A 57,671-nucleotide genomic window follows, 5' to 3' on the forward strand; every position below is an offset into this window, starting at 1 on the left:
CCCCCCCCCCCCCCCCCCCCCCCCCCCCCCCCCCCCCCCCCCCCCCCTCCCCCCCACCCCCCCCCCCCCCCCCCCCCCCCCCCCCCCCGCTCCTGGGGCTGGCTCACCACCAGATCCGTGAAGGCCTCCTTGCCTACCCTGAAGGTCAGGGTAGCGGCAAAGTCGCGTAACCACTGGTCAAGTAGGGGTTGCGGTGACAGAGGCGGGCTCGTCGCAGTCGCCTGACATCTTTCTCGATTGTCCACATAGGACGCCTCCGGGCGCTACAGTGCCCGATTTGGGCGTTTTTCGACCGGGTCGTGAGTGAAAAAGAGGGTTCTAGCCCTAAATTTCACTCACGACCCCAGTCGAGAAACGTACATAATCGCATCAAATGGACATCCAGCGACCGGATAATGTCCTTTGTGGACACTCGGCGCTCAAGACACCCTGTCATCCGCCCGTCGGAAGTCCAGTTCGAATCACCAAAAGCGCCCCCGACCAGCGGCTATGCGACTTTGCCCGGGCCGTGACCCTGAAGGTAGTGAAGGAGGCCTTCCCGGATCGGTGGCGTACAACCCATGTCGCGAAAGCCGCCTTCGCGACACGCCTCTCTACCTGCCGGAGTACATAAAGGGGTCCTTCACGTACTCAGCGGTCGTAGTCCACGCCCAGTTCGGCCGAAGTCGCCACCGCCCGGCAGGTCAGGATCTGCCCGGCCGCGACCTCCTCGTCCCCGAGCGCGTAGTGGACGTCCATCCGCGCGCTGCCTCGCACCACCGTCGCCCGGCAGGTGCCGCAAGCGCCGCCGACGCACGCGTACGGCGCGTCGACGCCGTGCCGCAGCGCGGCGCTGAGCACGGTTTCGCCCACCGTCGCGGGGATTTCGACGGTCTTCCCCGCCGCCGTCACCCTCAGCGTCGGGCCCGGCCGCCGTGAGGGGCGGACGGGAAGCGCGCCTTGGAACAGTTCGAAGTGGACGTGTTCCTCGGGCACGTCCCGATCCTCGAGCGTCCGGCGGGCCATGTCGACGAGGTCGCGCGGGCCGCACAGGAACCAGTCGTCCACCTTCGCCGGGTGCAGCCGCGCCTGCAGCAGCGCGCGGAGGCGGGTGCTGTCGAGGCGGCCGCGCTGGTAGCGCTCGTGCGAGATGGCCAGCGCCTCACCGACGATGTCGAACGGTTTCTCGAGCCGGTGCGTGCGCAGGTCCGGGTCGCGTTCGTCGGTGCGGTAGTGCACGACGTGCAGCCGTCCGCCCAATCGCGCGGCGAGGCCGCCGAGTTCGGCGGCGAACATCGTGCTGGCGCCGGAGGTGTTGACGTACAGCAGGGTCGCCTTGCTGTTCGGCTCGTTCTCCAGTGTCGCGGTGAGGATCGACAGGATCGGGGTGATCCCGCTCCCTGCGGCGAGCGCGACGTACCGGCCGGCGCGGCCTTGCTCCGGGGTCCGTGTGAAAACCCCGTCAGGGGGCAGGACGTCCAATGCGTCGCCCGCCGCGAGTTCCGTCGTGGCGAAGGTCGAGAACGCGCCGCCGAGCTGATGCTTGATCGCGATCCGCAGGATCCCGGAGTCCGGCGTCGAGCAGATCGAGTAGGCACGCCGCACCTCTTGCCCATCGACCTCGGCGCGGAGGACGAGGTGCTGACCGGGGGTGAACCGGAAGGTCTCGCGCAGCCGCTCCGGCACGTCGAACGTCACGGTGACGGCGCCCTCGCACAGCGGCCGGACCTCGGCGACCCGCAGCGAGTGGAACCGGCTCGGCCGCCGGGGCTGGGGAGCCGGCGGTTCCTCGTCGAACGACCCGGTGAGCTGACGCCATTCGCGGTACTCCGTCGACGTCAGCTCGCGGCCCCACGGGGTCGCGATCGGGACGTCCCTGGCGAGGTAGGCGTCGCGGTTGTCCTTCCACGTGCGCAGGTACCGGTAGAACGGGATCGCCGGGTGGAGATGGTGCACCAGGTGGTAGTTCTGGCACAGCATGATCGGCGTCATCAGCCATTCGAGCCCGACGCGGACGCGGGTGGCGCCGAACCGGTCCTGCCGCTGCGCGCCGAGGTCGTGATGGGGGAGCCAGTCGAACCACCAGGCCAGCACGGCCAGCCCGAGGCGCTGCGGGATCAGGTAGACCATCAGCAGTTCCCAGCCGTGGCCGCTCACGGTCAGCCAGGCGAACGCGGCGAGGCTCAGCGTGACGACGGCCGCGGTCTCGATCCGCTCCGACTTCGGCCGCGTGCGCTGCCGAACCACATAGAAGCGGGCGTACCAGAAGTCGATGGTCAGCCAGCGCAGCGGCAACTGCCACCAGGGGCCGTGCGCGGTCCAGGCGTCGGGATCGGTGTGGGCGTCCTCGTTGGTGTTGCGGTGGTGCTCCAGATGGATGTAGCGCACCAGGGGAAAGGAGCCGTAAGCCGCCACGAACGGCATCGCGAGCCTGCCGAGCAGTTCGTTGACCCAGGTGAGCTGTCCGGCCGCGTGGTGCGTCGACTCGTGCAGCACGGTGAACATGGTGAAGGTGACGAGCGCGTGCAGGGGAACGGTCACCCACAGCGGCGCGGCCTCGTTGACGACCAGCCAGGTGGCGCCGCTCCAGACCATGAGGCCGCCGGAGAACAACAGCACTGTCGGCACCGAGACGACCGGCAGCGGGACCCGAGGGCTGGGCACGCCGCGTCTCGGTCTTCTCTCGGGTATCTCCCCGGTGTCCTCGGACCGGGTCACGGCGACGGTCATCGATCGTTCCCCTCGGTCGATGGCTACCGGGACAAGTTGTCACACCGTAGACAATTAGTACTGGTTTGTAAACTTCATCCGAGTGCCGAAACGCCACGTCACGGCGCCCGATGGTGCGGCGTGGCGCGCATCCGTGTCCAGGAAAAGGCCGGTTCGTAACAGAGAAGAACCGAAAACTCGTCCGATCGGGTGGTCCGCGCCTGTCCGTCGGACCGTGTGCGGTGGCTGTGTCCTGGGAGGGAGGGCGGTGCGACGCGGTGGCGGACCGCGGTGGTGGTGGCCCCGTCGAACAGACCCGCGGGACACGGCCTAGACTCGGACGGCCCGGTCTGCAAGCTGGCCAGGGCACATCCGCTGTCGACCGCATGCGGATGCCCCATCACATCGTTTACCGCTCGAGGAGAATACGTTGAAGAGCACCGTCGAGCAGCTCAGCCCGACGCGAGTCAAGATCAATGTCGAGGTGCCGTTCGACGAGCTCAAGCCGAACTTCGACCGCGCCTACCGCAAGATCGCCCAGCAGGTGCGCATCCCCGGCTTCCGCCCGGGCAAGGCGCCGGCTCGCGTGCTGGAAAGCCGGATCGGGCGAGCCCCGGTGCTCGACGAGGTCGTCAACGAGGTCATTCCGGCCAAGTACCTGGAAGCCGTGCGCGCGGGCGAGGTCCGCACGCTGGGCCAGCCCGACTTCGAGGTGACCAAGCTGGAGGACCGTGAGGTCCTCGAGTTCACCGCCGAAGTCGACATCCGCCCGGAGATCTCGCTGCCCGACCTCGAGGGCTTCGCGGTCAGCGTCGACGACGTCGAACTGACCGACGCCGAGGTCGACGAGCAGCTCGACGAGCTGCGCGCCCGCTTCGGCACGCTGACCGGCGTCGACCGTCCGGCCGAGAACGGTGACTTCGTCTCGATCGACCTCGCGGCCACCGTCGACGGCCAGGAGGTCGAGGAGGCCTCGACCACCGGCTTGTCCTACGAGATCGGCTCCGGCCAGCTCGTGGACGGGATCGACGAGGCGATCATCGGCGCGAACGTCGGCGAGACCAAGACCTTCACCACGAAGCTGGTCGCCGGCGAGTACACGGGCAAGGACGCCGACGTCACCGTCACCGTGCAGACCGTCAAGCAGCGCGAGCTGCCCGAGGCGGACGACGAGTTCGCCCAGATGGCGAGCGAGTTCGACACGATCGACGAGCTGAAGGCCGACCTTCGCGAGCGCCTCGGCCGCGTCAAGAAGATGCAGCAGGGCGTCCAGGCCCGCGACAAGGTCCTCGAGGAGCTTCTCGAGCGCACCGAGGTCGCGATCCCGGAGAAGGTCCTCGAGGCCGAGATCGAGAACCGCAAGCACGACGCGATCCACCCGTTCGACCACGACGAGGCGCAGTTCGCGCAGGCGCTCGAGGCCGAGGGGCGCACGGTCGAAGAGTTCGACACCGAGGTCCGCGAGGAGTCGGAGAAGGCGGTCCGCACGCAGCTGCTGCTGGACAGCATCGCCGACGCCGAGCAGACGTCGGTCAACGACGGCGAGCTCACCGAACGCATCATCTACCAGGCGCAGCGCTTCGGCGTCAGCCCGGACGAGTACGTCCAGCGTGCGCAGCAGTCCGGTCAGCTGACCGCGATCTACGCCGACGTGCGTCGCGGCAAGGCGCTGGCCTCGGTGGTCCGCAAGACCACCGTGACCGACGCCTCCGGCGCCACGGTCGACCTCGAGGAGCTCTTCGGCCCCGCAGCCGAGGAGACGCAGGTCACCGAAGAGACCGCGAAGACTGCGGCCGAGTAAGGAATACACGGTCCGGTCGAAACGGACCGTAAAGCTGTAAGCGAACTTGGGCGGTGTCAGGCATTCTGCACCGCCCAAGTTCGTTAGGGTCGGTTGCAAGATCCTCAGCACCTGGACACAGCATCTGGACATACAAGCGGCGGCCGAAGCACGGCTGGCCGCCGTCGGCGAAAAGGCAGGCAGACGTGAAGCAGCACATGCCCGAGGCGCGGACCGGAACCGCGGGGCTCAACCTCACCGACTCGGTCTTCGAGCGGTTGCTCCAGGAGCGCATCGTCGTCCTCGGCTCCGAGGTCAACGACGAGGTCGCCAACCGGATCACCGCCCAGTTGTTGCTGCTCGACGCAGACGACTCCGAGTCGGACATCCGCTTCTACATCAACTCGCCCGGTGGCTCGGTCACCGCGGGTTTCGCCATCTACGACACCATGCAGCTGATCCGCCCGGACGTCGCGACGTACGCGATGGGCCTGGCCGCGTCGATGGGGCAGTTCCTGCTCTCCTCCGGCACGCCCGGCAAGCGGTACGCGCTGCAGCACGCGCGCATCCTCATGCACCAGCCCTCGGCGGGTGTCGGCGGCACGGCCTCCGACATCGCCATCCAGGCCGAGGTGTTCGGCAAGTGGAAGCAGGAGCTGGCCAAGATCACGGCCGAGCAGACCGGCCAGACCGTCGAGCAGATCGTCAAGGACGGCGACCGCGACCGCTGGTTCACCGCGCAGGAGGCGAAGGACTACGGCTTCGTGGACCAGGTCCTCACGCGCGAGAACCCGCTTCCCAACAGCTGATCCGCGCCGGCACACAGGAGAATTTCCAATGAGCAACTTCCAGCTTCCGATCGGGTCGCAGGCGCCTGGGATGCAGTCGCGGCTCCAGCTGCCGCAGTCGCGGTACGTCCTGCCCTCGTACGTCGAGCGCACCAGCTACGGCATCAAGGAATCGAACCCGTACAACAAGCTGTACGAAGAGCGGCAGATCATGCTCGGCGTGCAGATCGACGACGCGTCGGCGAACGACGTGATGGTCCAGTTGCTGCACCTCGAGCACGAGGACCCGGACCGCGACATCATGATCCTGATCAACTCGCCCGGTGGCTCGTTCACCGCGCTGATGGCGATCTACGACACGATGCAGTACGTCCGCCCCGACATCGTCACCATGTGCATCGGCCAGGCCGCTTCGGCCGCCGCGGTGCTGCTGGCGGCCGGGACCCCCGGCAAGCGGTTCACGCTGCCGAACTCGCGGGTGCTGATCCACCAGCCCGCCACCGAGGGCACCTACGGCCAGGTTTCGGATCTGGAGATCCAGGCCAACGAGATCCAGCGGGTGCGGCGCCAGATGGAGGTCATCCTGGCGAAGCACACGAAGAAGGAAGCCGACGAGATCAAGAAGGACATCGAGCGCGACAAGATCCTGACGGCCGACGAGGCCAAGGCGTACGGGATCGTCGACGAGGTGCTCGAGTACCGCAAGGCCTCGAGCAGCTGATCGTGCCGGGCCGGTGCGTGTCGGGAGACGACACGCACCGGATCCCTGGTCTAAGGTCAGCTTCTGGCGTGCTCAGATGTGACGTTGGTTCTCCCGCCGGCGGCATCGGGCGGGTACCGTCAGTGGCAGTGTGTGAGGCTCCGAGCGGTCATCCGTGACCGGGGTGGTAAGACAGTCAGGCGCGTATCGCGCCGGAGGGGACGAGGTCAACGGCCATGGCACGGATCGGTGACGGCGGCGACCTGCTGAAATGTTCTTTCTGCGGCAAGAGCCAAAAGCAGGTGAAGAAGCTCATTGCCGGCCCCGGGGTCTACATCTGCGATGAGTGCATCGATCTCTGCAACGAGATCATCGAGGAAGAACTGGCCGAGGCCGGTGAGGTCAAGCTCGACGAGCTGCCCAAACCCGCCGAGATCCACGAATTCCTCGAGCAGTACATCATCGGCCAGGACGACGCGAAGCGATCGCTGGCCGTGGCGGTGTACAACCACTACAAGCGTGTGCAGTCCGACGACAAGGCCGGGCCGAAGGATTCCAAGGACGAGACCGTCGAGCTGGCGAAGTCCAACATCCTGATGCTCGGGCCGACGGGCTGCGGCAAGACCTATCTGGCCCAGACGCTGGCGAAGATGCTGAACGTCCCGTTCGCGATCGCGGACGCCACGGCGCTCACCGAAGCCGGCTACGTGGGCGAGGACGTCGAGAACATCCTGCTCAAGCTGATCCAGGCGGCGGATTACGACGTCAAGCGCGCCGAGACGGGCATCATCTACATCGACGAGGTCGACAAGATCGCCCGGAAGTCGGAGAACCCGTCGATCACGCGTGACGTATCGGGCGAGGGCGTTCAGCAGGCGCTGCTGAAGATCCTCGAAGGCACCACCGCGTCGGTGCCGCCGCAGGGCGGTCGCAAGCATCCCCACCAGGAGTTCATCCAGATCGACACGACGAACGTGCTGTTCATCGTGGCCGGCGCGTTCGCCGGGCTGGAAAAGATCATCAACGAGCGGGTCGGCAAGCGCGGCCTCGGTTTCGGGGCGGAGATCCGCACGAAGGCCGAGATCGACGAGAGTGACATCTTCTCCGACACCATGCCGGAGGACCTGATCAAGTTCGGGCTGATCCCGGAGTTCATCGGCAGGCTCCCGGTCGTGGCGACGGTGACCCACCTGGACAAGGAGTCGCTGGTCAGCATCCTGACCACGCCGCGCAACGCGTTGGTGAAGCAGTACAAGAAGCTCTTCGAGATGGACAACGTCGAGCTGGAGTTCACCAAGACCGCGCTCGAGGCCATCGCCGACCAGGCCGTGCTCCGCGGCACCGGCGCCCGTGGCCTCCGCGCGATCATGGAAGAGGTCCTGCAGCCGGTCATGTACGACATCCCCAGCCGCGACGACGTCGCGAAGGTCGTCATCACCGAGCAGACCGTCCGCGAGAACGTGAATCCGACGATCGTGGCGCGTCAGCCGTCACGCCGCCGGGGCAGCGAGCGCGGCGAGAAGTCCGCCTGAGAAAGCACGTAAGCGTCGACGATGCCCCGGCCGGAGCCTTCCGGCCGGGGCATCGGTTTCTCCGGCCAGGTCCGGCCGGTCACCGGACCGAGATAGGATGCGATGGTGCCGCTGACTCCTACCAAGGACGAGAACGAGGCTCCCGAGCTGGCAGCCGCGAGTCCACGCGAGATCAGGGGACTCGTCGAACTCACCGAACGCATCGTCGTCGGGGCGTATCGCGGGCATCCGTGGATCCCGCGCGCGCAGACGATCGCGCTGGGCGTCCTGGTGGCGACCTGCCTGGTGGCCGGTGTCGTCCGGCTGTCGCCGCTGCCATTGATCCCGCTGCCGTTCTTCGCCGTCTCGGCGTACGCGCTCGTCCGGATCAAGACGGCGCGAAGCGCGGAGGCGAACCCTGCACTCGTCGCCTGGACCGGCCTGTTCACCGCTGCGACGCTCGCCGGATTCTGGTTGATCTCGATGGCGGGTCGCTGGCTCGGCTGATCGGCCCGGCATCGATTTTCGAACTTCCTCCGTTAGCAGGGTTTCAAATGCGTCCGGAGGGGGTAGGACGAGTCCGTGACAGTCACCGCAGGGCCCTTTGTCCACGTGGGCCTGCTCTACTCCGGTGACGCCGAGTACCTGGACGGAACGCTTCCGTACATCCTTGAGGGCTTGAAGCTTGACGAGCCTGTCGCGGTCGCCGTGCCGAGCCGGAACCTGACGTTGATCGAAGACGCGCTGGGCGATTCCGCCGCCGAGGTCGAGCTCATCGACATGACCGAAGCGGGCCGTAACCCGGGCCGCATCCTCCCCGGCGTGCTGCTCGCGTTCGCCGACAACCGGCCGGGTCCGGTCCGGATCATCGGCGAGCCGATCTGGGCCGGCCGGTCGCCCCTCGAGTACCCGGCGTGCGCTCAGCACGAGGCGCTGATCAATTTCGCGTTCGGCGACCGCGACCTCAGCATCCTGTGCCCGTACGACCGGACCACGCTCGAAGACGGCGTCCTCGCCGACGCCGAGCGGACGCATCCGATCCTCTCCGGCGCCGACGGCGATCGCCCCAGCGAGGGTTACGCCCCCGACGCGGTCGTCGAGCAGTACAACCTGCCGCTGCCGGAACCGCTCGTCGCCGACGCGTTCCGGTTCGATCTCGCCAGGCTCGGCGCGGTTCGGCACTTCGCGCAGGTTCGCGCCGAGGAGAGCGGGCTCGCCTCGGCGCGGGTGGAGGATCTTGTGCTCGCGGTGGCCGAACTGTCCGCCAACAGCGTGCTGCACGGTTCGGGCCAGGGTGTCATCCGCGTCTGGCGCGACGAGGACCACGTGCTCTGCGAGGTCATCGACGAAGGCACGCTGAGCGATCCGCTGGCGGGCAGGCGGCCCGCCGCCCCGGGACAGATCGGCGGACGCGGCCTGATGCTGGTGAACCAGGTCGCCGATCTCGTCCGGCAGTATCTGAGACCGGGCTCGACCGTCACCAGGATCTTCTTCCGCGTCTGAATTCAGGCGTTCTTCGGGACGTGCTTGCCGAGGAACGCGACCAAACTCGGCACGACCGTGCGGTTGAACGAGTCGCCGTGTTTGCCGCGCGCGGTGTGCGCGACCATGGGCCGCGCTTCGGAGATGAACTTCCGCACCCCACCGATGAACGGATCTTCGGTGCCGCACCAGATCCCGGTCGGCACCTTCTTGGTGATGTCGATGTGGCGCAACGGGTCCAGCGAGCCCCAGTCGGTGGCGTCGCGGAACGCGCGCCGTTTGCTCATCTCGGTCCACGACGTCATCAGCGCGGGCGCGAGTGCCGCGACCGCGGCGGGCGGGCGGCGGCGTTCCAGTCGCCGCCGCGTGTAGAGCAGCGCGCCGAAACCGCCCATCGACAGCCCGGTGGCGGCGAACGGCAGCCCGTCCCGGCCGCCGAGGCCGCGGGCGGCCAGCCAGCGGGGGACCTCTTCGAGCAGCATCGCCATCGGGTTGTCGCCGGGCTTGTTCTCGTGCCAATAGTGGTCGCCACCGTCGACCGCGACGAACCCGAACGAGGGCACCGCCTTGCGGGCGACCTCGCTGCTGAGTTGCTTGAGCAGCCCGGTGGGGGCCGCGTGCCGCGCGGTGCCGTGGAGACCATGGAGCATCAGCGACATCGGCAGACCCTTGGGCGGTGCCTTGGTCGGCAGCATGAGCACGAGATCGACCTCGCGCCCGCGGGCTTCGGAGTAGACACGTTCGACACGGGGACTGCCCAGCTGGGTGGCCGGGGTCGGCGACGCGACGCCGAGTGCCCGCTGGAGCGCCTCGCTGAACGGCAGGGCGCCGGTGGCCGTTCCGGCGGCGAGCCCGGCGACGCCGAGACCGGAGGCGCCGGCGATCAGCACGGACCGGCGGCTCAGCCAGCGACGAGCGCCGTCCACCCCCGGCAGCGTCGCGTGCCCCTGATCGTCCTCGTTCACCCGTCCCCGTTCCCGCTCCCAGACCCCCCGCGGTCTCTTGCCAGGCGGTGGGCTTCCACCAGGTCAGACGCGCGTTTCCGCTGGAAGGTTGCACGTGTCACCGACCTGTGACCGAGGTATCGCCGGATCAGGTGCCGATGTTTCCCTCTTTCGCGCGCCATGCCTCGATCGAGATCCGCGCGGACCGCGCCGCGGCCTCGTAAGTGTCTCCGAGACCCACGCCGAGGGCGGTGGCCAGGGGAATCAGAATGTGGTCCACACCATTCTCGCCGTCGCCGAAGTGGCCGGCGACCTCCAGCGTGATGTAGCCGTGCACGGCGCTCCAGAGCTGGGCCGCGACGTCGAACTCCGGGGCGGGACGGAACCGGCCCGCGTCGATCACCCGCTTCGCGGCGCGGACGAGGTAACCGAAGGCCTCGATGCCTTCCTCGCTGAGGCTCTCACGGGTCTCCTTGCTGGTCATGTCGACCAGCGCCGCCTTTTGCCCGTTGGGCTGGCTCTGGCCGAAGGTCACCGCGTAGAGCTGCGGGTTGTTCACCACGGTCCGCCGGTACGCCAGCGCCAGGGTGAGGATGTCGGCCGCCGGGTCGGCGGTTTCCTCGACCTCGCCCAGATTCGCCGACAGCCGCCGGAACCCCTCGCGCGCGACCTCGTCCACCAGCGCGCCCATCCCACCGAAGTGGGTGTACACGGCCATGGTCGACGCGCCGATTTCGGCCGCCAGCTTGCGGGCCTGGAGTGCCTCCGGACCGCCGTCCGAGAGCAGCCGGACCGCCGCTTCGACCAGTTTCGCCTTGACCTCGGCGGCGGAGGGTTTCGGTGCCATGCTTGCCAGTATTCCATAACCCTGTTATAAACGTATCCATAACTGCGTTATATCCGCCATTAGGGGGCCTTCGATGGGCAACAAGTTCCTCCAGGGCAACTTCGCCCCGGTCAGCCGTGAGCACACGATCACCGAACTGAGCGTCACCGGGCACATCCCGGAGTACCTGAACGGGCGCTACCTGCGGAACGGGCCCAACCCGCTGTCCGAAGTGGACCCGGCGACCTACCACTGGTTCATGGGCGACGGCATGGTGCACGGTGTCCGGCTGCGTGACGGCCGCGCCGAGTGGTACCGCAACCGCTGGGTGCGCAACCCCCGGCTGTCCCGGCAGATCGGCGAACGCTGGGAAGGGGGACCGGTGTCCGGGGTCGCCTCCCTGGGGGCCAACACGAACGTGATCGGCCACGCCGGCAAGACCCTCGCGTTGATCGAAGGCGGGGCGACCAGCTTCGAGCTGACCGACGAACTCGACACCGTCGGCGCCTGCGACTTCGACGGCACCCTTCCCGGCGGCTACACCGCCCATCCGAAGCGTGACCCCGAGACCGGTGAACTGCATGCCGTGTCGTACTTCTTCGGCCGGGGCAACAAAGTGCAGTACTCGGTGATCGACGCCCAAGGCCACGCGCGGCGCAAAGTGGACGTCGAGGTCACCGGCTCGCCGATGATGCACGATTTCTCCCTGACCGAGAAACACGTCGTCTTCTACGACCTCCCGGTCACCTTCGACACCGAGCAGGCCGTCGCCGCGTCGGTCCCGTCGTTCCTGCGTACCCCGGCCCAGTTGGTGCTCTCCGCGCTCGTGGGCAAGGTGAAGGTGCCGGACCCCCTCAGCGCGAGGCTGCGCCGGCGGATCTCGGGCAACGCCGGCCTGCCGTATCGCTGGAACCCGAAGTACCCGGCGCGGATCGGGGTCATGCCGCGCGACGGCGGCAACGGCGACGTCCGCTGGTTCGAGATCGAGCCCTGCTACGTGTTCCACCCGATGAACGCCTACGACGACGGCGACGACGTCGTGCTGGACGTCATCCGTCACCCGAAGATGTTCGACACCGAGCTGCGCGGTCCCGCCGAGGGGCCGCCGACCCTGGATCGCTGGACCATCGACCTGACCGTCGGCAAAGTCGTCGAGGAACGCCTCGACGACCAGGGTCAGGAATTCCCGCGCGTCGACGAGCGGCTGGTCGGGCGACGGCATCGCTTCGGCTACTCGGTGTCCACAAAGGACGGGTCGGCTTCTTCGGGTGCCTTGCTGAAGCACGATCTGGGGAACCGGTCGGTCGCTTCGAGGCAATTCGGTGCGGGCAGCCAGGTCGGGGAGTTCGTGTTCGTCCCGTCCTCGGTGGACGCCGGGGAGGACGAGGGCGTGCTGATGGGTTTCGTCTACGATCCCGCGACGCAGAAGAGCGACCTGACCATCCTGGACGCGGGGACGCTGGAGACCGTCGGTGCGATCCACCTGCCGGACCGGGTGCCCAACGGTTTCCACGGCAACTGGGTGAGCTGAAGGGGACTTTCCCGGCATGTCACGCGGCGAAGGACGCTTCCGGATGGGATCGGAGGCGAACTGCCCGGTTGATGCGCATATGTTCGGTTCCGCGTGGGGGGGGGGGGGGGGGGGGGGGGGGGGGGGGGGGGGGGGGGGGGGGGGGAGGGAACCCAACCACACACAAACAAACCCACCGCCCCCCCCCTCCTCCCCCCCCCTTCCCCCTCCCCCCCCCCCCCCCCCCCCCCCCCCCCCCCCCCCCCCCCCCCCCCCCCCCCCCCCCCCCCCCCCCCACCCGACCGACACGCTCCGCAGCGACCTTCAGTCGAGGCCGAGCACCCGCTGTTCGCCGGTGTAGAGGTTCATGCTGTCGCCGCGCAGGAAACCGATGAGGGTCATGCCGTTCTCGTCGGCCAGTTCCGCGGCCAGCGACGACGGCGCGGAAACGGCCGCCAGCAGGCCGATCCCGGCCATGGCGGCCTTCTGCACCAGTTCGAACGAGGCGCGCCCGGACACCAGCAGGCCGGCGTCCGACGCGGGGATCCGGCCTGCCTGCAGCGCCCAGCCGAGGACCTTGTCGACGGCGTTGTGCCTGCCGACGTCTTCACGGACGACGGCGAGGGTCCCGTCGCCGTCGAACAAGGCGGCCGCGTGCAGTCCGCCGGTGCTGGAGAAGACCTTCTGATGCGTGCGCAGCGTGTCCGGAAGCTTCGCCAGCACGTCCCGGCTCACGGTGAATCCGGACTTCTCCGGTGAAAACCGGCTTCGCAGTTTGACCGCGTCGAGCGCGGCCTTGCCGCAGACGCCGCACGAGGACGTGGTGTAGAAGTTCCGCTCGACGCCCGTCTCCGGCGGCGCGACCCCCTCGGCCAGCGCGACGTCCAGGACGTTGTAGGTGTTGCGCCCCTGGTCGTCGACGCCGTCGCAGTACCGGGCGACCGCGACGTCCGCACGGGAAGCGAGCACGCCCTCGGACAGCAGGAACCCGTGCGCCAGTTCGACGTCGTTACCGGGTGTCCGCATGGTGACCGCGAGTGCCTTGCCGCCGACGCGGATCTCCAGCGGTTCTTCGGCCGCGAGCGAGTCGGGCCGTCGCACGTCCTTGGTCGCGGAGATCTTCCGCACCGGACGCCGCACCGTCACCCTGCCCACTTGTCCACCCTTCTGACCGCTTAGTCGACACTTGAGTACTGCAACGTCGGGAATTAAGTAATACATTCCCAGTGCACATCCACAGAGTACGGAGGCGCCGGATGGCTGTCGGCTTCCTGGACCGTTCCCGCATCGTCGCAGCACCGGGGTGGAGCCGCTGGCTGATACCTCCCGCCGCGCTGGCCGTGCACCTGTCGATCGGGCAGGCGTACGCGTGGAGTGTCTTCAAAGCGCCGCTGGAGAAGACCCTCGGGCTCACCGGCACGCAGAGCGCGCTCCCGTTCCAGCTCGGGATCGTGATGCTCGGGCTCTCGGCGGCCTTCGGCGGGACGCTGGTCGAGCGCAACGGGCCACGCTGGGCGATGTTCGTCTCGATGGTCTGCTTCAGCTCGGGCTTCCTGATCTCGGCACTGGGTGTCGCGACGTCGCAGTACTGGCTCGTCGTCCTCGGCTGGGGCGGGATCGGCGGCATCGGGCTCGGGATCGGCTACATCTCGCCGGTGTCGACGCTGATCAAATGGTTCCCCGACCGGCCGGGGATGGCCACCGGTATCGCGATCATGGGTTTCGGCGGCGGCGCGCTGATCGCCTCCCCGTGGTCGACGCAGATGCTGGGCGGCTCACCGTGGTCGATCGGGACGGTCGCGACGGCCTTCCTCGTACACGGCCTGGTCTACGCGGTCTTCATGAGCCTGGGCATCCTGCTGGTGCGAGTCCCGGCCGACGACTGGAAGCCGAAGGGCTGGACGCCGAAGACCGACCACGGCAACGCGATGATCACCACCGCGAACGTGTCGGCGCGCAACGCCATCAAGACGCCGCAGTTCTGGCTGCTCTGGGTGGTCCTGTGCTTCAACGTGACCGCGGGGATCGGCATCCTCGAGAAGGCGGCGCCGATGATCGCGGACTTCTTCCGTGAGACCTCGACACCGGTCGGCACCGCCGCCGCGGCCGGGTTCGTCGCGCTGCTCTCGCTGACCAACATGCTCGGCCGGTTCGTCTGGTCGTCCACTTCGGACCTGGTGGGGCGCAAGAACATCTCCCGCCTCTATCTCGGTGTCGGCGCGCTGCTGTACCTGGTGATCGCGCTGACCACCAACGCTTCGAAGCTCGTGTTCGTCCTGTGCGCCATGGTGATCCTGTCCTTCTACGGCGGCGGCTTCGCGACCGTGCCGGCGTACTTGAAGGACCTCTTCGGCACCTACCAGGTGGGCGCGATCCACGGCAGGCTGCTGACCGCGTGGTCGATGGCGGGGGTGCTCGGGCCGCTCATCGTCAACGCCATCTCCGACAGCCAGAAGGCGGCGGGCAAGGTCGGCCCCGACCTCTACACGACGTCGCTGTTCATCATGATCGGCCTGCTGGTGGTCGGTTTCGTCGCCAACGAGCTCGTGCGCCCGGTCGACCCGAAGTTCCACGAGCCGGCGTCGTCCGGCGAACCCGCGAGGAGTGCGGCCCGATGACCGAGCAGGCTCCCGATCGCCGCCGCACCGGGCTGATGGTCTTCGCGTGGCTGTGGGTCGCGCTCCCGTTCGCCTACGGTGTCTACGAACTGTTCCGCAAGGTGGTCCAGCTCTTCGGCGGCTGAGTAGGGTCGGCTCGTGGGAGTTCTGGTCACCGGGGCGTCGCGCGGCATCGGCCGGGCGATCGCGCGGGTCTTCGCGGAAAAGGGCGACCGTGTCGCCGTCCATTACGCCTCGAACCGGGAGGACGCCGAGCGGACGTTCGCCGGACTGCCGGGTTCCGGCCACGGACTGGTCCAGGGCGACCTCTCGGATCCCGAAGTGGCACAACGGGTCGCCGACGATGCCGAGGCGCTGGTCGGCGGGGTCGACGTCCTGGTGAACAACGCCGCCTACGCGCCTTCCGCGGCGGCGGCCCATCCCGTGGCCGAAGTGTCCTACGCGGACTGGCAGCGGGTCTGGCGGCGGATGGTCGACGTCAACCTGCTCGGCACCGCGAACGTGACCTACTGCGTGGCCCGGCACATGATCGAGCGCGGAGCGACGGGCCGGGTGGTCAACATCGGCTCGCGGGGTGCCTTCAAAGGCGAGCCCGAATTCCCGGCGTATGGCGCGAGCAAGGCCGCGCTGCACTCGCTCGGACAGTCGCTCGCCGTCGCCCTCGCCCCGCACGGGATCGCGGTGACCTCGGTCGCACCCGGGTTCACCGCCACGGACCGGGTCGCGCTCAAACTCGACGGCGCGAGCGGTGAGGTCCTGCGGGGCGAGAGCCCGTTCGGCCGGGTCGGCACCCCGGAGGAGGTCGCGGCGGCGGTGCTCTATCTCGCCTCCGCCGAGGCCGCCTGGGCGTCCGGCGCGATCCTCGACCTGAACGGCGCGTCGCATCTGCGGATGTGAAGTGGCTCACTCATGCAGCATCGACGGCTTCCAGTGCGTCTCAGGGATGTGCACAAGCTGGGGAAGGTCCTGGTCGCCGCGCTCGCGGTGGCGGTGTTCGGCGGGACCGCGTACGGATACACGACGCTGAGTTCGCTGGACGGCGTCACCCGTGAAGACGTGATCGACGCTCCGGAGCCGGGCGAACAGCCCGCCGACGGTTCGCTGGACATCCTGCTGGTCGGCCGCGATTCGCGGTCCGACAACCAGGGCAGGCCGCTGGCCCCGGAGGTGCTGCGGGAACTGCGGGTGGGCGCGAACGGCGACGACCTGACGGACACGCTCATCGTGCTCCGCATCCCCAACGGGCAGCAGGCCGTGAAGGCCTTCTCGATCCCGCGCGACTCCTGGGTCGCGCAGCCGGGGCAGAAGGACAAGAGCAAGATCAATGAGATCTTCGGCCGCGCCAAGTTCGCCTCGGCGAGTGAGCAGCGCGCGGCGGGCAAGACCGACAAGGCGGAAATCGAAAAGCAGGCGGTCACCGCCGCGCGGAAGGCGACCTTGAAGGCCGTCGAGGAACTCGCCGGGATCAAGATCGACCACTTCGCCGAGGTCAACCTGCTGAGCTTCTACGAGATCAGCAAGGCCGTCGGCGGGGTCGAGGTCTGCCTGAACAAGGCGACCAAGGACCGCGAATCCGGCGCGGACTTCCCCGCCGGACGGCAGACGATCCAGGGCGCCGACGCGCTCGCCTTCGTCCGCCAGCGCAAGAACCTGCCCCGCAGCGACCTCGACCGCGTGCGCCGCCAGCAGGTGTTCCTCGCCGGACTGGCGAAGCAGACCCTTTCCGCCGGCACGCTGGCGAACCCGGCCCGCGTCTCCGAACTGATCGACGCGGTGAAGCGTTCGGTCGTCCTCGACGGTTCTTGGGACCTGCTCGACTTCGTCCGGCAGATGCGCGGGGTCTCCGGCGGCGGCATCGCCTTCGAGACGATCCCGGTGGTCAACCCCGACTACCGCTACGACCCACGGCATCCGACCTGGACCGCCGTGCAGGTGGACCCAGCCCAGGTGCGCGCGTTCGCCGCCTCGCTGATCGGCGCCCAGCCCACGCCGTCGTCCCAGGCGCCCGCCGGCCCCAAGGTCGACGTCGTCAACGCCAGCGGCAAGGAAGGTCTCGCCGCTCGCGTTTCGGATCTCCTGGTGGAGAAGGGATTCGGCAAGGGCGACACGAAGGCCGAGGCCGGACGGCGGACCTCCGTCGTCCGCCATGGCGACGCGGCCGGACCCGCGGCGGAGATCGCGAAACTGCTCGGCGGACTGGACGTCCAGAAAGCCGATTCCGTCGCGGCGGGAACCATCGAGGTCGTCCTCGGCCAGGTCTACAAAGGACCGGGTGTGTCGGCGGGCGGGGGAGCGCCCGGTCAGGGCGACCAGCCGATCACCCCCGACAGCGCCGGATGCATCGACTGATCCTCAGGACACCGGCTCCAGCCGCACCACGATCGCCTTCGACACCGGGGTGTTCGACTTGTCCGCCACCGAGTCCAGTGGCACCAAGGCGTTCGCCTCGGGGAAGTAGGCGGCCGCGCAGCCCCGTGCCGTCGGGTACGAGACCACCCGGAACCGCGGGGCCCGGCGGTCGCCGTCCCGCCATTCCGAGACGAGGTCGACCATCGCGCCGTCGGTCAGCCCGAGCGAGACCAGGTCTTCGGGATTGACCAGCACCACGCGCCGGGCGTCCTCGATCCCGCGGTAGCGGTCGGAAAGGCCGTAGATCGTGGTGTTGTACTGGTCGTGGCTGCGCATCGTCTGCAGCAGCAGCCTGCCTTCGGGCACCTGCGGATACTCGAGTTGGGAGACGGTGAAGTTCGCCTTGCCGTTGGCGGTTCCGTTGAACTGCCGGGAATCGCGCGGCGCGTGCGGCAGGACGAAGCCGTCGGGCTCGCGCACCCGGGCGTTGTAGTCGTGGCAACCGGGGACGACGCGGGCGATCCGGTCGCGGATGAGGTCGTAGTCGGCGTGGAAATCCCGCCACGGCACGGCATGCCCGGGACCGAACAGCGTTTCCGCGAGATGACAGATGATCGCGACCTCGGAGAGCAGCCGGTCACTGGCCGGAGCCAGCCTGCCGCGTGAGGTGTGCACCTGCGACATCGAGTCCTCGACGGTGACGAACTGCTCGCCACCGGCCTGGACGTCGCGTTCGGTGCGGCCGAGGGTGGGCAGGATCAGCGCTGTCTTGCCGGGGACGACGTGGGAGCGGTTGAGCTTCGTCGACACGTGCGCGGTCAGCGAGCACGACTTGAGCGCCTTCTCGGTCAGCTCCGTGTCCGGGGTGGCGGAGGCGAAGTTCCCGCCGACGGCGAAGAAGACCTTGCCCTTGCCGTCCCGCATCGCGCGGATCGCGGCGACCGTGTCGTGGCCGTGCTTTCGCGGGACCTTGATACCGAACTCGGCGTCGAGACCGTCCATGAAGGATTCCGGCATCTGCTCCCAGATGCCCATCGTCCGGTCGCCCTGGACGTTGGAGTGCCCGCGCACCGGGCACAGGCCCGCGCCCGGCTCGCCGATCATGCCGCGCACCAGTGCCAGGTTCGCGATCTCGGAGATCGTCTGCACCGCGTGCTTGTGCTGGGTCAGGCCCATCGCCCAGCAGTAGATGGTCCGCTCCGACGTCGCGATCATCCGTGCCAGCCGCTCGATCTGCTCACGCGGCAACCCGGTCGCGGCGCCGACCTCGGTCCAGTCGTTTTCCCGCAGATGCTTCGCGTAGTCCTCGAACCCTTCGGTGGACGACTCGACGAACGCGCGGTCGACGATCGTGCCGGGGGTCTCCTGCTCCCACTTCAGCAGCAGATGACCGATCGCCTGGAACAGCGCGAGGTCGCCGCCGAGCCGGATCTGCGCGAACTCGTCGGCCAGCGGGGTCCCCTTGCCGATCACGCCACGGACGTTCTGCGGGTTCTTGAACCGCATCAGGCCGGCTTCGGGCAGCGGGTTGACCGCCATGATCTTGGCGCCGTTGCCCTTGGCCTCCTCCAGCGCGGAGAGCATGCGCGGATGGTTGGTGCCGGGGTTCTGGCCGACGACCACGATCAGGTCCGCCTTGTGGATGTCGGCGAGCGACACCGAGCCCTTGCCGATCCCGGTCGTGGCCGCGAGCGCCGCGCCGGACGACTCATGGCACATGTTGGAGCAGTCCGGGAGGTTGTTGGTGCCGTAGGACCGCACGAGCAGCTGGTAGAGGAACGCGGCCTCGTTGCTGGTGCGGCCGGAGGTGTAGAAGATCGCCTCGTCGGGACTTCGCAGCGCGCGTAGCTCGTCCGCGACCAGGGTGAAGGCGTCGTCCCAGGAGATCGGCTCGTAGTGCGAAGCCCCTTCGCGCAGGACGAACGGCTCGGTGATGCGGCCCTGCTGACCGAGCCAGAAGTCCGTCTTGTCCGCGAGATCGCGGATGGAGTGCTCGGCGAAGAACTCGCGGCCGGCCCGGCGTTTCGTCGCCTCTTCGGCGACGGCCTTCGCGCCGTTCTCGCAGAACTCCGCGAGCTTGCGGTGCTCGCCGTCGACCTCGCGAGGCTCCGGCCAGGCACAACCGGGACAGTCGAAACCGTCACGCTGGTTCAGCAGGCGCAGCGTCTTCACCGTGCGCGCGGCGCCCATCTGCTCCATGCCGCGCTTCAGTGAGACGGCGACCCCGGGGATCCCGGCCGCCCAGCTCTTCGGTTTCCCGACTTCGAGCTGTGTCTCGTCAACGTCGTTCGCGGGTGCTTCGCGGGTCATGAACCCATCGTGCGCCTTGCGGCTCCCGCGCGCGACCGAGGGGGTCAGGCGTCGGTGACGAGCCGGGTGATCTGCGATTCGTCCAGCGGGAACCAGGGCGTCTCGTTGACGCCGCGCTCCTGCACCGCGTTCACCGTCACCGCGGCCACGACCAGCACGATCAGGCCGGCGATCGCGGCGATCCCCGGCCACCGGCTCGAACCCGGCTCGCGGTAGCCGCCACCGGAGGCCGCGGCCGCCTTGCGCTGCTTACGGCGCTTTTTCTTGAGCTCCTTTTTCGCACCCAGCCAGGCGTCCAGTTCGGCGTGTTTCTGCCAGTTCGGGTCGACCAGGTCCGGGTGGGTCTCGATCCGCCGGTCCTCTTCGTCCATCTCGGTCCTCTTCCCCAGGGTTTCGGCCCGCTACCCGCAGGTGTCCGGCGACGGCAGGGGTTTCGTCGGGTCGTAGGCAGCGGCATCGTCGCCGACGGGTACGCCGACGACCGGTCTGTCCTTGTCAGCGTACTGGGCCGCGAGGACGCCCGTCTTGACCGCGTCACAGGCCACGCGTGACTTGTAGCTCGCGCCGTCCCCGAAACTCAGCCCGGCGTCGGCCTTGCCCCGGTGCGTGACGACATCCCCTCATCGGCTGGGAGCGGCGGGCGTTACGGCCGGTGAGGAACTCGCTAGAGGGGGTTCGTAGACTTGTCAACTGTGACCGAGAACGCCCAGCCGCAGCAGACCGACCTTCCGGGTGCCTGGAACCCGGCCGACGAAGAAGCCTCGCTCTATCAGCGTTGCATAGACGCCGGCTACTTCACGGCCGACCCCACGTCGGACAAGCCGCCGTTCACGGTAGTCATCCCGCCTCCGAACGTGACCGGTTCGCTGCACATCGGGCACGCGTTCGAGCACACCCTGATCGACGCCATCACCCGCTATCACCGCATGCTCGGCGACGAGACGCTGTACCTGCCGGGTATGGACCACGCGAGCATCGCGGTCCACGCGCTGGTCGAGAAGCAGCTCCGCGCCGAGGGCACCAGCCGCCGCGAGCTCGGCCGTGAGGCCTTCGTCGAGCGTGTCTGGCAGTGGAAGAACGAGCACGGCGGCAAGATCCTCGCCCAGATGAAGCGCCTTGGCGAGGGTGTCGACTGGTCCCGCGAGCGGTTCACCATGGACGACGGCCTGTCCAAGGCCGTCAACACGATCTTCAAGAAGCTCTACGACGACGGCCTGATCTACCGCGCCGAGCGGCTGGTCAACTGGTCGCCGGAGCTGCGGTCGGTGCTGTCCGACGCCGAGGTCAAGCACGAAGAGGTCGAGGGCGAACTCGTCTCCATGCGCTACGGCGACGGCGAGAACGCGATCGTCGTGGCCACCACCCGGATGGAGACGATGCTCGGCGACACCGCCGTCGCGGTCCACCCGGACGACGAGCGCTACACGCACCTCATCGGCACCGAGGTCGAGCTTCCGCTGACCGGGCGCAAGATCCCGATCGTCGCGGACAAGCACGTGGACCCGGAGTTCGGCACCGGCGCGGTCAAGGTGACCCCCGCGCACGATCCGAACGACTTCGAGATCGGCCAGCGGCACGACCTGCCGATGATCACGATCATGGACGAGCAGGGCCGCATCGACGGCACCGGCACGGAATTCGACGGCATGGACCGCTTCGAGGCCCGTGTCGCGGTGCGGGAGAAGCTGCGTGAGCAGGGCCGCATCGTCGCGGAGAAGCGTCCGTACCTGCACAGCGTCGGGCACTCCGAGCGGTCGAAGGAGCCGATCGAGCCGCGGCTTTCGCTGCAGTGGTTCGTCAAGGTCGGCCCCCTCGCGAAGGCCGCCGGTGACGCGGTGCGCGACGGCCGGGTGAACGTCCACCCGGCAGAGATGGAGAAGCGCTACTTCGACTGGGTCGACAACCTGCACGACTGGTGCATCTCGCGTCAGCTTTGGTGGGGCCACCGCATCCCGGTCTGGTACGGCCCGAACGACGAGGTCGTCTGCGTCGGACCGGACGAGGAGCCGCCCACGGGCGAGGGCTGGACCCAGGACCCGGACGTGCTCGACACCTGGTTCTCCTCGGGCCTCTGGCCGTTCTCCACCCTCGGCTGGCCGGAGAAGACGCCGGACCTCACCAAGTTCTATCCGACGTCGGTGCTGGTCACCGGTTACGACATCCTGTTCTTCTGGGTCGTGCGGATGATGATGTTCGGCCTCTACGCCACCGGCGAAGCGCCGTTCAAGACCATCGCACTGCACGGCATGGTCCGGGACCAGTTCGGCAAGAAGATGTCGAAGACCGCGGGCAACGGTGTCGACCCCATCGAGTGGATGGACCGCTACGGCACCGACGCGCTGCGCTTCACCCTCACCCGCGGCGCCAACCCGGGCACCGACGTGCCGATCGGCGAGGAATGGGTCGCGGGCTCCCGGAACTTCACCACGAAGCTCTGGAACGCCACCAAGTTCGCGATGATGAACGGCGCGGACGCGAACGCCCCGCTGCCCGCTCCCGAGCAGCTCACCGAGGCCGACCGCTGGATCCTCGGCAGGCTCGGCAACGTCGTCGACGAGGTCACCGGCTACCTGGCGGACTACCAGTTCGCCAAGGCCACCGACACGCTCTACCAGTTCACCTGGACCGAGTTGTGCGACTGGTACCTGGAGCTGTCGAAGGTCCAGGTCTTCCAGGGCGACGAAGCCCGCGTGACGGCGACCCGCGCGGTGCTGGGGCACGTGTTCGACACGGTGCTGAAGCTGCTGCACCCGTTCATCCCGTTCATCACCGAGAAGCTGTGGACGGCGCTGACCGGCCGTGAGTCGCTGGTGATCGCCCCGTGGCCGGTGGCGGACTCCTCATACGCCGACGCCGTGGCGGACAAGCGGATCGCGGACGTGCGGAAGCTGGTCACCGAAGTCCGCCGGTTCCGCGCGGACCAGGGCCTCAAGCCCAGCCAGAAGGTGGCCGCGCGGCTGTCCGGCGACGGGTTCGCCGAGCTCACCGGGCACGACGAGCCGATCCGCGCGCTGGTCCGGCTCACCCAGCCGGACGAGGGTTTCGCGCCGAGCGCGTCACTCGAGGTCGGGCTGTCGGCCGGTGTCGTCACCGTCGAACTGGACCTGTCCGGCACGATCGACGTCGCCGCGGAGCGCAAGCGCTTGCAGAAGGACCTCGGCGCGGCGGAGAAGGAACTGGCGCAGGCCGAAGCCAAACTCGGCAACCAGGCCTTCATCGACAAGGCGCCGGAGCCGGTGATCGGCAAGATCCGGGCCCGCCAGGAGACCGCGGTGGCCGACATCGAGCGCATCAACGCCCGGTTGGCGACGCTGCCCGCCTCCTGACGAACGCTATGAACGGTCCGTTCCTCGCAAAATTTGCGAGGAACGGACCGTTCCTCGCATTCAGCGAAGGTGACGGAGGACCACTCCGGCCACCCCCGCCATCCCGGTGCGGTACGGGTGGTACGCCGCCGCGGCGAGCAGTTTCGTGTGCTGCCCGTTGATCCACGCGGCACCGTTCGGCGCGCAGGCGTCATGTCCGGCGGACGGACCGAACGTGTCCACGAAGGTCGCCTTGCCGTCGGCGGCGACGGCCTTTTCGATCGCCGAGTTCAAGGCCTTCTCGACGTCGTTGAGCCAGGCGTAGTCGCCCTCGGCGAAGGGCAGGATCTTCGGGCAGTAGCCGGATTCCGGCGCGATCCGCGGGTAGCCGACGACGAGCACGTCGGCGCGTGGCGAACGAGCGTGGATCCCGGCCAGCACCTTCTCGACGTTCTTGCCGGTGTCGGCGATCTTGGCCTTGATGGTGTCGACGCCGCCGACGGTGAACCTGTCCCGGCACGGGCTCCCGGTGGGATCGCTCGCGCGCAGCGACGGGCAGGTGCCGACCAGCGTGCCGAAGACGCCGTGGTCGTTGCCGCCGATACCGACGGTGACCAGATCGGTGTTCGCGCGCAGGGCGCTGAACTGCGGCGGGTTGCTGCCGAGGGTCACCCGCTGCCGCTGCGTCATGTGGGTGGTGTCGGCGCCACCGCAGCTGATGTCGGTGAACGAGTGGACCCGCAGTGCCGAAGCGAGGATCGATGGGTAGTTCTGTGTCGACTTGCCGCAGAAGAGCGGGTCGAAGCGCGGGAGCGGAATGAGCGGTCCGGAGGTGTAGGAATCACCCAGCGCGACGTAATTCCGGTAGGACCGCTCGGCGGCGGTGGCCGCCGTGGCGGAGGCGATCAGCAGGACGACGGTCGAGACGGCCGCGAACAGGACACGTCTTAAGCGCATGAGAACCCCGATCTCCGGACTGGATGGCCTCTCAAAAATGAACCGGATCCGGCCTGCCTGGCGCCGCCGATCGGGTGGTCGAGCGCCGGTTTCACCCGCTCGGGTGGTCGTCTTCCGGCCTGCGGTAGACCAGGAGATAGCGATAGAAGAGCAGGTTCCGCACCTCGCCGCCCGGCAGCAGCCTGGCCGCGTCGCGCCGGACGCGGCTCATCGGCGGGAACGTCTCGGCGATCGGCGCCGTCGGCAGCGGATCGATCCCGCCGTTGAGCCGCTCGCCCGCGTACACGACCATCCTGGCCAGCGCGTTGACCGGCGACGCCACGACGGCGCGCGCGTAGTCGGCGAACGTGCTGGGTCTGCCGAGGCCGAGTACGGCCAGGACACCGCCGGGGACCAGTGCGTCCCGCAGCCTCGTGACCGTGTCGAACGGCACATGATGGAGCGACGCGAGGCAGGAGATGAAGTCGTACGCCCCCTCCGGCAGCTTCTCGGTGACGACGTCGGCCTGCCGGTACGAGATCGTGCCGGGCCCCGGTGAGCCGGCGGCGCGGGCGAGGTCGATCATCGAAGCGGACCGGTCGATCGCCTCGACGTGCATCCCGGTCGCCGCGAGCCGCCGAGCGAACCGTCCGCCGCCACAGCCCACCTCCAGCGCCACGCCCGGGCCGGGAGGCAGCTGGTCGAGCAGCAGCGGGTGGTAGTGGTCGTTGTGGTTGAACCCCATGCGTCGAGAGTGCCAGCAAAAGCCGCACGTAGACTCGGTCCGACAGGGAGTAAGGCTAAAAGGAGAGTTCGTGCCGCGAGGTGACGGCCGGGATTCCGAAGACTTCAAGGAATCCCCGGACCTGGCAGATCTGGACAGTTTCGCCGGTGTCGACGAATTGGGGGCACGCGCCCACGATCCGTCCGACGACACCGACCCGGATCTGGACGCACCCGACGCCGCGTACCAGGCGGGTGGCGGTGCCGGTGGCGGGATCGGCGGGATCGGGCAGCTGGGGGACAACCTCGCGCTCGGCCCCGTGCCGGACCTCGTCGCCCCGGAGGACGTGGAACTGCACGAACTGGACGACCAGGGCGACGAGTTCGCCCCGGCCGATCCCAACGGGCAGCAGGCACGCCGCGAACTGCTCGCCGTCGAGGCCGAGCTGAACCAGCGGTGGCCCGAGACCAAGATCGAGCCGTCCCTCGCGCGGATCGCGGCCCTGGTCAACCTCATGGGTGAACCGCACCGCGGCTACCCGGTGCTGCACGTCGCCGGGACCAACGGCAAGGGCTCGACCACCCGGATGATCGACGCGCTGCTGACCCGGATGGGCCTGCGCGTCGGCCGGTACACGAGCCCTCATCTGCAACTGGTCACCGAGCGGATCGCGCTCGACGGCGCCCCCATCTCCGCCGCCGCGTACGTCGACCTGTACCGCGATGTCGCGCCGTACGTGACCATGGTGGACAACGCGGGCGGACCCGACGCGGTGCCGATGAGCAAGTTCGAGGTGCTCACCGGGATGGCGTTCGCGGCCTTCGCCGACGCGCCCGTCGAAGCCGCGGTCGTCGAAACCGGCCTCGGTGGCTCCTGGGACGCCACGAACGTCGCGGACGGTGACGTCGCCGTCATCACACCGATCGGCGTCGACCACGTCGAGTACTTCGGCGGCACTCCGGCCAAGGCCGCGGTGGAGAAGGCCGGGATCATCAAGCCCGGCAGTGTCGCGGTCATCGCCGAGCAGGACCCCGAAGTGCAGAAGATCCTGCTGGAACGCGCCATCGAGGTCGACGCGAGCGTCGCCCGCGCGGGCAGTGAGTTCGGCGTGATGGAGCGCGAGATCGCCGTCGGCGGGCAGATGCTGAAGCTGCAAGGCCTCGGCGGGGTCTACGACGAGATCTTCCTGCCCCTGCACGGCGCGCACCAAGCGGCCAACGCCGCGCTCGCGCTGGCCGCCGTCGAAGCGTTCTTCGGGGCGGGCAAAGACAGGCAACTGGTCGTCGAAGCCGTCCGCGAGGCCTTCGCCGAGGTCGAGACCCCCGGCAGGCTGGAGCGCGTCCGCGCCGCGCCGACCGTACTGCTCGACGCCGCCCACAACCCGCACGGCGCCAAGGCACTCGCCACCACCGTCGCCGAGGAGTTCGCCTTCCGGCGCCTCGTCGCCGTGGTCGGTGTGATGGCCGAGAAGGACGTCCGCGGCATCCTGGACGTCCTCGAACCGGTCATCTCCGAGATCGTCGTCACCAAGAACTCGTCTCCGCGCGCGATGCCGCTCGACGAACTCAACGACATCGCCATCTCGATCTTCGGCGAAGACCGCGTCGTCGCCGAAGCGAGCCTGGACGCCGCGATCGAAACCGCCATCGGTCTCGTCGAGCAGAGCGACGACCCCGAGGAGCCCCTGGCGGGCGGCGGCGTGCTGGTCACCGGCTCGGTCGTCACCGCGGGCGAGGCCAGGACCCTGTTCGGTAAGGAGCCGGCGTGACCGACGAGACCCCGAAACCGCCCGCCAAGGACCCGATGAAGTCCTTCCGCGGCGTGATGGCCGGTTCCCTGATCATGGAGGGCATCACCGTCGCGCTCGCGCTGCCGGTGGTGGCGAAACTCGGCAGCGGCGTCGGCTCGCTCACCGGCTGGTCGGTGATCGTGATCGCGGTCGCGCTGATCGTGCTGTGCGGTTTCCTGAAGAAGCCCTGGTCGGTGCCCGCGGTGCTGGTGTTGCAGGTCGCGCTGATCGCGTTCTTCGTCGCGCTGCCCGCCGTGGCGATCCTCGGGGTGATCTTCCTCGGGATCTGGCTGTGGCTGCTGTGGCTGCGGCGGGACGTGGCGAGGCGGATGGCGGCCGGAACGCTGCCGAGTCAGCAGCAGCAACCGCAGTAGCGTTCTCCCGGGTTCGCAGCCACGGCGTAGGCGTCACTCACGTGATCGGAGACGGAACTCACGTGTCTGGATCCCGCACTCGCGAGTGCGGGGTCTGAGCACGCGAGTTCCGTCTCCGATCACGCGAGTTCCGTGTCTGATCACGCGAGTGCGGTGCCCGATCCCGCGCTCACCGCAGCCGCACCACCCGCAGTTCCGGTGACCTCGCGATATCAGCGGCGCAGAATCGCCCTCGCACCCAGCCGCCCTGCGAGTACAACCGCGTTTGGTCGGCGAAATGCGGTGAGGTGACGTCGGCCGACTGTGAGTACGTCATGATCGTCGAGACGTCCGGACAGGCCTTGCCGTTGAATCCGACCACCTGCACGTAACTGGATCCGTGCACGACCTCGTGGTTGCCCTTGGCCGGGTCCCACAGCGACGTGATCACGTTGAGCACGCCGAGGCCGCTCGGCCCGCCGTGGATCGGGATCCGCTGCCCGGCCCGTGTCACCGCCTGGTGATCGCCGAGTCTGCCGTCGACAGGGAGGCCGTTGGCGCGGAATTCCGCGAGCGTGTCGCCGAAAGCCTTTTGCACGTCGGGATTCCCGGTCGCGAGCGAATGCGGCGTCGTGACCGGGTGGTTCGGGTCGAAGGGGACCTGCCAGATGTTCCGAAGCCCGTTGAGCCGGTTTCTGAACCGCTCGAAGAAGAGCGCGCCGCGGCTGTCGAGCCGGAACGTGCGGTCCCAGGCCGAAAGTGTCGCGCAGGCGTTGCCGACCGGCACCGGCCCCGAGGTGGACGGAGCGTGGCCTCCCGGGAAGGCGGCGCACATCCTCGCCGTGTCGGCGGCCGCGAGTTCGGCGGTGCGGCTTCGATCGCGGTACAGCATTTCCTTCATCGACGACGGCGTGAAACCCTTGCCCGCCAAGCCTTCTTCCGTGGAGATCAGTGCTTCCCTTGTCCGGTCCGAGCGCTGTGTCCCGGTCGTGCCGACGATCCGGGGCAGTGGCGCGATCGGCGCGCGGGCGTTGGAGAGCCAGGCGCTGTCGTTGGCGTTGAGTTCGTAGTCGCGTCGCTGCTGCAGCGGCAGCCGGGACGGCGCGAACAGGCCGGGTTCCAAGGAGTCCGGGTCGGAACCCCAGTCGCATGAGGATTTCGAACCGTCCAGGATGGAAAGTCCGGTGCCGGGGAACAGCGCGCGGCCCAGCGGGGTGCCGCAGTTCGCCGCCCGATCGTCGGTGACGTGCGGGACGACCTGGATGTCGCTGTACAGCGCGTTGCCGCCCCGGTCGGCGGCGACGGTGTTGACCCACGGGACACCTTGGGTGTGCGCGAGTGCTGCGGCGACGTCCTTGGTACTGCGTGATCCGCTCAGTTCGAACCAGGTGTTCAGGGCACGCAGATTGCCCGCGTTCCCGTCTCGCAACGCGTGCGCGGACGTCGTCGTCCATGGCGTGGGCACGCCGAACGCCGATCCGATCACCTGGCCGTAACGCGTGCCGTAGAAGGTGCGGCCGACCTGCCGACGCTCGCCGTTCGGCTCCCGGACCTCGACCTCCACCTCGTGCGCGGTCATCTTCTCCGGTTTCCCGTCGACGAGGTACGTCATCGGGTCGCCGGGTGCCAGCGGTACCTCGAAGAGACCGAACGTGATGGCTGTCGACACGGTATGCGTCCACGCGACAGTGGAGTTGTGCCCGATCTGCGGCAGCGGGAGCCCGAGCAGGCTCCCGCCGGCGACGTCGAACCGGCCGGGAATGGTCAGCTGCGACTGCCAGAACCGGCGTCCGCCTTGCCACGGGTAGTGCGGGTTCCCGAGCAGCAGGCCGCCGCCGGACTGCGTTCCGTCGCCGCCGATGGCGATGCCATTGCTGCCGAGCTCACCCGACCCCATGACCTTGCGAAGGCCGTCGGCGATCTTCGGCGCCGACTCCGGGCCCGCGGCCGGAGAGTCCTTTGTGGACGGCGGCTGGGTGCGGGCCAGATCGGCCGCGAGAGCGCCTTGCCCGCCCACCGAAGAGGCGTACAAGTGCCGGTAGAAGTCCAGTTCGGTGATCGGCCGGACCCAGTCCGCGCCGCGGCACACCGGATCGGTGATCCGCCGCACGCCGGTCCGTTTCAGATATTCGTTGTACCCCGCGACGTATCCGGCCGCGAGTTCCCGGACCTCCGCCCGCGGCCCGTGCGGCGCGGGCTTCGCGAGCAGCCGTTCGAGCACACCGGAATCGTTGATCCGCTGGAAGTGCAGGTCGCTGTCGAGGTTGTTCTTCGCCTCGCTCAGCGCCGGGTTGCCCTGACCGCCCGGGCCGAGATGCGCGGACCGCCGGGCGGAGACCGTCAGATAGGTGTTCGCGAGTTCGCAGATGTTGTCCTTGGCCGCGGCGAACCCGTAGCCGTAGCCGAGCCCGTCGAAGTCCTTCGCGGCGATGTGCGGGATCCCGTACTCGGTGTACGCGATCACCGCCCTCGTGCGGCCCAGTTCGTCCGCCGACGAAACCCCTGTCATCAGGCTCGACGTCGCCAAAGCCGCGGTGAGCAGCACGAGACCACGTTGGAATCTTCGCATCGTTACCCCTCCGGATCGATCATCCCCGTGACCGAAACTACCGGCGTGGAGATCCGGGAAGCATCGGCCGAACGGTTGAGCCGGTCACCGTCCGTTCGTTCACCGCCGCGCAAACCGCCGTTGGCCCACCGGCCGTGGCCGCGGGATAGAACCGCGCCATGACCGCAACCCACCACCACCGCCGCACGCTGCTCAAGGCCGGTCTCACCGGCGCCGGAGCGATCGCGGGCGGCCTGCTCCTCCCGGCGACCGCGTCCGCGAACGCCGTCCCGCTGATCCGTCGTGACCGTCCGGTGCTCACGCACGGTGTCCAGTCCGGTGACGTCACCACCGGTTCCGGCATCGTCTGGTCGCGCGCCGACCGGCCCGCGCGGCTGATCGTGGAGGTCTCGAGGGACCCCTCGTTCCGGCACGCGCGCCGCGTGCGCGGGCCGGTGATGAGCCCGGAGACCGGCGGTACCGGCAAGATCCGTGTCGCCGGCCTGCCGCCGGGGACCGAGCTCCACTACCGCGTGACCGCGGAATCGCTCGACGGCCGGACGCACAGCGAGGCCGTCACCGGCCGGTTCGCCACCGCCCCGGTCGGCCGCTCCGACGTGCGCCTGGTGTGGTCCGGTGACGTCGCCGGGCAGAACTGGGGCATCAACCCCGAACGCGGCGGAATGACGATCTACCGCGCCATGGCCGACCGTCGCCCGGACCTGTTCCTCCACTGTGGAGACACGGTTTACGCCGACGCGCCGCTCACCGAGACCGTCGCGCTGCCCGGCGGGCGCGTGTGGCGCAACATCGTCACCCCGGAGAAGTCGAAGGTCGCCGAGACGCTCGACGAGTACCGCGGCCAGTTCGCCTACAACCTCCTCGACGACAACCTCAAACGGTTCACCGCGAACGTGCCGGCCTATGTCCAGTGGGACGATCACGAAGTCGTGAACAACTGGTACTCGGGTGAGATCCTCAACGACCGTCCCGAGTACACCGAGAAGCGGGTCGACGTGCTCGCCGCGCGGGCGTTCCAGGCGTTCCACGAATGGCATCCGATCGACCGGCGCCAGGCCGTCGACGGCCGCATCTACCGCAATTTCCGGCACGGCTCGCGCGCCGAGGTCTTCGTGCTGGACATGCGGACCTACAAGGACGCCAACACCGCCGACCAGACCAAACCGGGCCGGATCCTCGGCGACCGCCAGGCGCGCTGGCTCGTCGACGCGCTCGACCGCAGCACCGCCACCTGGAAGATCGTCCAGGCCGATCTCCCGATCGGTCTCACCGTCCCGGACGGCAAGGCGATCGAGGGCGTCGCCAACGGCCTGCCCGGCGCCCCCGGCGGCCGTGAGACCGAGCTTGCCTGGGTACTGCGGGAGATCTCGCGGCGCCGGGTGCGCAACGTCGTCTGGCTGACCGCCGACGTGCACTACACCGCGGCGCACCACTACTCGCCGGATCGCGCGTCCTTCACCGATTTCGACCCGTTCTGGGAGTTCGTCTCCGGACCGCTCAACGCCGGCGCGTTCGGCCCGAACACCCTCGACCCGACCTTCGGGCCGGAAGCGGTGTTCGTGCACGCCCCGCCCGCCGCGAACACCTCGCCCGCCGACGGTTTCCAGCACTTCGGTGAGGTGAACATCGACGGACGGAGCGGTGCGCTCACTGTCGACCTGAGGGACGCTACGGGTGCTTCTCTGTGGTCGAAGACCCTGCGGCCCCAACGCTGAGCAGTTCCGTCAGGACCGCGATGCTGCGGTCCCCGTACCCGGCCTCGGCGGCTCGCCGCACGAGGTCGTGCATCGGGAGCTGCCAGCCGACGTCGACGCCTTCCTCGGCCAGCCCGAGGTCGGCGGCGGCACCGGCGTGGAAGATGTCCACCGAGGAGGCGGGATTCGAGTAGTCGCCGCTGTCGATTTCCCTGGCGAGCATCGGAAGCACCGAGATGATCATCTCGAACCACTTGGTGGCGTACGGCAGGAGCGTCTCGGCTTCGAGTCCGCGCGACCGCAGCGCGGCGGCACCCTGGAAGAACCCGATCAGCGCGGGCAACAGGGTGCCGCCGACGGCCGTTTCGTACAGTGCCGCGAGGTCGTTTTCTTCGCCGAGGTGGACGGTGTCGCCGCCCAGCACCCGCAACGTTTCCAGGTACTCGTCGAAGACGGTCTTGTCGCCGCCGTAGTACAGCAGCGTGTCGGGCGCGCCCACGGCCGACGGCACGTTCTTGATCGCGCCGTCGAGGAACCGCGCGCCCCGGCTCGTCGCCCATTCGGCCATCCGGCGCGCTTCCGCCGGTGATCCGCTGTTCAAGGTGACCAAAGCGCGTCCGGTCAAGGAAACCGGTGCCAAGGCCGCGAAGGTGGCCTCGTAGGTGGTCAGGCAGGCGATGGTCAACGGGCTCGCCCGCACCGCCTCTTCGGCCGTCACGGCCCGCCGCGCTCCCCGCGCGACAAGGGGATCGGCCTTCGCGGCCGTCCTGTTCCACACGGTGGTCGGATGCCCGGCGGCGAGGAACGCGCCCGCCAGGGCCGAACCCATCGAACCGAGGCCCAGGACGGTCACCGGCGTCTTCGGCATTTTTCGCTCCAGTCAAAGGAAATCTTCGGGATGGCTCCATGCTGGACGATCGCGTACATTCCCTCAAGTACCTACTATTTTGCCGGGTACTGACAAAAAGGTATGTGAAGCGATGACCAAGAACCGGACGTTCACCTGCGGCCTCGACGCCGCGGTCGCCGTCATGGGCGGCAAATGGAAAGGTCTCATCCTGTTCGCGCTCCAGGACGGGCCGCTGCGCTTCGGGGAGCTGAGGCGTGCGGTGCCCGGCATCAGCGAACGGGTGCTGATCCTGCAACTGCGCGAGATGGAGACCACCGGACTGCTGCATCGCGAGGTGTACCACCAGGTCCCGCCGAAGGTGGAGTACTCGCTGACCGCGTTCGGGGATTCCCTCAATACGGCCATGGCCGTATTGGGGGAGTGGGGCGAGGAGCACCTCGAGCGCATCGAGGCCATTCCCTGGTCCGACGTGAAGTGAGCGGTGAAGCACCCAGTAGGCTCCGGGCGAATAGCACGAAACCCACCCAAGGAGAAATACCGCCGTGACTGAACGCACGCTGGTCCTCGTCAAGCCCGATGGCGTCGCGCGCGGCCTCGTCGGCGAGGTCATCTCGCGCATCGAGCGCAAGGGCCTGAAGCTCGCCGCCCTCGAACTGCGCACCGTCGAGCGCTCGGTCGCCGAGGAGCACTACGCCGAGCACAAGGAGCGCCCGTTCTTCGGCGACCTCCTCGAGTTCATCACCTCGGGTCCGCTGGTCGCGATCGCCGTCGAGGGCCCGCGCGCCATCGCCGCCTTCCGTCAGCTCGCCGGCGGCACCGACCCGGTCGAGAAGGCCACCCCTGGCACCCTGCGCGGCGACTTCGCGCTGGAGACCCAGTACAACCTGGTGCACGGTTCGGACTCCCCGGAGTCGGCCGAGCGCGAGCTCAAGCTCTGGTTCCCCGAGGTCTGACACACTCGTGGACGGCGCGGGATCGCCGCGCCGTCCACGGATCGGGGAGCCTTGATGACACCGGACGAGTACCTGGAACGGCTTCGGGAACTCACCACCGGTTTCGCGCGGGTGGCGCGCACCGGGGACCACGCAGCGCCCGTGCCGTGCTGCGGCGATTGGCGCCTGCGTGACCTGGTCGCCCACCTCGGCAACGTGCATCGCTGGGCGGCCGGGATCGTGCGCACCGGCGACCCCGCACAGCAGATCTTCGAAGCCGAACCGGGCGCGGATCTCGCCGCCTGGTACGGCGAAAGCGCGGACGACCTCATCGAGGCGTTGCGCGGGGCTTCCCCGCAAGACGGCGCCTGGAACTTCACCGCCGCCGCCAAGACCAAGGCCTTCTGGTTCCGCCGCCAGGTCCACGAGACCGCGGTGCACCTGCTCGACGCGCACCGCGCGGCAGGGACCGAGTACACCCTCGACCCGTCCGTCGCCGCCGATGGCGTGGACGAGGTCCTCCTCGGCATGCTGCCGAAGGTGAAGCGCTGGCACACCCCGCCCGTGGTCACCGTTCCGTTGCTGCTGAAGACATCCGATACCGGACACGCCTGGTTGATCACACCGCCGGGCGAAAGCGACGTCCCCGGTTCGCGAGCGGCCGATCCCGCCGAAGCCGCGGACGCCGTCGTCGAAGGACCCGCGGAAGGGCTGGACTTGCTGCTGTGGCAACGAGTCGGGCTCGCCGCGTCGGGCCTTCGGATCACTGGCGAGGTCGCGGCGGCGGAGACGTTCCTCGCGGGGCCTTTCACGCCCTGACCTTCGGCGCCCTACGCCGTTCGGTTCACGTTCACCTCCGGGTCTTCTCCTGGCGGCTCGGATCCGCTGTGCTGAGCAAAGCTGCCTGTCACTCGATCGTGGGGTATTCCGTGAGAAATTCACGCCTGTTGCTGCTCGCTGCCCTGCTGCCCGGATTGTTCGTCGCCGCACCGGCGCACGCCGATCCTCTGGCCGCTCCACTCGGCCCGGCGCCCGTCGAAGCCGCCCCCGCGGCCTCCTCGGCGAAGGAGGGTCCGTCCGCGTACGCCGTGGCCGCGCCCGACGACGGTCTCGTCACCACCAGCGCGACTTCTCGCGTCGCGCCGGGCCTGAGCTTGACCGAGTTCGACCGCTACGACCCGGCGGGCTGGATCCGCGGCGACACCCTCGCCGTCGACCTCACCAGCAAGACGCTCAAGCCGACGTATCTCAGCCCTGGCACGGTTTCCGCGCGGACACCGCTCTCTCAGCAGGTCTCCAGGGCCGATGCGATCGCCGGCGTGAATGGCGACTTCTTCGACATCAACGCCAGCGGCGCGCCGATCGGCGTCGGCATCGACGCCGGGAAACTCCAGACGGCACCCGCGCGCGGCCACAACCTGACCGCGTCGATCACCGAAGAAGGCAAGGCGCGGCTCGCCGAGGTGTTCCTCGACGCGTCGGTCACCCTGCCCGACGGCCGGGTCGTGCCCGCGTCGAATTTCAACAGCCCCGTGCTGAGCGGCGACGCGATCGGCGTCTACACCCCGCTGTGGGGCGCGGCTTCGCGACGGACCTCGGTCGCCGGAGCTCGGCGCGTCGTCGAGGTCGAGGTCTCCGACGGCGTCGTCACCCAGGTGCGACCGCAGCCCGCGGACGGTCCGATCGCGGCGGGCACGACGATCCTGCTGGCCCGTGACGGCGGCGTGGACACGTTGTCCGGCTTGAAGACCGGTGACAGGGTGGGCGTCGCGTACGCGCCGAAGAGCGACGCGGGCAAGCTGTCCGTCTCGATCGGCGGAAACAAGATCCTGCTGCGGGACGGCGCGATCCAGCCGGTCGACAATGTCGCGATGCACCCCCGGACCGCGGTCGGGTTCTCCGCCGACGGAACGAAGATGTGGCTCGCCACGGTCGACGGGCGCCAGGCGGACAGCCGCGGCATGACGGAACTGGAACTCGCCCGCCACCTGAAGTCGCTCGGCGCGGACGACGCCCTCAACCTCGACGGTGGCGGCTCGTCGACCATGCTCGCCCGCGAGGAGGGCGAGAAGTCGCCGCTGGTGCGCAATTCGCCGTCGGACGGCGGGGAACGCCTTGTGCCCAACGGCATCGGCGTCGCCACCGTGCCCGGAAGCGGGCGCCTGACCGGATTCTCGCCCCGTCCCGCGCAGGACACCGCCGACGCGACGCGCGTGCTCTCCGGGCTGACGCGGAAACTCGTCGCCGGAGGCCACGACGAGACCGGCGCCGCCGTCGACGGCAAGGTCCAGTGGCTCAGTACGAATCCTGTCCGCGGCACCGTGACCGGCGGCGTGTTCACCGCGCACGCCGACAGGCTCCGCCCGGACGCGCCCGCGAACGTCGACGTCTACGCGAAGCGCGGTGGTGTCATGGGCAAAGCGACGCTGAACGTCCTCGGCACACTGGTCCGCTTGGGCACGAGCACCGAACAGGTCGCGTTGTCCGGCGAAGGCGCGAAGAGCACCTTCAAGGTGTTCGGCTACGACGCCGACGGCTACGGCACGTGGATCGAGCCCGACGACGTCAAACTCGACTACGACCCCGCGGTGGTGCGGATCGAACCGTCCGGCGACGGATTCGCGGTCACCGCGCTGAAGGCTTCGGGCGCTTCGGCGATCACGGCCACCGCCGGCGGGAAGGTGACGCATCTGGCGGCGTCCGTCGGCACGGAATCCCGGGTGGCGGCATCCTTGGACGGCCCGGCGGGCTGGACCGCCAGCGTCTTCCCCGCCGTCGTCGGCGCCGCGCTTTCCGAGGCACCCGGCCGTGACGGCGGACGCGGCCTAGCACTGGATTACCGGCTGAACGGGACCAACGCCACGCGTGCCGCCTACGTCAACACGGCGGCACCGATCGCGTTGCCGCCCGGCACGCAGCGCGTCGGCCTGTGGGTCAACGGCGACGCGAAGGGCGCTTGGCTGCGGGCGGAACTCCGCGACGCCGCCAACGTCCCGTCCGTGGTGGACTTGTCGCTGAGCGTCGACTGGACGGGCTGGCGCTACGTCCGCGCGGCGATCCCGGCCGGGCTTCCCGACGGGCAGCGGCTGACGAAGTTCTACGCCGTCGAGAACGTCCCGGCCCAGCAGTACGAGGGACGGCTGGTCTTCGACGACCTCACCTTCGAGCTCGCGCCCGCGGCCGCCGTCCCCGCCGATCCGGCACCGCGTGACCCGGCGCTGATCACCGACGGCGCCGCGACCGGCGGCCTCCGCATCGCCGTGGTCAGCGACGCGCAGTTCACCGCCGATCAGCCGAACGGCCCGCTGGTCGCCCAGGCCCGGCGCGCGCTGCGGGAGGCGGTGGCGGCGAAACCGGATCTCGTGCTGATCAACGGCGACTTCGTCGACCGAGGCACGGCCGCCGACTTCGTGCTGGCGCGTTCGATCATCGACGAGGAACTGGTCGGCAAGGCACCCTGGTACTACGTTCCGGGCAACCACGAGGCCGACGGCGGGCACGGGCTCGCGGAGTTTCAGGCGGCGTTCGGGGAGACCCACCGCGTCGCCGACGTCGCCGGAATCCGCCTGGTACTGATGGATTCCTCGCGCGGTTCGCTGCGCGCGGGCGGATTCGACCAGGTCCGGATGCTGCGCGAGGCTTTGGACGGCGCGAAGACCGACAGGCGGATCCGCGGCGTGGTCGTCGCGATGCACCATCCGGTCAAGGACCCGAGCCCGGCCGGGAACTCACAACTGGCCGACCGCAAGGAAGCCGCCATGCTGACCGGCTGGCTGACCGCCTTCGAACGCGAATCGGGGAAGCAGACGGCCGCGATCGCCTCGCACGCGGGCGTTTTCCACCTGTCGCGGGTGGACGGCGTGCCGTATCTGGTGAACGGCAACTCCGGGAAGTCGCCCGCGGCGGCCCCCGGTGACGGCGGGTTCGTCGGCTGGACGATGGTCCGGTTCGAGCCGGGGGACAAGGCGCAGCCGGTGCGGTTCGAGACGCGGCCGAACGTCGACGCGCTGACGGTGTCCGGGCCCTCGTCGCTGGCCCGCGGGGAGAAGGCGGGCGTCCGGGCCGTGGTGACGCAGGGAGCGCGCCAGGTGCCGGTTTCGTATCCGGTCAGCGCGGACTGGAAGGGCGGCTGGGGCACACATGTCGCCGGGGGTTTCCTGCCCGCGATGCCGTGGGACGTCGCGTCGTTCGACCCGGCGACCGGGGTGCTGACCGCGCTGCGGCCCGGGACGGCGAGCCTTTCGGTCACCGTCAACGGGGTCACGCGGAGCTGGTCGGTCACCGTCCGCTGACGCTAGGAACGGTCCGTTCCTTGCAAATTTCGCAAGGAACGGACCGTTCCTAGCACGCGCCAGGCACTTCGCGACGTGACCGGTGTGACCAGTGGGGCGGCCGGGGCGTCGGTACAGGTGGGCGTGAGTGGCGATTCGGGCCCTGACCGGACGACACGTGCGCGGACGGGTTCCGCCGCGAGCCGTCCGTCCGATCACGCGTGTCGTCCATCCAGGCACGCGACACCGCCAACCGCACACCGCGGTAGGTACTTGACACCCCCTGGCTCTCCAACCCGAATCGCCACTCACGACACGCGTCAAGCGGCTTCGTGCTCCTCTTCGACCGTTCCCGGCAGCGCCGGACCCCGCGGCGGGATCGCCTCGGCCTCGGCCGGGTCCACCTTCCGCACGGACCCGTCGGCCGCGGACTGCGCGATCGCGAGCATCGAGGCCAGCGCGTCCTGGATCTGCTGCTGCTCCCGCTCCGGGATGAGGCTCAGTTCGATCAGCACGCTGCCGTTGCCGCGCAGCCCGTAGCCGTTGCGCGCGATGCCCTGGTAGTCGCCGCCGGGGTACTGCGAGACGTAGCCGCCGTTGCCGTCGATGGACCGCTGCACCACGACCGCGATCTGCTTCGCGAAGTCCACATCGGACGGTTTCACGCCCGGATGTGTCGGCCAGAGCGTCGAAGCGGTGATCTCCTTGCCGTCGGCGTCCCGGTACCGGCCCTGCATGTGGTAGTCGACCATGATGTCCGGCTTGAACGACGCGTTCCGCCGCTGGATCAGGCCCGCCTCGGTGGCCGGGTTGTCCTCGGGCGCGACGGCCGGGTCGTGGTAGCGGTTGATGTCGTAGCCCTTGCCCTTCTCACCGTATTCGGGAGTGGCGTCGGGGTCGTAGTTGTAGCGCCAGTCGCGCTCGTGACCGTCGGGGTTGGCGCGCACGACGATGTCGACGGTCACCTTCGACAGCAGCTTCCGCGCCCACGGGCTGTGCCCGACGCCGACCTCACGCAGGAATTCGAGCGCGGCGGGGGTGCCGAGCGGCTCGTCGCCGTGCTGCTGGGTGACGTACTGGATCCGGGTCTTGCCGTGGCCGACCCTGGCCGCCCAGACCGGACGGCCCTCGTTGCTGCGGCCGATCTTGTCCACCCGGATCTTCCCGTGGCTGAGCACGGCCAGCTTGTGCAGCTCGAAGGCCAGCTTGACGGTGGAGGGCCGCGGGTCGACGGTCCGACCGTCCACAGTGGTCACATTGGTCACAGTGGTCACATTGGTCGCTGGGGACGCGGTGGTCTCAACGGCCTGTGCGGCGGGCGCCACCAGGAGCCCGGCGCTGACAAAAACGGACAACAGGGCGATTCTGGGCTTGAGACTCATGGTCGGTGAGTATCGACGAGCCGGGGCCGTCCAACAAGGGCGCCGGTAAACCGGTCGAATTTTGTCGGTGGCAGGTCCTAGGGTGCGAACCGTGGGCGACTCAGAGCACGAACCGGCGATGGTGCAGGCGAAGGCGTTGGTCAAGCGTTTCGGCGATTTCGAGGCCGTACGCGGGATCGATGTCGAGGTCCGGCCGGGGGAGGCGTTCGGCTTCCTCGGGCCCAACGGCGCCGGCAAGTCCTCCACCATGCGGATGATCGCGAGCGTCTCCCCGCGTAGCGACGGCGACCTGCGGGTCCTCGGTATGGATCCGGACGTCGAGGGGCCGAAGATCCGCGCCCGGCTCGGGGTCGTGCCGCAGCAGGACAACCTGGACACCGAGCTCACCGTCCGGCAGAACCTGCAGATCTACGGCCGCTACTTCGGGCTCTCCCGGTCGCACGTGCGGAGCAAGGCCGAGGAGCTGATGGAGTTCGCCCAGCTCACCGACCGGGCGAACGCGGAGGTCGATTCGCTCTCCGGCGGGATGAAGCGGCGGCTGACCATCGCCCGGTCCCTGGTCAACGACCCGGAGCTGCTCCTGCTCGACGAACCGACGACGGGGCTGGACCCGCAGGCCCGCCACCTGTTGTGGGACAGGTTGTTCCGGCTCAAGGCGGGCGGGACCACGCTGATCATCACCACGCACTACATGGACGAGGCGGAGCAGCTCTGCGACAGGCTGGTCGTGATGGACAACGGCCGGATCGCCGCCGAAGGCTCGCCCGCGGATCTGATCAGCCGGTACTCCACCCGCGAGGTCGTGGAGCTGCGCTTCCCGAACGGCGAGCAGGAGGCGGCCGCGAAGCGGATCGAAGGCCTCGCCGAACGCGTCGAGGTGCTGCCGGACCGCGTCCTGCTCTACACGATGACCGGCGAGGCCGCCCTCGAACAGGCGCACGCGCGCGGGCTGCGTCCCCTGTCGAGCCTGGTCCGCCGCAGTTCGCTCGAGGACGTCTTCCTCCGCCTCACCGGCCGGACGCTGGTCGACTGATGACGACAACACGGACGAAGGCGTCGACGGGCCGCGTGGTCTCGCGCTGGGCGGGAGCCTGGTTGCGGGTCGAGGGCCATTGGATGTGGTACCGCCGGTACTGGGTGTCCACCTTGTATTCGACGGGTCTCCAGCCGGTGCTGTTCCTGGCCGCGATGGGGCTCGGGTTCGGCTCGCAGGTCCAGGCGGGCGCGGCGACGAGCGGGTTCTCGTATCTCGAGTACGTCGCCCCGGCGCTGCTCGTCGCCGGCGCGGCGCAACTGGCGGTGGGGGAGTCCAGTTATCCGGTGCTGTCGGGGTTCAAGTGGCAAAAGGACTACCTGGCCGTCACCGCCACCCCGATCACGCCGGGGCAGGTGCTCGGCAGTCAGATCATGTGGGTGAGTCTCCGGCTGACCCTGGCGGGCACGATCTACGCCGTCATCGCGACGCTCTTCGGATCCTGGACCGGCTTCGGCGTCCTCGCCGTCATCCTGATCGGGACGCTCACCGGCATCGCGTGCGGCACCCCGGTGATGGCGCTGGCCGCGACCACCTACGACGAGGGCACCCGATTCGGCCTGGTGTTCCGGTTCGTCCTGATCCCGATGACGTTGTTCTCCGGCACGTTCTTCCCGATCTCGCAGCTGCCGGATCCGCTGATGTGGATCGCCTGGATCTCCCCGCTGTGGCACGGCAACGAGGCGGCGAGGGCGGTCAGCCTCGGCACCGTCGGCCCGCTCGCCACCCTGGGCCACCTCGCCTTCCTGGTGGTGCTGGCCGGGGCGGGCTGGGCGCTGGCGCACAAGTACTTCTACCGACGGCTGGTGGTCTGAAATGGCAGTGCTCACCGAAGAGCCGCGGCGCGGGGTGCTGCTGCGCGTCCTGCCGTCCGCGCTGTACAGCGGCCGGTCGACGGCGGTGCTGGAGCGCACCTTCCTGACGTATTCACACGCCTGGATGCTGTTCGTGTCCGGCGTCTTCGAGCCGCTGTTCTACCTGATGGCCTTCCAGCTGGGCTTCGGCAAACTCGTCGGCGAGGTCGTCGGGCCCGGCGGGCAGGCGATGAGCTACGTCGCTTTCGTCGCGCCCGGCCTGCTCGCGGCGTCGGCGATGAACGGCGCGATCCTCGACTCGACGTACAACCTGTTCTTCAAGCTGAAGTACGCCAAGCTGTACGACGCCATGCTCGCCACCCCGATCGGGCCGCTGGACATCGCCCTCGGCGAGGTCGGCTGGTCGGTACTGCGCGGCGGGATCTACTCGGCGACCTTCCTCGGCGTGATGACCGTGATGGGACTGCCCGGGTCGTGGTGGGCCCTGCTGATGATCCCGGCGGCGCTGCTGATCGCGATGGCGTTCTCGGCCATCGGCATCGTGCTGGTGACCTTCCTGCGGTCGGTCTCGCAGTTCGACTACATCAACCTCGTGCTGATGCCGCTGTTCCTGTTCTCCACGACGTTCTACCCGCTGTCGGTCTACCCCGCCGGGATCCAGTGGATCGTGCAGATCTTCCCGCTGTACCACGGGATCGAGCTGATGCGCGGCCTCTCGGTCGGCGTCCTGTCGTGGAGCATGGCCGGGAACGTGGCGTATCTGCTGGCGCTGGCGGCCGTCGGGATCTACGCGTCTTCGAAGCGGTTCGGCAAGCTCCTGCTGCGCTGACCGACGCTCACTGGGCCGGGTTCGAGCTGGACCGCCGCGGCGCCACCGCGGCCGGCGCGTCGACCATGCCGTGCCCGTAGAAGCCGTTGAACCCCGCGTACCCGGTGCAGTACGCGTCCTGCGAGCCGTCACCGGTCAGGTCGTAGTCGGCGGGACACGCGATCGGGGTGGCCTGGCCGTTCAGCGTCCGCCTCAGCTGGCGGGCGCCGTAACCGGGGTGTTCCGAAGCGAGCAACGCCGCGACACCGGCGACGTGCGGCGCCGCCATCGACGTCCCGCACAGCGGGGCGTACCCGCCGGGAACGGTCGAAAGCACACACCGCCCGGCCTCGCCGCCGGGAGCGGTCACGTCGATCACGCCCAGCCCGTACGAACTGTAGCCGGCCTTGACCCGCTCTTCGCTCACCGACGACACCGCGACGACGTCACGCAGGCCGGCGGGCAGGGCTTGGCAGCCTCTGGCCGGGGTCCGCGCACCTGAGTGCGGCGAGGACACCAGCTCGACGGCTTCGTTGGTCGCCGCCGCGACATTGAGCGTGCCTGCCGAGGTCGCGTACTCGACGACGCGGGCCATGACCTCGTTCACCACGCCCCGTCGATCGTCGTGGGCGCACGAGAGCGACCACGGATCGACGAAGTAGCTGCTGTTCGTCACCGCCATGCGCTGTGAGGCTGCCCACATCAGCCCGCAGACGGCGGCCTCCGGATCGGCGTACCCGCGATCGTCGATCACCTTCACCGAGGCGAGGCGCACGCCGGGCGCCACCCCGGTGACGCCTTTGCCGTCGTCGGCCGCCGCGATGATCCCCGCGACGTGGGTGCCGTGCGCCGACGTCGTCGCGGCCCAGCTCCGGTCGGGCGCGCCGGTCAGGCAGCCCGCGGACTTGCCGGGATCGAGGGCGCCCGCAAGTTCGGGATGGGTGGGGTCGACGCCGGAATCGAGGACGCCGACGACGACGTTCCGGCTGCCCCGCTGCCGCTCGCGAGCCTTGTCGGCGCCGATCGCACGCATGTCCCATTGCTCGCCGGTGCGGTCCGCGGAAGGCACCTTCGCCGGATCCGTCGGTTCGAGTTCGGCGCGCGCGGGCGCGGATCTGGCCGGTGACGTGCCGCTGGCCCGCTGCACGGCCAGCCGTTCCGCCTGCGCGCTGAACGCGGCGGCGGGCCGGACCAGTTCGGCGAAGTCCTGGTCGGCCGAGGTCGCCACGGCCACCGCGATCTGCGGGTAGTAGATCGTCGTGCTGCCGCAGCCGCCGGTGACGGCCGCCCTGGCCTCGGCGTCGGAGGTGCCGCGGTCGAAGGCGACGACGTAACGCAGCGCCCGTCCCTGGGGATGACACGATGGCTCCGCCTCGGCCGTCGCGACAGCGGCGACCGAGCCGCAGAGCACCACGAAGGAGCACACGGCCGCTCGCAGGGGCCGCCCCAGCAGGGACACCGGACCTCCCACCGGAGAACATCGGACGACGAGGGTCACCGCGGCCTGGGCTGGCCTGGACTGGGCCGGGCATCGGTACCCCCGAGCGGCACGGTAGCCACCCTCGGCCGGGTCGACAAGTTCTCCCGCGAAGTTCCCTCGGCCGGTGGTCGCGGCGCGCCCGGAAGCCGGCTCTGTGGCACCGAGTACACCGGAGTGGGGCCGGGGTGTGGGATACTCGCGGTGGCCGCTGGCCGACGGGCCCACGTGAGAGGTGGCGCTCGCGGTCTGGTGGCCCGGTGGTGTGCTGCACATCCTCCACACGCGTCGCCGCTGTATGCGGCTCGACGACGTGGCGGGCGGCCCGATGTCGCGAACGTGGCCAGCGCTCCGCCGAGCAGACCTTCAGCCGTATGCGGCGCCCGGACATTCCGGCGTGCCGTCGCGGTGCCGGGCAAGGATTCCCGCTGCTGGTGACCACCACGGCGGAACGAACAGAAAGGGGCCCCTGCGCGGCCGCGTCGAGCCGGTGTGAGCCAGCCGACGCGCCCGGGGGCGGAGGAGATATATGTCGAACGCGGACACACCCGCCGTCACCGGCGGGAATACCGCCACACCCATCGCAGCCCAGCTGGGCGAACTGCCTCCCCGGATCCGGGTGCACGCGTTGGCGAAGCTGCTGGGGTCCAACAGCCGGGAACTGATGGCCAAGCTCGGTGAGCTCGGCGAGACCGTCCGGAGCGCGCAGTCCAGCGTCACTCGCGAGGTGGCGTTCAAGCTCGCCGAAACCCTCGCCGGTGGAGACGAGCCCGAGGCGGCCCCGGTCGCCGAGACTCCTGCCGCCGAGGCACCCGTCGCCGAGACCCCTGCGGCTCCCGAACCCGAGGCGAAGCCCGAGGCCGAGCCGGAGCCCGCTCCGCAGGTGGAGGCCTCTTCGCGGCGTGTTCCGCCCGCGCTGGCCGCCCCGGTGACCCCCGAGCCGCCGCAGACGACGACCCGGCGGTCGAAGGCCGCCGTGCACGTCCCGGTGTTCGCCGCGCCGTCGCCGGTGTTCCTGCCGCCGGAGCCCGTCGCGGTGAAGCCGGCCCGCAAGCCGGAGCCGGCCTTCACCGAAGAGACGGTCTCCGACGAGGACGAAACGCAGAACGAGCAGGCCGAGGGGCACGGCACCGACGAGGACGGTGACGACGCCAACGGCCGTCGCCGCCGTCGTCGCGGACGTCGTGGCCGCGGCCGTGGCAAGGGCGGCGACGAGAACTCGGCCGAATCCGAGAACGAGGACGAGCAGCCCGAAGCCCCGCGCGGCCGTCAGCAGCGCGCGAAGGACAAGGAGAAGGACGCCGAAGCCGAAGAGGTCGCGGCCGAGAACGCCGAGGAGGCGTCCGCCGACTCCGATTCGGACAACGAGGCCGATTCCGACAACGGCAGCAAGCGCCGCCGTCGCCGTCGCCGCCGCAAGGGCGGGGATGACGACGCCACCGAGGCCACCAGCGACGACCCGCCCAACACGGTCGTCCACGTGCGCCAGGCCAAGGCCGCCGAGACCGAGCGTCCCGCCAGGGACGAGGTCCGCAGCGTGCGCGGCTCCACCCGGCTCGAGGCCAAGCGCCAGCGCCGCCGGGACGGCCGCGAGGCGGGCCGCCGTCGTGCGCCGATCCTGTCCGAGGCCGAGTTCCTCGCCCGCCGCGAGTCGGTCGAGCGCACCATGGTCGTCGCCGAGAAGGGCGAGTCCACGCAGATCGGTGTGCTCGAGGACGGTGTCCTGTGCGAGCACTTCGTGACCTCGTCGGGCACCGGTTCGATCGTCGGCAACGTGTACCTCGGCCGCGTGCAGAACGTGCTGCCGTCGATGGAGGCCGCCTTCATCGACATCGGCCGCGGCCGCAACGCCGTGCTCTACGCCGGTGAGGTCGACTGGGACGCCGCCGGTCTCGAGGGCAAGGCCCGCAAGATCGAGCAGGCGCTCTCCACCGGCGACTCCGTGCTGGTCCAGGTCACCAAGGACCCGGTCGGGCACAAGGGTGCCCGGCTGACCACGCAGATCTCGCTGCCGGGCCGCTTCCTGGTGTACGTGCCCGCGGGCGGTGCCACCGGTATCTCCCGGAAGCTCCCGGAGAACGAGCGCCGCCGCCTGAAGGACATCCTCAAGCGCATCGTCCCCGAGGACGCCGGTGTGATCATCCGCACCGCGTCCGAGGGCATCGCCGAGGAGGAACTGGACCGTGACGTCCGCCGCCTCAAGGCGCAGTGGGACGTCATCAAGGAGAAGGCCGAAGTCGGCAACGGCGGCAAGAAGAACAGTGCCCCGGTCATGCTCTACGAAGAGCCGGACCTGCTGGTCAAGGTCGTGCGTGACCTGTTCACCGAAGACTTCGCCAAGCTGGAGATCCAGGGTGACAAGGCCTGGAACACCATCTACGAGTACGTGCAGCACGTGGCGCCGGATCTGGCCGACCGGGTCAAGCGGTACACGGGCACCGGTTCGGCCTTCGCCGACCACCGGATCGACGAGCAGATCACCAAGGCGCTGGACCGCAAGGTCTGGCTGCCCTCGGGTGGCTACCTGGTCATCGACCGCACCGAGGCGATGACGGTCATCGACGTCAATACCGGCAAGTTCACCGGATCGGGTGGAAACCTCGAGGAGACGGTGACCAGGAACAACCTGGAGTCGGCGGAGGAGATCGTCCGCCAGCTCCGGCTCCGGGACATCGGCGGCATCATCGTCATCGACTTCATCGACATGGTGCTCGAATCGAACCGTGACCTGGTGCTGCGCCGCCTGACCGAATGCCTCGGCCGTGACCGCACCCGTCACCAGGTCGCCGAGGTCACCTCGCTCGGCCTGGTGCAGATGACCCGCAAGAAGATCGGCACCGGTCTGATCGAGGCGTTCTCGACGCCGTGCGAGCACTGCAAGGGCCGCGGGGTGGTCGTCTCGACCGAACCGCAGCGCATCGCCGGCGGTGGCAACGGTCACAGCCACGGCGGGAGCGGCGGCGGCAGTGGCAGTGGCGGTGGCGGCAAGGAGCAGGGCTCCCGCCGGTCGCGCGGTCGCGGCAAGGGCGAAGACCAGGGACAGAACGAGCCCGCGGCGGTCAAGACCGAGGCTCCGCAGGGCTCCGGCCAGCGCGAGTCGGTGGTTTCGGCGGTCCAAGCCGTGGCCAACGCCGCCAAGGCGGCCAAGGGTGAGCATCCGCACGAGGTCACCGAGAACGCCGAGGGCGCCGCGCTCAACGGCCACGCCCCGCAGGAGACGGCGAAGGAGGCTGAGGGGTCTATCGCCGAAGCGACCGTCGAACAGGCGGCCGAGGCGGCCGCTGAGCCGGTCTCGGAGCCGATCACCGCGCCGCCCGCGACCGAGCTCGCCGGTGAACCGGTGACGACTCCGGACGACGAGGCTCCGGCCGCGCGGGACGAAGAGTTCGCCGTCGTCGGGGAATCGGGCCCTGAGCCCGAAGCTCCCGAGGTTCCGGTGACTCCTGAGAACGTTGTGACACCAGAGGTTTCCGAACCCGAGGTGGACGTCCCGGCCCCGGCAGGGCGCACCACCGCCCGCCGCCGTCCGCGACGGGCGGCCTCCCGGCCGGCCGGTCCCCCGGTCGAGGCGTCGGAAAAGAGCTAGTGAACACCTAGGGGCACCCCGGTGTGATCGCACCGGGGAGCCCCACGTAACCTGTAGAACGGCCCGCCACCTAGAGCGGGCACCTTGCGCAGCATCTGGACCACCGAGACTTTCTTGATGGGCAGATCACGCAAGCCCCCACCCGTTGTCGAGTAAGCAGGAGACTTCCGTGTCGGCGTACGCGATCGTCAAGACTGGCGGCAAGCAGTACAAGGTGGCCGTCGGCGACGTCGTCGAGGTCGAGAAGCTCGAAGGCGAGCCGGGTACCGAGCACACCTTCCCCGCAGTCCTTTTTGTGGACGGTGGCGACGTCACCACGGACGCCGACGCGCTGGCGAAGGTCTCGGTCACCGGCAAGGTCGTCGAGCAGACCAAGGGTCCGAAGATCCGGATCCACAAGTTCAAGAACAAGACCGGCTACCACAAGCGCCAGGGTCACCGGCAGAAGCTGACCCGCGTCGAGGTCACCGGCATCTCCAAGTAGGACTTTCTCCGGATCTTCGTCAGAAAGAGGATTGAGCCATGGCTCACAAGAAGGGTGCGTCCAGCTCCCGCAACGGTCGCGATTCGAACGCGCAGCGACTGGGCGTCAAGCGTTTCGGTGGTCAGGAAGTCAACGCGGGCGAGATCTTGATCCGCCAGCGTGGCACCAAGTTCCACCCCGGCGTGAACGTCGGCCGCGGCGGCGACGACACGCTGTTCGCTCTGGCCGCCGGTGCGGTCCAGTTCGGCGAAAAGCGTGGCCGCAAGACGGTCAACATCGTGCCGTCCGAAGCCTGAGTTTCGGCTTCAAGCTAGACCTCTGACGAGGGGTGGGCCGGAATATCCGGGCCCACCCCTCGTTTGTTTTGTGTATCCCCTTTCTTTCGCGAGTGAATAGAGGCAAGTCATGGCGTCCCGGTTCGTGGACCGCGCGGTGATCCATCTGGCCGCCGGTGACGGTGGGAACGGCTGCGCCTCGGTGCACCGCGAAAAGTTCAAGCCCCTCGGCGGCCCGGACGGCGGCAACGGCGGCAACGGCGGCGATGTGCTGCTGGTCGTGGACCCGAACGTCCACACGCTGCTCGACTTCCACTTCCGTCCGCACGCCCGCGCCGGCAACGGCAAACTGGGCCAGGGTGGCAACCGCGCCGGTGCGGCGGGGGAGACGCTGGAGATGCGGGTCCCGTCCGGCACCGTCGTGATGACCGAGGACGGCGAGATCCTGGCCGACCTGGTCGGCCCCGGCACCACGTTCGTCGCCGCGCAGGGCGGCCGTGGCGGTCTCGGGAACGCGTCGCTGGCCTCCAAGGCCCGCCGGGCGCCCGGGTTCGCGTTGCTGGGCGAGCCGGGGGAGGCCCGCGACCTCGTCCTGGAGCTGCGTTCCGTCGCCGATGTCGGCCTGCTCGGCTTCCCGTCCGCGGGCAAATCGTCGCTGATCTCGGTCCTGTCCGCGGCCAAGCCGAAGATCGCCGACTACCCGTTCACCACCCTGGTGCCGAACCTGGGCGTGATCACCGCCGGGTCGACCGTGTTCACCATGGCCGACGTGCCGGGGCTGATCCCCGGTGCGAGCGAGGGCAAGGGCCTCGGCCTCGACTTCCTGCGCCACATCGAACGCTGCGCCGTGCTGGTGCACGTCATCGACTGCGCCACCTTGGAACCCGGGCGCGACCCTGTGTCCGACATGGACGCTCTCGAAGAGGAACTCGCCCGCTACACCCCGAGTCTCGGCGGTGACCTCGCCGACCGGCCCCGCGTGGTGGTGCTCAACAAGATCGACGTCCCGGAGGCCGCCGAACTCGCGGAGTTCGTGCGCCCCGAACTGGAAGCCCGCGGTCTCAGTGTGTTCGAGATCTCCACGGCGACGCGGCAGGGGCTCAAGGAATTGACCTACGCGCTCGCCGCCGTGGTCGAGAAGTACCGCGCCGACCAGCCCGTACCGGAGCCGGCGAAGGTCGTGCTACGCCCCGTGGCGGTCGACGACGTCGGCTTCACCGTCGAGCACGACCCGGAGGAGGAAGGCGCCTTCATCGTCCGGGGTGTCCGTCCCGAGCGGTGGATCCGCCAGACGAGCTTCGGCAACGACGAGGCCGTCGGCTACCTCGCGGACCGGTTGCAGCGGCTCGGCGTCGAGGAAGCGCTGGCTCGCAAGGGCGCCGTACCGGGGAGCCCGGTCACCATCGGCGACGTCCAGTTCGAATGGGAGCCGTCGACCCCGGCGGGGGTCGCGGTGCACCTTTCGGGCCGCGGCACGGACGTGCGGCTGGAGAACACCAGCCGGATCGGTGCCGCCGAGCGCAAGGAAGCCCGCCGGATCCGCCGTGACGGCCCGGACGGTGTCGAAGACGAGACGGACGACGAGTGAGCTCGGCCCGTGGTGTGATCGCCGACGCGAAGCGGGTGGTCGTCAAGGTCGGTTCCTCCGCGCTGACCACCGCCGGCGACGGTCTCGACGTCACCAGGCTGGACGCACTGGTCGACGCGATCGCCGACCGGGTCTCCCGCGGCACGCAGATCGTGCTGGTGTCCTCGGGAGCGATCGGCGCGGGACTCGCGCCGCTCGCCCTCGGCAAACGACCGCGTGATCTCGCCACCCAGCAGGCCGCGGCCAGCGTCGGGCAACTCGCGCTGGCCCACGCCTACGCCGAGTCGTTCGGCCGGTTTTCCCTGACGGTGGGCCAGGTTCTGCTCACCTCGGACGACGTCGTGCGCCGTGCGCACTACCGCAACGCGCAGAACACCTTCACCCGGCTGCTGGCCCTCGGCGCGGTGCCCGTGGTCAACGAGAACGACACCGTGGCCACCGAAGAGATCCGCTTCGGCGACAACGACCGGCTGGCAGCGCTGGTGGCCCACCTGATCGGCGCCGACGCCCTGATTCTGCTGTCCGATGTGGACGGTCTGTACGACGGGGATCCCCGTGACGGCGCGACCCGCAAAATCGCGGAGGTCGCCGGGGACTCCGATGTGGACGGCATCACCGTCGGCATGTCGAGCTCCGGGCTCGGTACCGGGGGCATGGTCTCGAAGCTCGCCGCGGCGCGCACCGCCGCGGGCGCCGGAATCCCGGTCCTGCTCGCCGCCGCTTCCGAGGCCGCGCGCGCCCTCACGACCGCCGAGGTCGGCACGGCGTTCGCCGCCGCGGACTCCCGGCTCTCGGCCCGCCGGTTCTGGCTGGGCTACGCCGCGGGCGCGTCCGGGAAACTGCATCTCGACGACGGCGCGGTCGCGGCCGTCGTCCGCCGCCGCCGCTCGCTGCTCGCCGCCGGGATCACCGGCGTCGACGGCGACTTCCAGGCGGGCGACGTCGTCGACCTGGTCGACCTTCGGCAGCGGACCGTGGCGCGCGGCGTCGTGGCCTTCGACGCGGGCGAACTGCCCGACCTCATCGGCCGTTCCAGCCACGACCTCCCCGCCGAACAGCGGCGCGAGGTCGTCCACGCGGACGACCTCGTCCCCCTTCGACGCTAAGGCGCCAGCCCCCACCGAAGTCGCCAGTCCGGCGGGATCCGGAAGGCGCAGGCGAACAGCAGGGGACCTTTGCTATCGCTTCCCCGGATCGGCGAGGTGGCCGACGAGCCGTGCCAGCTGCTCGCCGTACGCCTCGGCGAACTCGGCCGAGTCGGGGTCTTGACCCGAGACGGCTCGGACGATCCGGGGCAGGGCCAGCGCGGCACTGGCCGCGGCCATGAAGATCACCAGCAGGAACGCCGGGTCGAGGTCGGCGGGAAAGTCGCCCGCGGCCTGACGCGCCCGGACGTACTCCACCTGCCGTTCGAGAAATTCGCGCTGATCTTCTACGCCGATCGCGCCGTCGGTCAGGTTCTCCCAGAGGAGCAGTTTGGCGAGGTCATGGTCCCGGGCCCCTGACTGGACGAAGAATCGGACCACCTCGGCGAACGGCCTGTCGTGGTCGGAGACCGCGGTGTAGCCGTCGTACATCGTCGCGGTCAGCGCGTTGTACAGCCCTTCCTTACCGCCGAAGTAGTACGAGATCAGCTGCTTGTTCACCCCCGCCTTCGCGGCGATCTCGCTGACACGTGCCGCGGCGTAGCCCTTCGCGCCGAACTCGGCCTTCGCCGCCTCCAGGAGCTGCGCCTTGGTGCGCTCGGGATCGCGCTGGCGTTCGACGGGTGCGCGGCGTGGGCCGCGCGGGACGGCTTCGGACATGGGATCACCTTAGCCGCTGACTCTTTCAAACGTTTGGTTGACTTAATTACCCATACGGTTGATAGTAGTGGACGGCGGAGAGAGGAGAACTCATGACCACGAGAATCGCGATCATCGGCGGCGGAACGGGCGGGCTCTGCCTGGCGCAAGGATTGCGCAAGGCGGGAATCGACGTGTCCGTCCACGAGCGCGGCCACACCCGGACCGAACGCCTGCAGGGCTATCGCGTGCACATCAACCCGCACGGCTCGGCCGCACTGCACGAATGCCTGCCGTCCGAACTCTGGGAACGTTTCCTTGCCGCCACCGGCACCACGAGCGGCCCGTTCACTTTCGTGACCGAGCGGTTGCGGGATCTGATGGTGCTCGACAGCGAGTTCACGTCGAACTCCGATCCCGCGTCGAATCACCACTCGGTCAGCCGGATCAGCCTGCATCAGCTGCTGTCCCACGGGCTCGACGGAGTTTTGCGACATGGCAAGGAGTTCGTCGGCTACCGCCGCGAGGGCGAGATGATCGTCTGCGAGTTCGCCGACGGCAGCACCGTCGAGGCAGACCTGGTCATCGGCGCCGACGGGGCCAATTCCCGGGTGCGCGGAGAGTTCCTGCCCGAAGCCGGCCGGGTGGACACCGGGATCGTCGCGATCGCGGGCAAGCACCCGCTGAACGACGAGACCCGCAAGCGTTTGCCTTCCCGGCTCACCGACGGCCCGAGCATGGTGATGCCGCGGACCGGTGCGGGACTGTTCAGCGCGCCACACGAGCTGACCGGCGCTTCGTCGGTCGACGACGAGACCGTCGATCACGACCCCGTCCTGTTCGACAACACCTCGAGCTACATCATGTGGGCGTTCGCGGCGGACAACCGGCGTTACCCGGAGAATTTGTCCTTATTGGACGGTGAAGCGCTGCGGGCCTTGGTGCTGGACCTCATCGACGGCTGGGATCCCGCGTTCAAGGAACTGGTCGCCGGCTCGCCCGGAGGGACCGTGTCCCGGCTGCCGATCTTCACCTCGAAGCCCGTTGAGCCATGGCCGACGAGCAACGTCACCCTGCTCGGCGACGCGATCCACAGCATGACCCCGTTCCGCGGCATCGGCGCGAACACCGCGCTCCGGGACGCGCAGCTGTTGTGCCGCAACCTCATCGAAGCGCGGAAGACCGGCGTGCTGCGTCCCGCGATCGCCGACTACGAGCGGCGAATGCGGGACTACGGCTTCGCGGCGGTGCGCGACTCGGAACGCAGTGCCCGTCAGTTCGTTTCGGAGAACCGGGCAGGCCGCACGATGGCGCGCGGGATGTTCCGCTTCTTCCAGGCGGTCCCTCCGTTGAAACGCAAGGTCTTCAGTGACCACGGCGACTCATAGCCGAGCGGGGGTGGAGATGCCCAGCAGGGACAAGCCCAGCGTCAGCGTCTTCGACGTGAGTTCGGCCAGCAGCAGACGAGAGTCGCGGATGCCGGGACCTTCCGCGTCCAGTACCGGGCACAGTTCGTAGAACCGCGAGAACACGACAGCGGTTTCGTACAGGTAGGTGCACAGCTTGTGGGGGAGATGGCCGGCGGTCGCCGCGCCGACCGCCTCGGGGAAGCGGGCCAGTGCGAGCGCCAGTGCCCGTTCCGCGGGATGGCCGAGCAGGATCCGCACTCCGATGAGGTCCGATCCGCCCTGGTCAGCACCGAACGGATCCGGGCGTTGGCGTACTGCAGGTAGACCGAGGTGTTCCCGTTCTTGGAGAGCATGCGTTCCCAGGAGAAGACGTGATCACGCTCGCGATCGCCGGAAAGATCCGCGTACTTGAGCGCGCCGATCCCGACCGCCCTGGCGACCTCTTCCCGTACCTCGGGGGAGAGGTCGCCTCGGCTCTCGATCACCTCCGCGGCATGGGAAACCGCCTCGGTGAGCAGATCGAAAAGACGGACCGATTCACCCGCCCGGGTCTTCATGGCGCGGCCGTCTTCGCCGAGTACCGAGCCGAACCCGATGTGCTCGGCCCGATGCTCCTCGCGGAGCCAGCCGGCGGCCCGGCAGACGGCGAACACCATCGCGAAGTGCTGTGCTTGTGGCGTTCCGACGACGTAGAGCAGATCGGTGACGCCGCGTTGTTCCGTCCAGTAGCGCAGGGTCGCGAGGTCGGTGGCGGCATAGCCGTAACCGCCGTCCCGCTTCCGCACGATGAGCGGTAGCGGCTCGCCTTCCCGGTTGCGGAAACCGTCGGGAAAGACACACACCGCTCCATCGCTGATCTCGGTCAGCCCGGCGGTGGTCAGATCGTCCACGACCGCGGCGAGGAGCGGGTCGTAGAAGCTCTCGCCGTAAACGTCCTCGCTCGACAGGCCGATCCCGAGAAGTTCGTAGACCTGGCTGAAATGCCTGGTCGACTCGTCGACCAGGCGCCGCCACAGCGACAAGGTCTCGTCGTCACCGCCTTGAAGCAGCACCACACGCTCCCGCGACCGGGTCGCGAAGTCCTCGTCGGTCTCGAACTTCGATCGGGCGGCTCGATAAAAGCCGTTGAGGTCTCCGATCGTGTAAGGACCCGACGGGCGTTCGTCGAGCAGATGCTCGATCAGCATGCCGAACGGCGTGCCCCAATCGCCGAGATGGTTGTGCGGGATCACTTCGTGCCCGGCGAACCGCGACAGCCGGGCGATCGCGTCACCGACGACGCTCGACCGGAGATGGCCGGCGTGCATTTCCTTCGCCACGTTCGGGCTGCTGTAGTCGATGGCGATCCGCCGCGGTCGCGGCGTCACCGCGACACCCAGCCGTGGAACACCGTTGAGCGCGGCCGTCCGCTCCGCCAGCCAGGACGAGCGCAACGTGAAGTTGAGGAAGCCCGGCCCCGCGACCTCCGGCGGCTCGGCGATATCGGCGACGTCGAGCCGTGCCGCGATGTCGGCGGCGATCTCCCTGGGCGGTTTGCCGAGCCGTTTGCCCAGGCTCATCGCGAGATCGCACTGATAGTCGACCCCGCTCTGCGAGGAGACCCGCACCAATGCGGACGGCGGCTCGAGGTCGGTGACGCGACGGAGGGCTGCCACCACGCGTCGCGCCAATTCCTCGCTCACATCGCCGAACAACACGGTGTCCCCCCTTCGCACTCGTCGTAGGAGCGCGAGGGTAGGCACCTCACCACGTCGTCGGCGACGGAGTTTTCAGCGCAGGTCGCTGCCCTTGGTCTCCGGCAGGGTCCGGATGACGAAGAACGCGATCACCGCTCCGGTGGCCACATACCAGAAGAACAACGTCGACAATCCGGCGTCGGAGAGCGCGGTGAGCACCAGGGGAGCGGTGCCGCCGAACAACGCGACGGTCAGGTTGTACCAGGCGCCGATGCCCAGCCCGCGGAGTTCGGTGGGGAACAGTTCACTCATGACCGCGGGCACGATCGACGTCAGCGCCGTGTACAGGCAGAGCCCGACGCAGAACACGACCAGCAGCCCCGGCAGCCCCGGTTGGACCAAAGTGGACAGTGGGACGATGAGGATCGCGGTCGCCGCCGACCAGAAGAGCATCTGTGGCTTTCGGCCGAAACGGTCCGACAAAGCACCCATCGGGTATTGAAGCGCGACGAACAACGCCGTCGCGATCGACAACGCGAGGAACACATCGACGTCGTCGGCCTTGCGGGTCTTGACCGCGAACGAGGGCAGGGCGCTGAAGAACGTGTAGTAGCAAAGGGTCGACAACATCGAGAAACCCACGAGCTGCGCGACGGCTCGCGGATGCTCGCGAAGAGTGGCGCGCAATGGCCGCTCGACCCGGCGCGCCGTCGACTTTTTCGCCTCGAAGATCTCGGTCTCGGCGAGGCTGCGCCGGAGCCACAGGCCGATGATGCCGAGAACACCGCCGAGCAGGAACGGGATCCGCCAGCCGTACGCGGTCAGACCCGCCTTGGACATCGTCCGCGCGAGCACGAACCCGAGGAGCGAGGCGAGCAGGACGGCGGAACCGGTCGAGATGTAGAAGAAGGCGGAGTACCGCCCACGGCGGCTGGGCGGTGCGATCTCACCCAAGTACGCCGAAGCGTTGGAGACCTCGCCGCCGAGCGACAGTCCTTGCGCCACCCTCGCCAGCAGCAACAGGATCGGGGCGAACCAGCCGACCTGGTCGAACGTCGGCAGGAGGCCGATGGCCACCGAACCGCCCGCCATCAGCACGATGGTCAGGATCATCGTCGGCTTCCGGCCCCTGACGTCGGCGAAGCGGCCGAGCAGTATCCCGCCGAGCGGCCGGAAGAAGAAGGCCAACGCGTACGTGGCGAAGGTGTTGATCAGCGCGAGGGCTTCGTTGCCCTTCGGGAAGAACTCACTGGCGAAGTAGATGCTGAAGGTCGCGTAGATGGTCCAGTCGAACCATTCCAGCGCGTTTCCGACACTGGCGGCGAACAGTTTCTTCACCGGCAGCCGGTGCCCTATCCGCTCCGTCGTCGCATCCGCCATCGGCACCTCCGTACTCGCGCGTGGACGGAACCTTGCCAGAAAGTTCCTGCGCGGGAAAGAACCTGTCGAATGCCGGGATCGGGCCCCTCGGTCACGAGGTGCTGGCGAGGGCGAACGGCAGTACCGCACGGGCTCCGGCCTGCCGGAGCAGGCGGGCGGACAACGTCATCGTCCACCCGGTGTCGATGAGGTCGTCGACCAGCAGGATCGGGCCCTCGGCCGCGGCGACTTCGGCGGCGAGCTCGTCGGGAAGGCTCAGGCGGTTCCATAGATCGGCCAGGCGTTGCGCGCTGTTCGCCTGCCGAGGAGGCGGCCCCGCCGAGGTGATGGCGCCCAAGTAGGCCAGCCGTCCGATCGAGGCCAGCTTCGTCGCGAGACTGTGCACCAGCTGAGGCCGGGTGGCGGACGGCACCTCCACCACCGCGACCGGCCGTTCCGTCCACTGCCAGCCCTTCAATACCTCGATACAGGCTTGGAAGACCGGATCGGGGAGTTCGGCGTCCGCCGCGGCCGGGCCGACGAGTTCGCGCAGCCGCGTGCCCCAGCCGACATCGGTGACCCGGCCGACGACCTGGCCGGTCTCGGCCTGCTCGCCCGCCGGCAGCCGCCCGGCGAGCGGGACTTCCAGCCCGGCCATCCCGGTGGGCCACATCTTCCGCGGCGCGACCTCGACCCCCGGACGGCGGAGCCGTTGCCGGGTGGCATCGACGACGTCGTCGGAAATCGTGGTGTCCCAGTGCTTTCCGGTGCAGTTGTCACACCGCCCGCAAGGAGTGGCTTCGGGATCGTCCAGCTGCTTTCGCAGGAACTCCATCCGGCAGCCGGTGGTCTCGAGGTACGCCAGCATGGCGTTCTGTTCGTTGGTCCGCGCCGCGCTCACTCGCGCGTAGCGTTCCTTGTCGTAGCGCCACTCTTCGCCGGTGCCTTCCCAGCCGCCCTTCACCCGGCGGACGGCGCCGTCGACGTCCAGCACCTTCAGGACCATCTCCAGCCGGGAGCGGGAGAGTTCGACGAACGGTTCGAGCGCCGGTGTCGACAGTGGACGGTCCGCGTACGCCAGCGCGTTGAGCACCTGGGTCACCCGCAGTTCGTCCGGGAACGCCAGCGAACCGAAGTACGCCCAGATGTCCTTGTCCTCGTGGCCGGGCAGCAGGATCACTTCGGCGCGATCGACACCACGACCGGCGCGGCCGACCTGCTGGTAGTACGCGATGGGGGAGGACGGTGCGCCGAGATGGACGACGAAGCCCAGATCCGGCTTGTCGAACCCCATGCCCAGCGCCGAAGTGGCCACCAGTGCCTTGACGTTGTTGTTCAGCAGATCGTCTTCGGCCGCCTGCCGGTCCGCCGGATCGGTCTTCCCGGTGTAGGCGGCGACCGGGTAGCCGCGCTCGGTCAGCAAGCCCGCCACATCGTGCGCGGCCGCGACGGTGAGCGTGTAGATGATCCCGGATCCCGGCAGTTCCGCCAGGTGTTCGGCGAGCCAGGCGAGCCGGGCCTGCGACGTCGGCAGCTTGGCCACCGACAGATGGAGGCTTTCGCGGTCCAGGGTGCCCCGCAGGACCAGGGTGTCGCCCCCGTTGCCGATGCCGAGCTGTTCGGCGACGTCGGTCGCCACGCGGTCGTTCGCGGTCGCGGTGGTGGCGAGCACCGGGACGCCGTCGGGCAGATCCTTCAGCAGCGTCCGCAGCCGCCGGTAGTCCGGCCGGAAGTCGTGGCCCCAGTCCGAGATGCAGTGCGCCTCGTCGACCACGAGCAAGCCTGCCGTGGCGGTCAGCTTCGGGAGGACCGTGTCGCGGAAGTCCGGGTTGTTGAGCCGTTCCGGGCTGACGAGGAGCACGTCGACCTCGCCCGCCGCGATCGCGGCCTGGACCTGATCCCACTCCTGCGGATTCGCGGAGTTCATCGTCACCGCGCGGATACCCGCCCTCGCCGCCGCGGAGATCTGGTTGCGCATCAGCGCGAGCAGCGGCGAGATGATCACGGTCGGGCCACTACCGCGTTCCCGCAGCAACGCGGTGGCCAGGAAGTACACCGCGGACTTGCCCCAGCCGGTGCGCTGCACGACGAGCGCGCGACGGCTGTGCGCGACCAGCGCCTCGATGGCCGTCCACTGGTCGTCACGCAGGCGGGCGCCGTCGCCAGCCAACGACTGGAGGAGGGTTTCGGCGCGGTCCCGGAGAGTCGATGTGTCCACGTCCCCACCTCTACCCCATGCCACCGACGAAGTCGCGATCGGCGTGTCGTGAACGGACCGTTCATCCATGGAACGGACTGTAATGTGACTCAGATCACCACCGGTCGGTGGGTCCGGCGACCCGCGCGTGAAGCCGTACGCGCTGTATAGGCTCACGACCCATGTCACCACGCAGGATCGGGGTCATGGGCGGCACGTTCGACCCCGTTCACCACGGGCACCTCGTCGCGGCCAGCGAAGTCCAGTCGCGGTTCGCGCTCGACGAGGTCATCTTCGTGCCCACCGGTCAGCCGTGGCAGAAGTCCGACAGAGTGGTCACCCGGGCGGAGGACCGCTACCTGATGACCGTGATCGCGACGGCGTCCAACCCCGTGTTCTCGGTCAGCCGCGTCGACATCGATCGCGTCGGGCAGACCTACACCGTCGACACCCTGCGCGACCTGCGCGCGGAGTATCCCGACGACCAGCTGTTCTTCATCACCGGCGCGGACGCGCTCGAGCAGATCCTCACCTGGCGCAACGCCGACGAGCTGTTCGACCTGGCGCATTTCATCGGCGTCACCAGGCCCGGCTACCGGCTCAATTCGCAGCATCTGCCGAGCGGGAAGGTGAGCCTCGTCGAGGTGACCGCGATGGCGATCTCGTCCACCGCGTGCCGCGAGCGCGTCGAGGCCGGGGAGCCCGTCTGGTACCTCGTCCCCGACGGTGTGGTGCGCTACATCGCCAAAAAGGACCTCTATCGGAAAGACCGGGGTTCCCGACCGGGTACCCTCGTCGGGCGCACCCGCGAGTAAAGCCATCTGTTTGAGGAGAACTGTGACAGCCACGTCCGAGGCACGAGAGCTGGC

46 protein-coding genes and 1 pseudogene (1 of these 47 running past the window's edge) are annotated in these 57,671 nt (G+C 68.9%); 30 read left to right on the forward strand and 17 right to left on the reverse strand.

Features of this window, described 5'->3' with window-relative positions; genetic code table 11:
• Positions 1–630: 630 nt before the first annotated feature.
• A complete protein-coding gene (locus ACZ6DT_RS27975; protein WP_465601135.1) occupies positions 631–2,643 on the reverse strand; it encodes a fatty acid desaturase in 2,013 nt (670 codons plus the stop codon).
• A 475-nt stretch (positions 2,644–3,118) separates the two neighbouring features.
• Between ACZ6DT_RS27975 and tig the strand changes: the two genes are divergently transcribed.
• The 6 genes from tig (at position 3,119) to ACZ6DT_RS28005 (ending at position 8,970) form a co-directional block, all read left to right on the forward strand.
• Positions 3,119–4,489 carry a trigger factor gene (tig, locus tag ACZ6DT_RS27980; protein WP_465600591.1) on the forward strand — a complete coding sequence of 457 codons (1,371 nt, stop codon included), beginning with the start codon at positions 3,119–3,121 and terminating at the stop codon, positions 4,487–4,489.
• Between the two features lie 185 nt (positions 4,490–4,674).
• Positions 4,675–5,277, forward strand: a complete 603-nt coding sequence (locus tag ACZ6DT_RS27985; RefSeq protein ID WP_465600594.1) for a ClpP family protease — start codon at positions 4,675–4,677, stop codon at positions 5,275–5,277.
• Between the two features lie 28 nt (positions 5,278–5,305).
• On the forward strand, positions 5,306–5,977 hold the full coding sequence (locus ACZ6DT_RS27990; RefSeq protein ID WP_465600597.1) for an ATP-dependent Clp protease proteolytic subunit: 672 nt from the start codon (positions 5,306–5,308) through the stop codon (positions 5,975–5,977).
• Between the two features lie 215 nt (positions 5,978–6,192).
• The gene (gene clpX, locus ACZ6DT_RS27995; RefSeq protein WP_125793092.1) at positions 6,193–7,488 is read left to right on the forward strand and encodes an ATP-dependent Clp protease ATP-binding subunit ClpX; all 1,296 of its coding nucleotides are present in this window, start codon (positions 6,193–6,195) and stop codon (positions 7,486–7,488) included.
• A gap of 102 nt (positions 7,489–7,590) precedes the next feature.
• Positions 7,591–7,974 (forward strand): hypothetical protein, encoded by a 384-nt coding sequence (locus ACZ6DT_RS28000; protein ID WP_465600600.1) that lies wholly within the window; start codon positions 7,591–7,593, stop codon positions 7,972–7,974.
• Positions 7,975–8,049: 75 nt separating this feature from the next.
• A complete protein-coding gene (locus ACZ6DT_RS28005; RefSeq protein WP_465600603.1) occupies positions 8,050–8,970 on the forward strand; it encodes an anti-sigma factor RsbA family regulatory protein in 921 nt (306 codons plus the stop codon).
• A gap of 2 nt (positions 8,971–8,972) precedes the next feature.
• Here the strand turns inward: ACZ6DT_RS28005 and ACZ6DT_RS28010 are convergent, their stop codons facing one another.
• A complete protein-coding gene (locus ACZ6DT_RS28010) occupies positions 8,973–9,914 on the reverse strand; it encodes an alpha/beta hydrolase-fold protein (protein ID WP_465600605.1) in 942 nt (313 codons plus the stop codon).
• A gap of 127 nt (positions 9,915–10,041) precedes the next feature.
• A complete protein-coding gene (locus ACZ6DT_RS28015) occupies positions 10,042–10,740 on the reverse strand; it encodes a TetR/AcrR family transcriptional regulator (protein ID WP_465600608.1) in 699 nt (232 codons plus the stop codon).
• Between the two features lie 73 nt (positions 10,741–10,813).
• On the opposite strand from ACZ6DT_RS28015, the gene ACZ6DT_RS28020 reads away from it, so the two are divergent.
• The gene (locus tag ACZ6DT_RS28020; RefSeq protein WP_465600610.1) at positions 10,814–12,250 is read left to right on the forward strand and encodes a carotenoid oxygenase family protein; all 1,437 of its coding nucleotides are present in this window, start codon (positions 10,814–10,816) and stop codon (positions 12,248–12,250) included.
• A gap of 303 nt (positions 12,251–12,553) precedes the next feature.
• On the opposite strand, the gene fdhD is transcribed toward ACZ6DT_RS28020, so the two are convergent.
• The gene (gene fdhD, locus ACZ6DT_RS28025) at positions 12,554–13,384 is read right to left on the reverse strand and encodes a formate dehydrogenase accessory sulfurtransferase FdhD (RefSeq protein ID WP_465600614.1); all 831 of its coding nucleotides are present in this window, start codon (positions 13,382–13,384) and stop codon (positions 12,554–12,556) included.
• Between the two features lie 101 nt (positions 13,385–13,485).
• Here fdhD and ACZ6DT_RS28030 point away from each other — a divergent pair, with 101 nt between their 5' ends.
• Genes ACZ6DT_RS28030 through ACZ6DT_RS28045 form a run of 4 tightly spaced genes read left to right on the forward strand, consistent with a single transcriptional unit; the run spans position 13,486 to position 17,196 of the window.
• Positions 13,486–14,847, forward strand: a complete 1,362-nt coding sequence (locus ACZ6DT_RS28030) for an L-lactate MFS transporter (RefSeq protein WP_465600616.1) — start codon at positions 13,486–13,488, stop codon at positions 14,845–14,847.
• Positions 14,844–14,972: an MFS transporter small subunit gene (locus ACZ6DT_RS28035; RefSeq protein WP_465600619.1), complete on the forward strand. Its 129-nt coding sequence runs from the start codon at positions 14,844–14,846 to the stop codon at positions 14,970–14,972. The genes ACZ6DT_RS28030 and ACZ6DT_RS28035 overlap by 4 nt, the downstream gene beginning before the upstream one ends.
• A gap of 13 nt (positions 14,973–14,985) precedes the next feature.
• The gene (locus ACZ6DT_RS28040; protein ID WP_465600622.1) at positions 14,986–15,744 is read left to right on the forward strand and encodes an SDR family NAD(P)-dependent oxidoreductase; all 759 of its coding nucleotides are present in this window, start codon (positions 14,986–14,988) and stop codon (positions 15,742–15,744) included.
• A gap of 48 nt (positions 15,745–15,792) precedes the next feature.
• Positions 15,793–17,196, forward strand: a complete 1,404-nt coding sequence (locus ACZ6DT_RS28045) for an LCP family protein (protein WP_465600625.1) — start codon at positions 15,793–15,795, stop codon at positions 17,194–17,196.
• Between the two features lie 3 nt (positions 17,197–17,199).
• Here the strand turns inward: ACZ6DT_RS28045 and ACZ6DT_RS28050 are convergent, their stop codons facing one another.
• Genes ACZ6DT_RS28050 through ACZ6DT_RS28060 form a run of 3 tightly spaced genes read right to left on the reverse strand, consistent with a single transcriptional unit; the run spans position 17,200 to position 20,051 of the window.
• Entirely contained in the window at positions 17,200–19,506 is a 2,307-nt protein-coding gene (locus ACZ6DT_RS28050; protein WP_465600628.1) for an FdhF/YdeP family oxidoreductase, read from the reverse strand.
• A gap of 44 nt (positions 19,507–19,550) precedes the next feature.
• On the reverse strand, positions 19,551–19,877 hold the full coding sequence (locus ACZ6DT_RS28055) for a hypothetical protein (RefSeq protein ID WP_465600631.1): 327 nt from the start codon (positions 19,875–19,877) through the stop codon (positions 19,551–19,553).
• A gap of 30 nt (positions 19,878–19,907) precedes the next feature.
• Positions 19,908–20,051, reverse strand: coding sequence for a hypothetical protein (locus ACZ6DT_RS28060; protein WP_465600633.1), 144 nt, complete (start codon positions 20,049–20,051; stop codon positions 19,908–19,910).
• 147 nt (positions 20,052–20,198) lie between these two features.
• Here ACZ6DT_RS28060 and ACZ6DT_RS28065 point away from each other — a divergent pair, with 147 nt between their 5' ends.
• Entirely contained in the window at positions 20,199–22,832 is a 2,634-nt protein-coding gene (locus ACZ6DT_RS28065; protein WP_465600636.1) for a valine--tRNA ligase, read from the forward strand.
• 60 nt (positions 22,833–22,892) lie between these two features.
• Here ACZ6DT_RS28065 and ACZ6DT_RS28070 read toward each other — a convergent pair whose 3' ends face one another.
• Together ACZ6DT_RS28070 and ACZ6DT_RS28075 are read right to left on the reverse strand one after the other, a co-directional pair.
• Positions 22,893–23,768 carry an SGNH/GDSL hydrolase family protein gene (locus ACZ6DT_RS28070; protein ID WP_465600639.1) on the reverse strand — a complete coding sequence of 292 codons (876 nt, stop codon included), beginning with the start codon at positions 23,766–23,768 and terminating at the stop codon, positions 22,893–22,895.
• A gap of 91 nt (positions 23,769–23,859) precedes the next feature.
• Positions 23,860–24,492 carry a class I SAM-dependent methyltransferase gene (locus ACZ6DT_RS28075; RefSeq protein ID WP_465600642.1) on the reverse strand — a complete coding sequence of 211 codons (633 nt, stop codon included), beginning with the start codon at positions 24,490–24,492 and terminating at the stop codon, positions 23,860–23,862.
• Positions 24,493–24,562: 70 nt separating this feature from the next.
• On the opposite strand from ACZ6DT_RS28075, the gene folC reads away from it, so the two are divergent.
• On the forward strand, positions 24,563–26,239 hold the full coding sequence (gene folC, locus ACZ6DT_RS28080; RefSeq protein ID WP_465600644.1) for a bifunctional tetrahydrofolate synthase/dihydrofolate synthase: 1,677 nt from the start codon (positions 24,563–24,565) through the stop codon (positions 26,237–26,239).
• Positions 26,236–26,634: a DUF4233 domain-containing protein gene (locus tag ACZ6DT_RS28085; RefSeq protein WP_465600647.1), complete on the forward strand. Its 399-nt coding sequence runs from the start codon at positions 26,236–26,238 to the stop codon at positions 26,632–26,634. Before folC ends, ACZ6DT_RS28085 begins: the two co-directional genes overlap by 4 nt.
• Before the next feature lie 169 nt (positions 26,635–26,803).
• Here ACZ6DT_RS28085 and ACZ6DT_RS28090 read toward each other — a convergent pair whose 3' ends face one another.
• Complete coding sequence (locus ACZ6DT_RS28090) at positions 26,804–29,182, reverse strand: penicillin acylase family protein (RefSeq protein ID WP_465600650.1); 2,379 nt, start codon at positions 29,180–29,182, stop codon at positions 26,804–26,806.
• 158 nt (positions 29,183–29,340) lie between these two features.
• Here ACZ6DT_RS28090 and ACZ6DT_RS28095 point away from each other — a divergent pair, with 158 nt between their 5' ends.
• Positions 29,341–30,897: an alkaline phosphatase D family protein gene (locus tag ACZ6DT_RS28095; protein ID WP_465600653.1), complete on the forward strand. Its 1,557-nt coding sequence runs from the start codon at positions 29,341–29,343 to the stop codon at positions 30,895–30,897.
• Here the strand turns inward: ACZ6DT_RS28095 and ACZ6DT_RS28100 are convergent.
• Positions 30,851–31,744, reverse strand: coding sequence for an NAD(P)-dependent oxidoreductase (locus ACZ6DT_RS28100; protein WP_465600656.1), 894 nt, complete (start codon positions 31,742–31,744; stop codon positions 30,851–30,853). The genes ACZ6DT_RS28095 and ACZ6DT_RS28100 overlap by 47 nt on opposite strands.
• A 112-nt stretch (positions 31,745–31,856) precedes the next feature.
• On the opposite strand from ACZ6DT_RS28100, the gene ACZ6DT_RS28105 reads away from it, so the two are divergent.
• From ACZ6DT_RS28105 to ACZ6DT_RS28120, 4 genes are all read left to right on the forward strand, one after another.
• On the forward strand, positions 31,857–32,204 hold the full coding sequence (locus ACZ6DT_RS28105) for a winged helix-turn-helix transcriptional regulator (protein WP_465600658.1): 348 nt from the start codon (positions 31,857–31,859) through the stop codon (positions 32,202–32,204).
• Between the two features lie 64 nt (positions 32,205–32,268).
• The gene (gene ndk, locus ACZ6DT_RS28110; RefSeq protein ID WP_037310703.1) at positions 32,269–32,679 is read left to right on the forward strand and encodes a nucleoside-diphosphate kinase; all 411 of its coding nucleotides are present in this window, start codon (positions 32,269–32,271) and stop codon (positions 32,677–32,679) included.
• A 54-nt stretch (positions 32,680–32,733) separates the two neighbouring features.
• Positions 32,734–33,477 (forward strand): maleylpyruvate isomerase family mycothiol-dependent enzyme, encoded by a 744-nt coding sequence (locus ACZ6DT_RS28115; protein ID WP_465600661.1) that lies wholly within the window; start codon positions 32,734–32,736, stop codon positions 33,475–33,477.
• Between the two features lie 128 nt (positions 33,478–33,605).
• Complete coding sequence (locus ACZ6DT_RS28120; RefSeq protein ID WP_465601139.1) at positions 33,606–36,950, forward strand: phosphodiester glycosidase family protein; 3,345 nt, start codon at positions 33,606–33,608, stop codon at positions 36,948–36,950.
• Positions 36,951–37,249: 299 nt separating this feature from the next.
• On the opposite strand, the gene ACZ6DT_RS28125 is transcribed toward ACZ6DT_RS28120, so the two are convergent.
• Positions 37,250–38,311: a M14 family zinc carboxypeptidase gene (locus tag ACZ6DT_RS28125; protein ID WP_465600663.1), complete on the reverse strand. Its 1,062-nt coding sequence runs from the start codon at positions 38,309–38,311 to the stop codon at positions 37,250–37,252.
• A 118-nt stretch (positions 38,312–38,429) separates the two neighbouring features.
• On the opposite strand from ACZ6DT_RS28125, the gene ACZ6DT_RS28130 reads away from it, so the two are divergent.
• From ACZ6DT_RS28130 to ACZ6DT_RS28140, 3 genes are read left to right on the forward strand one after another with little or no spacing between them, the layout of a single operon-like run.
• Complete coding sequence (locus ACZ6DT_RS28130) at positions 38,430–39,344, forward strand: ABC transporter ATP-binding protein (protein WP_465601142.1); 915 nt, start codon at positions 38,430–38,432, stop codon at positions 39,342–39,344.
• Complete coding sequence (locus tag ACZ6DT_RS28135; RefSeq protein WP_465600666.1) at positions 39,344–40,159, forward strand: ABC transporter permease; 816 nt, start codon at positions 39,344–39,346, stop codon at positions 40,157–40,159. Before ACZ6DT_RS28130 ends, ACZ6DT_RS28135 begins: the two co-directional genes overlap by 1 nt.
• Before the next feature lies 1 nt (position 40,160).
• The gene (locus ACZ6DT_RS28140) at positions 40,161–40,988 is read left to right on the forward strand and encodes an ABC transporter permease (protein ID WP_465600669.1); all 828 of its coding nucleotides are present in this window, start codon (positions 40,161–40,163) and stop codon (positions 40,986–40,988) included.
• A gap of 7 nt (positions 40,989–40,995) precedes the next feature.
• Here ACZ6DT_RS28140 and ACZ6DT_RS28145 read toward each other — a convergent pair whose 3' ends face one another.
• On the reverse strand, positions 40,996–42,426 hold the full coding sequence (locus ACZ6DT_RS28145; RefSeq protein WP_465600672.1) for a S8 family peptidase: 1,431 nt from the start codon (positions 42,424–42,426) through the stop codon (positions 40,996–40,998).
• A 547-nt stretch (positions 42,427–42,973) separates the two neighbouring features.
• Between ACZ6DT_RS28145 and ACZ6DT_RS28150 the strand changes: the two genes are divergently transcribed.
• From ACZ6DT_RS28150 to proB, 5 genes are all read left to right on the forward strand, one after another.
• The gene (locus tag ACZ6DT_RS28150; protein WP_465600675.1) at positions 42,974–46,030 is read left to right on the forward strand and encodes a translation initiation factor IF-2 N-terminal domain-containing protein; all 3,057 of its coding nucleotides are present in this window, start codon (positions 42,974–42,976) and stop codon (positions 46,028–46,030) included.
• 169 nt (positions 46,031–46,199) lie between these two features.
• The gene (gene rplU / locus ACZ6DT_RS28155; RefSeq protein WP_005158538.1) at positions 46,200–46,514 is read left to right on the forward strand and encodes a 50S ribosomal protein L21; all 315 of its coding nucleotides are present in this window, start codon (positions 46,200–46,202) and stop codon (positions 46,512–46,514) included.
• 38 nt (positions 46,515–46,552) lie between these two features.
• On the forward strand, positions 46,553–46,810 hold the full coding sequence (gene rpmA / locus ACZ6DT_RS28160) for a 50S ribosomal protein L27 (RefSeq protein WP_086846674.1): 258 nt from the start codon (positions 46,553–46,555) through the stop codon (positions 46,808–46,810).
• A 109-nt stretch (positions 46,811–46,919) separates the two neighbouring features.
• Positions 46,920–48,377, forward strand: a complete 1,458-nt coding sequence (gene obgE, locus ACZ6DT_RS28165; protein WP_465600678.1) for a GTPase ObgE — start codon at positions 46,920–46,922, stop codon at positions 48,375–48,377.
• Positions 48,374–49,483 carry a glutamate 5-kinase gene (gene proB / locus ACZ6DT_RS28170; RefSeq protein ID WP_465600681.1) on the forward strand — a complete coding sequence of 370 codons (1,110 nt, stop codon included), beginning with the start codon at positions 48,374–48,376 and terminating at the stop codon, positions 49,481–49,483. Before obgE ends, proB begins: the two co-directional genes overlap by 4 nt.
• A 72-nt stretch (positions 49,484–49,555) precedes the next feature.
• Here the strand turns inward: proB and ACZ6DT_RS28175 are convergent, their stop codons facing one another.
• Complete coding sequence (locus tag ACZ6DT_RS28175) at positions 49,556–50,182, reverse strand: TetR/AcrR family transcriptional regulator (protein ID WP_465600684.1); 627 nt, start codon at positions 50,180–50,182, stop codon at positions 49,556–49,558.
• A gap of 92 nt (positions 50,183–50,274) precedes the next feature.
• Here ACZ6DT_RS28175 and ACZ6DT_RS28180 point away from each other — a divergent pair, with 92 nt between their 5' ends.
• Positions 50,275–51,549 (forward strand): FAD-dependent oxidoreductase, encoded by a 1,275-nt coding sequence (locus ACZ6DT_RS28180; RefSeq protein ID WP_465600686.1) that lies wholly within the window; start codon positions 50,275–50,277, stop codon positions 51,547–51,549.
• Here ACZ6DT_RS28180 and argS read toward each other — a convergent pair.
• From argS to ACZ6DT_RS28195, 3 genes and pseudogenes are all read right to left on the reverse strand, one after another.
• A pseudogene (gene argS, locus ACZ6DT_RS28185) lies at positions 51,544–53,267 on the reverse strand (arginine--tRNA ligase). The gene ACZ6DT_RS28180 and the pseudogene argS sit on opposite strands and share 6 nt — an antisense overlap.
• Positions 53,268–53,339: 72 nt before the next feature.
• A complete protein-coding gene (locus tag ACZ6DT_RS28190) occupies positions 53,340–54,626 on the reverse strand; it encodes an MFS transporter (RefSeq protein WP_465600689.1) in 1,287 nt (428 codons plus the stop codon).
• A 91-nt stretch (positions 54,627–54,717) separates the two neighbouring features.
• The gene (locus ACZ6DT_RS28195) at positions 54,718–56,823 is read right to left on the reverse strand and encodes a RecQ family ATP-dependent DNA helicase (protein WP_465600692.1); all 2,106 of its coding nucleotides are present in this window, start codon (positions 56,821–56,823) and stop codon (positions 54,718–54,720) included.
• A gap of 161 nt (positions 56,824–56,984) precedes the next feature.
• Between ACZ6DT_RS28195 and nadD the strand changes: the two genes are divergently transcribed.
• Both nadD and rsfS read left to right on the forward strand, forming a co-directional pair.
• Complete coding sequence (gene nadD / locus ACZ6DT_RS28200) at positions 56,985–57,617, forward strand: nicotinate-nucleotide adenylyltransferase (protein ID WP_465600695.1); 633 nt, start codon at positions 56,985–56,987, stop codon at positions 57,615–57,617.
• Positions 57,618–57,639: 22 nt separating this feature from the next.
• Positions 57,640–57,671, forward strand: the start of a protein-coding gene (rsfS, locus tag ACZ6DT_RS28205) for a ribosome silencing factor (protein WP_016332398.1). The gene runs 373 nt beyond the window's last position; the window shows 32 of its 405 coding nt (coding positions 1–32); its start codon is at positions 57,640–57,642; its stop codon lies beyond the right edge, outside the window.

This window comes from Amycolatopsis sp. NPDC041971 (assembly GCF_055588925.1).

Coding starts and splice junctions, on each gene's coding strand:
- ACZ6DT_RS28000 (WP_465600600.1), top strand. CDS start 7,591: ATGGTGCCGCTGACTCCTACCAAGGACGAGAACGAGGCTCCCGAGCTG.
- ACZ6DT_RS28100 (WP_465600656.1), bottom strand. CDS start 31,744: ATGCCGAAGACGCCGGTGACCGTCCTGGGCCTCGGTTCGATGGGTTCG.
- ACZ6DT_RS28020 (WP_465600610.1), top strand. CDS start 10,814: ATGGGCAACAAGTTCCTCCAGGGCAACTTCGCCCCGGTCAGCCGTGAG.
- ACZ6DT_RS28135 (WP_465600666.1), top strand. CDS start 39,344: ATGACGACAACACGGACGAAGGCGTCGACGGGCCGCGTGGTCTCGCGC.
- ACZ6DT_RS28095 (WP_465600653.1), top strand. CDS start 29,341: ATGACCGCAACCCACCACCACCGCCGCACGCTGCTCAAGGCCGGTCTC.
- ACZ6DT_RS28180 (WP_465600686.1), top strand. CDS start 50,275: ATGACCACGAGAATCGCGATCATCGGCGGCGGAACGGGCGGGCTCTGC.
- clpX (WP_125793092.1), top strand. CDS start 6,193: ATGGCACGGATCGGTGACGGCGGCGACCTGCTGAAATGTTCTTTCTGC.
- ACZ6DT_RS28190 (WP_465600689.1), bottom strand. CDS start 54,626: ATGGCGGATGCGACGACGGAGCGGATAGGGCACCGGCTGCCGGTGAAG.
- nadD (WP_465600695.1), top strand. CDS start 56,985: ATGTCACCACGCAGGATCGGGGTCATGGGCGGCACGTTCGACCCCGTT.
- ACZ6DT_RS28030 (WP_465600616.1), top strand. CDS start 13,486: ATGGCTGTCGGCTTCCTGGACCGTTCCCGCATCGTCGCAGCACCGGGG.
- obgE (WP_465600678.1), top strand. CDS start 46,920: ATGGCGTCCCGGTTCGTGGACCGCGCGGTGATCCATCTGGCCGCCGGT.
- ACZ6DT_RS28130 (WP_465601142.1), top strand. CDS start 38,430: ATGGTGCAGGCGAAGGCGTTGGTCAAGCGTTTCGGCGATTTCGAGGCC.
- ACZ6DT_RS28115 (WP_465600661.1), top strand. CDS start 32,734: ATGACACCGGACGAGTACCTGGAACGGCTTCGGGAACTCACCACCGGT.
- ACZ6DT_RS28070 (WP_465600639.1), bottom strand. CDS start 23,768: ATGCGCTTAAGACGTGTCCTGTTCGCGGCCGTCTCGACCGTCGTCCTG.
- ACZ6DT_RS28015 (WP_465600608.1), bottom strand. CDS start 10,740: ATGGCACCGAAACCCTCCGCCGCCGAGGTCAAGGCGAAACTGGTCGAA.
- ACZ6DT_RS28075 (WP_465600642.1), bottom strand. CDS start 24,492: ATGGGGTTCAACCACAACGACCACTACCACCCGCTGCTGCTCGACCAG.
- ACZ6DT_RS28090 (WP_465600650.1), bottom strand. CDS start 29,182: ATGCGAAGATTCCAACGTGGTCTCGTGCTGCTCACCGCGGCTTTGGCG.
- ACZ6DT_RS27990 (WP_465600597.1), top strand. CDS start 5,306: ATGAGCAACTTCCAGCTTCCGATCGGGTCGCAGGCGCCTGGGATGCAG.
- ACZ6DT_RS28105 (WP_465600658.1), top strand. CDS start 31,857: ATGACCAAGAACCGGACGTTCACCTGCGGCCTCGACGCCGCGGTCGCC.
- ACZ6DT_RS28050 (WP_465600628.1), bottom strand. CDS start 19,506: ATGACCCGCGAAGCACCCGCGAACGACGTTGACGAGACACAGCTCGAA.
- ACZ6DT_RS28125 (WP_465600663.1), bottom strand. CDS start 38,311: ATGAGTCTCAAGCCCAGAATCGCCCTGTTGTCCGTTTTTGTCAGCGCC.
- ACZ6DT_RS28055 (WP_465600631.1), bottom strand. CDS start 19,877: ATGGACGAAGAGGACCGGCGGATCGAGACCCACCCGGACCTGGTCGAC.
- ACZ6DT_RS28150 (WP_465600675.1), top strand. CDS start 42,974: ATGTCGAACGCGGACACACCCGCCGTCACCGGCGGGAATACCGCCACA.
- rpmA (WP_086846674.1), top strand. CDS start 46,553: ATGGCTCACAAGAAGGGTGCGTCCAGCTCCCGCAACGGTCGCGATTCG.
- ACZ6DT_RS28175 (WP_465600684.1), bottom strand. CDS start 50,182: ATGTCCGAAGCCGTCCCGCGCGGCCCACGCCGCGCACCCGTCGAACGC.
- ACZ6DT_RS28140 (WP_465600669.1), top strand. CDS start 40,161: ATGGCAGTGCTCACCGAAGAGCCGCGGCGCGGGGTGCTGCTGCGCGTC.
- ACZ6DT_RS28035 (WP_465600619.1), top strand. CDS start 14,844: ATGACCGAGCAGGCTCCCGATCGCCGCCGCACCGGGCTGATGGTCTTC.